The organism is Dictyobacter sp. Z7_2 (assembly GCF_057551105.1).
On sequence record NZ_BAAJPE010000002.1, the window covers coordinates 1,787,816 to 1,845,486 of the forward strand.

A 57,671-nucleotide genomic window follows, 5' to 3' on the forward strand; every position below is an offset into this window, starting at 1 on the left:
ACTTCCACGGACCTGGCATTCATCCAACCCCACTCGGTGGACGCTTTGTGCCACCAGAGGTCGTTGAGCGTTTAAAAAAACTCAAAGCCGAACGCCAGACAATCACGCCACCAACGTTCGAACTCCCGCCTCCTATGGAAGAAAAGTGAGGCTTTTATCTCCCACAATACTGATGAGCGATGATTACGGCCTGAAGCATAATCATCGCTCATCAGTATAAGCACCGATAATGACATCACTAGATACGACGCAAACCATCTTTGCGGCTCACGTCCAGCCATCGACTCTGTTCACCTGTATTTTGAGCTCCTGGATGACGACGAGCCTGTTCACGTTCTACCTGCTGATCCAATAATAGCCCACCAATCATGGCCGCAATCTTTTCCAGAACAATCTCCTCGGAATCGCCTTTCGTAGCAGCTATTTCTGTGTCTGAGAGCTCTTGAGCTGGCTCAGACTCGACCGGCGGTTGCTGTTGATCCCATTCTTCAGCGATAAAATCGGTTGAAAGATCCGCAGCGATAAAACGAGGCTGCTCCAGCACCCAGCGCGCAAAGGGCAAAGTCGTGCGCACTCCAACGATCTGATATTCGGTCAAGGCTCGTCGCAAACGAGCGATAGCTTGAGTGCGATCTCGTCCCCACACAATCAGTTTTGCCAGCAGGGGATCATAGGAAAGAGGTACCTGCAAACCCGCATAGAGACTACTATCGACGCGTACTCCAGGTCCCGAGGGCTCTTGCAACGCCTGTACTGTTCCAGTGGCGGGCAAAAAACGATTGGCTGGATCTTCCGCAGAGATACGACATTCGATGGCAGATCCCCGCACCACAACATCGTGTTGAGTAAATGAAAGTGGTAGGCCAGCCGCCACGCGCAGCTGCTCCTGCACCAGATCAATCCCGGTGCACCACTCGGTGACTGGATGCTCCACCTGAATGCGCGCATTAACCTCTAAGAAATAGAAGTTACGATCTGGTCCGAGCAAAAACTCAGCCGTACCAGCATTGACATAATTGATAGAGCGCACTAATTTAACCGTAGCGGTAGTTATCTTTGAGCGTAAGCTATCATTGATCAATGGGGCAGGTGCTTCCTCGATCAGTTTTTGATGGCGGCGCTGAATACTACATTCGCGCTCTCCCAGATGCACGACATGCCCATGAGCATCGGCCATGAACTGCACCTCGATATGACGCGCCGGGATGATAGCTTTCTCTAAATAGACACGATCATCTCCAAAGGCGCTTTTGGCCTCGCTCCGAGCTGTCTGTAGAGATGCTAGCAGATCACGAGGATCATGCACCATACGGATACCTTTACCACCGCCACCAGCCGCCGCCTTCAACAGGACAGGATAGCCAAGACGCTCGGCACTCAATTTTATCCCAGCTTCATCCTCATTATCGATGATCGCGCCTGGCACAATCGGAACGCCAGCCACGTAGGCCGTCCGACGAGCAGCCGTCTTCTCGCCCATCGCGCGTTGAGCGGCAGCGGGAGGGCCGATAAAGATCAATCCAGCCTCCTGACAGGCATCGACAAAGGCAGCGTTCTCGGATAGAAAGCCATAACCCGGATGGATCGCTTGAGCTCCTGATTGTTTTGCCACTTCAATCAAACGAGGAATATTTAAATAGCTCTGCGCAGCTAGCGCCGGACCTATATGATACGCTTCGTCAGCCATGCGTACATGCAAGGCATCGCGATCGACATCACTATAGACCGCCACGCTTTGCAAACCGACATCTCGACAAGCCCGCACAATGCGTAACGCAATCTCACCGCGATTCGCCACCAGCACTTTTTGAAAAGGCCAATCAGCGCTCAAAACTCTCTCCATAAAAATCCTTTCAGGGGGCACCTGACAAGAAGATCCTTCGCAATCAACTTTAGACAACACAACAAACGGAGTAGCAAACGCTCTTAGTATATCATGCCACAGACGCATAGAAGAAAATATATATGAGCGCCATTTTCAATGATTATTAGCAAAAAAAGGCTATACGTGCTAAAAAATTTTGTTTTCAGAAAATGGCGAGTACACTGAATTTTAAGCGCCATCTGGAACAGCTCAAGCACATAAAAACTGGATGGCCTCATATCAGCTAATGTTGCTTCGCGCAGACATGTTGAGGTGATTTTTTGGTGTTGGAGGAGGAGTCGAAGTCTCGATGCTTAAATTTATAACGAACATGCAAATCTCTCGCCGTCTCTTGCTAGCCTTTCTACTTTCCGCAATGATACCAGGGGTTGTGATCTCTATCCTCGGCTTTACTTTTTTTAAAGGGCAATCCGAACGTAGTCAGGTCATCCGCACAAATATTAACGCATTCAAGTCCGCCACCACGGCAGGAACCTATCTGCCCAATCTCAACACCCTGCTTGTCACCACCTATCTAGAGACATATCAAGGTCAGCCAGCCAGCACAAAAGCGCCGATCAGCACGAATATCCAGCAATTGCACGCGACGAGCACGCTTTTTGCCGCAGCGACCCAACACTACAGCAACACCTATGGGCTAAGCACGTCGCCAAAGATGCAACAAACGCTTGACCTCCTCAATCTCAATCAGCTCGACCTGAATGTACCCAGCCAACAGCGGCAAGACCTCTATCAAGTCACTCACACGCTCTGGCCACAATACCAGAACGCGCAAGAGCAAGCCATCGATGCCATGAACAACCGGGCACCTGCAACCAGAGTACGTGATCTCATCACAGCAGCCGAGACAGCCTACATCCCCTTAGAAAATAAATGGTCCGACATCACCCGGATAGCAGATAATATGAGTATGCGTATGATCAATACCAGCGCCACGCAAACCAATCCAATTATTTTCCTCACCCTCATCGCCTTTTGTGGAACCATCGTCCTGGTCACCCTGATCGGTTTCATCGCCTACCGCTCTATCACCGTCCCGCTTCATCAGCTAGCCATGCTCACCAGAAGAATCGCCAGAGGAGACACTCAGGCACGCGCCAAAATCAACACGCAGGACGAAATTCATCTCGTGGCCCGCTCAATGAACAAGATGCTTGATAACATCGTCCAACTGATTCGAGAAGCGCAAGCACAGCGGGACATCCTCCGCAGGCAGGTTGAGCAACTCGTCCACGAAGTCGGCAGCATCGGCGAAGGAGACCTGCGTACGCAGGCCGGGGTCGGAGATAATCCGCTCGGCATCCTGGCAGACTCGTTCAATTATATGATAGAAGAGCTAAGCAATCTGGTCGTCAGCGTCAAAATAGTTGCCGATGACGTTGCCAACTCGACGACATCCATCCTTGACTGCATGACGCAACTCGTAGACACAGACAACATTCATCTGCAAAAGATCAGCAAGTCGAGTAACGAAGTCGAGAGCATGGCAGCCTCCAGCCGTAAAGTGGCCGAACGCGCACAGATCCTTTTCGACGTCGCTCGCGTCGCGCGTCGAGATGCTCAGATAGGACGTGACGCGGTCGAGCAGGCCCGAGGGGGTATGGGAAGGATCGGCGAGAACGTCCTGTTAACATCAGTAAAAGTGCAGAAGCTCGATGACCACTCGCATGAAATCGATGAGATCATCGAAGTCATCGCCAGCATCGCGCACCAGACCAATCGACTCGCCCTGGACGCAGCGATCCAGTCGGCCATGGCCGGAGACAACGGCAAAGGCTTCGGAGCCGTCGCAGCCGATATTCGCCGTCTGGCCGAACGTACCAAAGACCAGGCCCATCTCATCACCCGTATCATTCGCAGCGTACGCGAAGAGATCGTCTCAGTGGCCATCGCCATGCAGGACACCGAAGAAGAGACACATACAGGAACGCGCCTCGCACAAGAAGCTGGAGACGCACTGACATCCATCTTTGAAGCGATCGAGCATCAAGCCCGAGAGATATCAACGATCAACCAGATGACCACACGACAACGACAATCATCGCGAGCCATCGTACAAATCATGCAAGAAGTCACCGAATCCACGCAACGCAGCAGCACCAATACCCGCATCGCCGCGAAAGTCGTCGAGCGCCTTGCCTATCAGGTGGAACAGCTACGCCTCTCGGTTGAAGCCTTCAAGCTACGCGAAGGACAATACTACCGCATCCCCAAGTCCAACATGAGCTTCGAAATGGTCTTAAGCGAAGAGATTGAAGATCCTTTGACGATCAGCGCCGCCATCCGCACCGTCAACGCAGCCCTGCATCCACTCAGATTTTCTGGCGTCCCTCTATCAAACATGTACTCGCTCCCGCCAGAATCCATCGATGATTACAATCAAGCAACCTCAGCAGACACTATGCACACGCCGATGTGGAACGATATCCCTTTTTCCGAAGAGTGGTCAGCCAGTGAACCTGTCCCGAAAGAGCAACAATGATGGCAACTAGCGACCATCAGGCATGATGTGCTGGACCAACAAGCCGGAATGAGACAGATATAGAGTGAGAAGCTCAGCAAATGGACAAAAGTGTCCCCACACTTTCATTGCATGCCACGGCTTATTTGTTACACTTCCTGGTATGAAGAAAAATGTTATATTGGCAATCATTGCAGTTTTACTGGCTTCAATGGCTGAGAGCCTCAACACAGTCCTTAGTAAAATTGCATTGCTCTCCCTTCCGCCATTGGTCTATAACAGTTTGCGTTTCTTTTTTGCCTCGCTTGCCATCACGCCTTTCCTGTTTATAAATCAACAGCGCCTGCGCAAACCATCCTTAAGCGTCCTGGCTTTGTGCGGGCTTTTCACTCTGAATACCGTTTTCTTCACGTATGGAGTCCATTTGGTAACGGCTACGCTTACATCGCTTTTATTAACAACTACCCCTCTACTGATAAGCATTTTGTCGTACCTGTTGCTACGCGAGCGCATAAGTGCCAGATCCATCATTGGTATTATCATAGGAGGATTGGGAACCCTGATAATTATCCTGCTTCCGGCGCTGGAGCAGATCTCCTTCTCGAATGGATTACTTGCGGGAAGCCTTCTCGTCGGTGCATCTGTACTTACACTTGCAATCTATTCGATCTTTGCTCAACCTTTTCAAGAGCGTTACTCACCACTCTATTTAACCGCCCTATTATGTTATCTTACAGCGATAGTGACATTCATACTGGCATTGCCCGACTTTATTCATCCTGACTGGTTAAGCACAACAACACCAATCATATGGATATGTACTATCTCAGCAGGTCTAACGATAGCGCTATTTTCTCTCTTTTATCAGTACACCATTCAATATGGCTCGCCACTACTCGCCTCTCTCGTGGGATATATTACTCCTTTGTTTACCTTTGGTATCGCGGCATTTTTGTTAGGAGAGTTTCTCACACCAGATCTTTTCTTTGGAGCGCTTTTCATTATCACAGGAGCCTATCTGGTAACCACTGCGACCAAAGCCAGGGAGATGAAAGAGGTGGGCAAGGATGCACGCGAAAGCAAGATATAGCATACCACAAGCTCCCACTCTACCTGGGAGGATGTAACAGCATCGCCCCTTGCCGTACAGTTTCATAGAGGATGATGCCTGTGGCCATGGCGGCATTCAGAGACTCCACATTGTTGGCCAGAGGAATGCTTACAGCCAGCGTAGCCAAAGCATGGGCCTGCTCCGAGGGGCCATGAGCCTCATTACCTATGATCAGGGCAAAGCGCCGTGTCAGATCCAGCTCATAATACATCTGTGCGCTACCGGCTTCTGCCAGCAAGACACGCTTATCATCCTGACAATGCTGCACCACGCGTTCAGCAATTGCTTCCCAGCTCATCTGAGCTTCAACGGGCAAGGCGATATGCGCTCCGGCGGCCGAGCGGACAACTTTAGGACTATAATGATCTACGCAATGTGGTGTGAGTAACACACTCTCCACGTCGGCAGCTAAAGCGGTACGCAAGATTGTTCCCATGTTGCCAGGATCAGCCAGATCATCCAAAATGAGCAAGCAAGGACGTTCCGCTGCTTTGCGCCTGGCTTGTAGACGATCAGGAGAGATCAAATCCAGCGGCACAACACTCACAACACCTTGCGACGTCTGCGTCTCTCCCAGAGCCTCGATAACGCGCTCACTGACCTCGATCAGGTTGGAAGCGGATAACTCTCGGGTGTGCAGCAGACGTTCAAGCAGATCCGCTCCCTCAGATGTATGTTGCAGGAGTTCCGGTTGATAATAGATCTCATCGGGCCAGAGCTGTGCATCCAGCAAGACCTCAAGCAGATGTGGTCCCTCCATCAACATCAGACCGCTCTTCTTGCGACCGCGAGGCGTATGCAGCGTCTGGAGCTTGCTGATACGCGGATTCGAGGGGCTTGTAATCAGAGTCATAATGTCCTCAACAAACAAAAAGACTCGCCATATCATAACTGACAGGCGAGTCCCTTACATAGAAAATCTGCTTACTCTTTGACTGCATCCAGGGCGGTCTGCACCAGCGTGCTGAATGCCCCCATATCATTGACAGCCAGTTCGGCCAGGATCTTACGATCAACATCGATGTTCGCAACGTGTACAGCATGCATCAACTGGCTATAGCTGATCCCATGCATACGGGCAGCCGCGTTGATACGTGTAATCCACAGGCGACGCATGTCACGCTTGCGGTTACGGCGGTCACGATACATGTACGACATTGAGCGCATAACTGATTCGTGTGCTGGACGAAATACGTTACGGCGCGTACCACGATGGCCTTCGGCTAATTGGAATACTTTATGATGCTTCTTGTGGGAGGTTACTCCACGTTTTACTCTTGGCATGTTCGTTCCTTATCCTTCATTATTTCGTGAGATTAAAATGCATATGGCAACAAGCGTTTCAGACGACGTGTATCAGCGGTCTTCAACTCAAACATCTTGTCCATAGAACGAACAGCCTGCGGGGATTTGTTACGGCGTAAGTGATTGATTCCAATTTTACGGCGCAGGATTTTGCCACCAGCGGTCACTTTGACACGCTTGGCCATGGCTTTGTGAGTCTTTAATTTCTGTTTTGGCATAGCTCTTTCTTTCTTAGCGGCGGAGCAACATTTATTGACACAACTATCTACTGCGAAACTATCAGCTGAAAGATCCAGTGTAGATACACTAAAGCCACAGAAGAAGGCAAGGTAGATGAGGATTGAAACCACTTCAATCTTAGAGCGCCTCTATCAAAGGCGAAGAGAAGCCTTTTTCAAGAAAATCCCCGCACGCGGACTGTATTATAACATAGCCACCCCCGAGAAGCAATAACAATAATAGTACAATTCCATGCTCCATCTTGACACATAACTTTTTCGGTCAACTTAATTGCGCTCCCTTCACCTCCTTCAGGATGCTCTGGATCGTACCACACATTATTGTCCCTGGTATAAATTCTAGCTGACCCTGAATAGCCATCTCCTAATCAACGATCCATTACTGAAAAGAATCCGATAGCAGTTCTTTCACAGAAAAGAGAAAACGGTTAATTTGCTCCAGGGTGACTACAGATTTCCCTCCAACACAGATAGAGGGAAGGTTCTCCTCACCTGGTCGTTTTATATTTAACATAAAACTCAGTGAAAATTCCCCGTCATCTGGTCCCACAATGTCGCCAGGTAACGCTTGTAGCTGAAAAAGGAGATTCATAGGAACAAACACAATAGATGTATGAAAGGAATCTACTTGCAACTGGAGAATGTGTTGTTCAAAATAAGTTACCAGACGTTGCAACGTCTCGAATAAGAGGAAGTCAGTATAGGAGGTAAAGGTAAGCTCACCAACTCGAGGATCAAGAAGGAAAGTGATGGTCGCATCAAATGTATCGTCGAATGATGGCACAATTTCTAACTCAAATGAGATCTGATAACCTTCGGTTTCGAGAACAAGCATTTTTGTCATAACAATTCCTATATATTAATAAATGGCAGCTTTCATCAAGTGATCAATTAGCTTTTTATAGATTAACATCAAATCCATAATTTCTTCCTGAAGTTTCAATATCACTTATTGTAAGATCATACATTGCTGCTCCTTACAATAATCTTTCACGATCTGTTAGAGTAGAGGCATCATAACTTCATGGTGAAATTTTCCAGGAACAAACATTATGGAAATAGTAACAAAGGGAGGCTCTCTCCAGATTTTATTCATCTTCGAATTTTAATAAGGAGTAAAGATCTGGTTCTATGCTCATCAGCGTGCCATCAAGATAATAATGAATTCGTACCCATCCTGCAATCTCATCACTATCCCTACCATCTTCCAGCTCAGCAGTCTCAACGTGAACATAGACACGTATGCAACATTGTTCATCTACAGCATTTGTATCATTCAATGTAACATACAATGAAATAGAATCAACACGAACAATTAATCTATTGTATATATTCGTATCTAATAATTGGTTTTCTATATATTTTAGGCTAGCCTCCTTCGCAGAAATAATTGCTATTTCTTCAATGTTGTGAGATACAACAAATCTTTGTATTATAGCAGTGTCAAACAAACGTCTCTTTTTCTTCATATATCTCCTTTACTTTTTCCATCTCTTTATAAGATAAAGTTTATTTCGCAAAAGTACTACCAAGTACTGAAGTGAGACTAGTTTTCGGCATATGACCATGAATTATCAATAATTCTACCCATATCATTAAACATCGTTGCAAAGCTTCCAATATGTATGTTATTGTATATAATAGGTATGGTCACCACCATGTAATAAGGATAATCCTCTCCCCAACCGTTCTTTCCCCAATAAATACAGAACTCCATATTTTTGACTTCTATTGTCAGATTTTTCTCATCAAAATCTGGAAATTTCTTATCAAATATTTCGTCCTTCTCTAGGGCATAGTCTTTTACAATGTCTAAAAAATGCTCGATCGCTTTTCTTTTAATATCAAAACGCTGAAACCAAACTTTTAGATCTTCACTGAGCAATGCGACATCGGTCATGCGATCTCCTTTAAGAGGTTAATGGTATAATGTTTGGGCTGACGTAGGAAGCCAAAGTTCATTTAAAGATACAACCAGGTGTCGGCAGTATATTCCTTGAACCAAATATCACGCACAATGCTCAGTGAATGAGTTGCCCGATCCGTCCAGCGTAGAATTGCCATTGATCCTGGATGAACCATCTGACTCGCACCATGCCATTCTAGATCAGCTAATTTGCAAAATTGCGTTGATCCATTCTCCGCGATGCCAAGCTGGCATTCACCACCGATATGCCCATAAAAGTGATAGAGCGGATGATGCCGATGAAGAGCAGTTGTGATCTCAGCCATGCCGCCCACACGCGGAGAGTTTATTGCGGGCATATCGTGCGTCAACAAAATATCGACATCGACATCGCCGAGTTTGCTCAATTGAGCCTGTTCATAGGGCTGAATATACTTATCGTCTAACCCTCGTGTATGCTGTCCGATGCGCCCAATCCCTAAAATATTAAGCTTCTCGTGAGGAGCCGCGTAGACATAGGGGATACCTGTCTTGAGGCTGTAGAGGCGCTGATAAGCATCGACAGAAAACATGGCGCCTGACGCTTGCTGCTCACGCGCATCGAGCCAGCCATGATCTTCATGATTGCCACGTACACACACGAGATTACAGGTCGTTTGCGCAAGCACAGCGGCAACATCATCGTCATAGGACACAAAATGTTGCATAAAACCCAATTCCGTCGGGTCGCGTTGCGCAAAGCGAATCGTAGCTTTATCCAGCCGAGCCACATCGGGAAAAATCCCCACATCTCCTGCCTGCAATATCAGGTCAAGCTTCTCGCCTGTCTCCTGCTCCCAACGAGCACATAACTTGAAGGCCAGGAGGATTCTGCCATGGAGATCTGCAAAGACAGCAATGTTCATCAATAAAAACTCCCGCTACCACTCTCAAGATGGACACCAGCGTCCTCTAGCGATACATGCGCGACCGTGAACGCGTCGCACGTGGATACCACGAGGGATGAGATGACCACGGCGGATCAACAAACTCCATCGGCTGGCTGTCTTGATTTATAGTGGATTGATCGCGGCGATTGATCACCATCTGCCAGCTAGAATAGAAGAACATGGCCCAGCCCCACAACAGGATCGGGATACCAATCACGACTAATCCCTGTCCCGGCCAGACATGCGCCCACTGCCAGAAATAGTAGCAAAGCAGCGCACCGAGCAGCAAGAAGATCGCGCTAAGTCCATGACGGCGATTCGACGAGCTGAGAGCAAGCACAAATGGCACGATCAGATACCACGGCCAATATTCGGGCTGGAGCACAATCCACAGCAGCAGCACCCAACTGCTACACTGTAGCAGCATCTCGAAGCTATTGGCCAGCCAGAGCGCGACAAACAGATAGCATAAGATGATCGTCAAAGCCGCCGCCGACCAGATATGAGCTTGAAAGAACCACGAGATCCTATCGGGCAGATGAACAGGCAATCCGAGCACAGCGGCATCGAGAGAATTCACAGAAGTCGTTTGCCAGAAGACCGTGCGCAGACTGGTGAGAATGCCCATGATACCCCAACCTTGCCAATAGGGAACGTACGCCAGAAAAACGATCAAAGCGGTCACAAGCGTCATGCCGATCGACCATAAAAAGAGCAGGCCACAGCCTTGCAAGCAAGCGCGTCTGAAGGCATAAAGCAACAGCAGGGGCAACAGTATCAAACAAACGGGACTGACCAGAGCTGCCAGCATCGCAAAGACCCATCCCAGCACGGTTGCGTCGCGTTGCAAGCTGAGCAGGGAGAGCAGGACAAACGAGAGCAGCAGGATCTCCGGATGTACCAATGAAACACCTAAGATCAGCACGAGAGGATTCCAGGCATAGAGGACTGTGCTGGCGATACGATAGAGTGGCTTCTGAGCAGAGAGCAAGGCCCACAGCAGGATAATGTTGAGCAGATGTGCGCACAGAGCTAACACACGCCATCCTAGCACCATACGAGCGAGATCTGAATGCGACACGAGCGAGATCAGGATACTGATATCCATCCACAGCGGACCAGTGAGATTTGTCGATGAGGATTGCTGGTTGTTGTTAAGTTGAGCCAGGATTATCTGCACTGGATCGCGCGCGACTGCGGCCGCATGCGGCAGATATGGATTAAGATGATAGCTTTCGACCATCCGCCCATACAGATCCGAGGACAGCATCGTGCGTGACATTTCGTTCAAATGCACCGGACTCAGCACCATTGTCAGAGCGAACACGCAGCTAAGCAAGAAAATTATCACGAAGACGGGTCTGAGATAGAGTGCGGACCGAATCACGATCATCCGACCTGCGCGATTGCCAACCATGACGGTCAACCAGATGCAGAGGAGAGTCACTCCCAGCAGGATCAGCAATGGAAAGAGATATCCATGTAGTATCGACGGCCAGGCGATGGTCATGAGGTAGGGACGCCAATCGAGCTGTTTATAGGCCGCAACCAGCCAGGGAAGAAATATTTCCCAGGATCGGCGCAGCGGATCTTGCGCTGACTGGCCAGCCAGCCAGGGATACAGTCCCAGATAACACGCTTCTAAACCGCCTCCCAGGATGATGATCAGAAAGACCGCTAACCGCCTCGCCCTTAGTTGTTTGCGTATGATGTCGTCGCGAATTGGGTAGATAGATTGCGTATGAATAGCAGACATGCAGGCTGCTCCTTTGATTGCCGCTTCCTGAAATTGCGGGATTGACAAAAAGTCGAAGTTGAATGCAATGCAAATGAAATTCGTGCAGCATCAATCGATATGAATAGAAAAATCTATGATACCCTATAGACGTATAAGTACCAGAAAAGTTGAGTATCTTGTTGTTAGTCCTCTTCAGCCTGCCACATAGCCTCTCATCAGCCGCGATGCTCCATGCTAACAAAATTCTATCTCTGCTAGTAGTATGAGCTATCGCGTAGAAGCTGTCAATAAAGTTAACGAGTCGATTGATTTGCACTCGAATAGAAGAGGAAGATCAATTTTATAGAGGACTGTGAAAACTTTCCGCTTTTCCACTTTTCGTGGCTATAAAGAGAATAGAGGAGTGAGAACAGTAAACACATTCACCTACCCGGGCTCTATTGTCAGACATGGAGAACAATGCTATAATGCGTGGTACTGATGGCTTCTACAGGCTTTTGAGCTGGTTTTGCGTGTGATCTTACAGACCGGCTTGATCCGCCTCTGATCTCAAGGGAGACATCATTGCTCCCCACGAATTTCGTGGGACGATTTTTTGCTGAAGCCGTATTATAGAGATGTACACACACTATCGTTAAGCGGCATCTGAGTTTTAGCATCAGCTGTATGTTGATGCTCCACCTGCTCTGGCAGAGATTTGCTCTGACCAGTAGCATACCCACAGGAAGGAGGTGGCTTCGTGAGTCGAGATTACGAACTTGGTATCGTTTTCAGTCCAGAAGCCAGCGAAGAGGAGACACGATCCGTCATGGATCGTATCGAACAGATCGTCGCTCATCGTGAGGGTCAAATCGTACGTGTCAATCAGTGGGGGCGTCGCCGCTTGGCCTACCCTATCGATCGTCACCGTGATGGATTCTATGTGTTCATTGACATGGTTCTGACTCCTGAGACAGTGATCGAAATCGAACGTACTCTGAAGGTTTCTGAGATTGTTCTACGCGAGATGGTTCGCAAACGCGATCCGAAGGCCGTCTTGAGAGAGCGCGAAGAGCGCGAGGCAAGAGCCGCCGCCGCTGCTGCTGCCCCCGAAACGACCGCAGAGACATCTGAAGCTCCTGCCACCGCTGAGGCTGATGAAGCCTCGACCGGCAAGACTCCAGATGAGGTTCCTGCTGAGCCCGTTGCTGAAGAAGCGCCAGCCACTGCGGCTGTCGATGAGCCTGCAACTCCAGCAACTGAAGAGCCTGCTGCTCCCGTTGCTGAGGCGAGCGAAGAACAACAGGTTGAAGCGTAGAATCTACGTTCAATCATTGATGAAACGTTTGGATGCATTCATTCAGTCTCCATGTGATGGAGTCCAGGTAGGATAACACGTCGAAAGGATTTTGAGTCATGAACAAGATTATGCTTATTGGAAATCTGGGACGCGATCCTGATATGAGCTATACAAATAACGGTACGGCTGTAACAAAATTTACGCTGGCCGTGACGCGTCGAGCGAGAGCCAATAGCGGTGGAGAGCGCGAAACCGATTGGTTCAATATCGTTGCCTGGCAACAGTTGGCCGAGACGTGCAACAACTACCTGAAAAAAGGTCAGAAGGTCTTTGTTGAGGGACGCCTTGAACAGCGCCGCTACACCGATAAAGAAGGCGTTAGCCGCACTGCCATCGATGTCATCATCAGCGACATGGAGATGCTCACGCCGAAAAACCAGCAACCGGGCAATTCCGGTTCTGAGTCATACAGCGGACATCCCGATGACCTCGGAGAACTGGATGATCATCCCTTCTAATTTGAAGGAGAAAGACTGTGCAGAGACCATCAGGTCCACGTCGTGAGCGACGCGATCGTGGCGAGCGTTCTTCTCGCCGTAAAATTTGTCAATTCTGTCATGACCACGTTCGAGAAATCGATTATAAGGATGCAAGCCGCTTCATGAAGCGCTACATTTCCGATCGCGGCAAGATTGAGCCTCGTCGTAAGACAGGCACCTGTGCCAAGCATCAGCGTGGTTTGAGCACTGCAATCAAGCAAGCCCGCTTTATGGCCTTGCTCCCCTATACTGCTGAACATATCCGTGGGATGTAATACCTATTGTTACTCCCTTGCTTGTAGCTAATGAGGGCGTCCGAGGAGAAGATGCACATCTCCCCTTCGGACGCCTCCAGGCCCAAACTATTTGACATGGTGTTGCACGAAGATTCACTTTTCATCAATGGAGCTGAAGATATATGAGATCCTTCCATTGCGACTCTAAGAGAGGCCAGCAACCTCCACTCCTACCACTTCATGGCAGGGCGGTCTGTGGATAAGGGGCGACTGTATCTGCCGTGCCAGGAAAGAGGGTTTTCCTTACGGTCAACAAGCCTGGGATATCCACGTCGGAGGTTTTGATGAACAATCAAACAGCGCGTCGGCCTGACAATAAACGACCAACGCGTTCTGCCCAAGCCAAGGGATATAATAAACAAACAGCCCATGTCCAGGCCCGCCGCGACGGCCAACCTCTTATTTTTGGCTGGGGAGGCCATCTTTCACGGGCACAGAAGACACAACTTCAGCGCCTGGCAGTCTGGTCATTCATTGGCTTTATTATACTCGTCTGCGTTATCGTATTTGCAGCGTTCTGGACAAACTTCAATGTTGTCATCCCCAACCTGTCTGTCGCTAACGTCAACGGACAAACTATTTCCCAGGACTCCTATCGCAAAATGGTTGCGCTCGAAGGTCAAATCTCAGCCAACAAGTTCAAGGGAAAAAACGGATTACGTGCGCAACAGGCCGCGATGAAGACCAAACAGACCAACGCACAAAAAGCTGTGACCGATGATAAAACTGCGATCACCAAGTTGAATACACAGATTAATGCTCTCCCTGCTAATTCTAGCAAGCGTGCTGATCTGGAAAAACAGCTGACTGCTGCGACCGCCAAGCAGACGCAGGATAATAAAGACGTCACCAACTACACGAATCAATACACCTCGCTCAGCAATCAAGAGTCACTGCAAGAACAGCTCTTTACGCAATCCCAGGTCGCCAATGACAGCGTAGAATGGCTTCAGGAAGACGTTCTCATCCGCAACTGGCTAAAAAATCAGAGCGCGGCAGTTCAGAATCAGATCAACCCCAGCAGTAGTGCGCTCAACAACGCGCTCAATAGTTTCAAAGCGAACCTGCCATCGGGCACAACATATAGCTCATTTATGCAGACCTCGAACGTGAACGATGGTGATGTACAAGCAGCTATGACCGTCATTGTTCGCCGCGATCACATGCAGACATATGAAGCCTCGCTGATCAAAACGCCTGCCCGTCAGGTTGAAGCTCGCTCGATGACTCTTGCTACAACCGCCGATGCACAAAAGTATCTAAAACAGATCAAGGCAGGAGCAAGCTTCGCGACCATCGCCAAAGCGCAATCGGTTGATAGCAACACCAAGGAAAAAGGCGGCGACCTTGGATGGCTGGCCAGCGGTCAGTACATGCTGAATTACGGCTCCAACATCGGCTCAACGATCGATGACTGGATCATGAATCCGGCGCGTACAGTCAATGAACTCAGTCCAGTTTTATCGGAAAATGGCACCTTTCACATCGTCCAGATTGAGCAAATCGATCCTGCACGCGTGATAGATGCCACTACCTTAAGCGCCCTCAAACAGAACGCTCTGAAGTACTGGGTAGCCGAGCAGAAAGCACATGGAGCCAAGGTAAGTGATCCGGATTCAACCATCCTGTTGAATACGACCAACATGCCATCCTGGCTGCCAGCATCTGCGCCTTCGACCGCAACTGCAGTCGCAACAGGCTAAACGTCGAGATAGCTCTAATGCGTGACACATTTGTAGGAAGCATGAGGGAAAAGCATCCCTTAGCTGTCAGAGATCAAGGCCAACCGGCTTGCAGAGCTGATAGTCAACGTAGCGCCCAGGATATGCCTGCCAGTGATATGGATTCGTCCATATCACGCCGGCGGGCCAGATATAATAAGGGATAAAAGTTAATCCATGATGTCCATCGATACTCAGGCTCAACAGCCAACGCTCATACCTCAATCGCTCTTACAAAACCCGGAACCTATCCAAGAGCTTCTAGACACGGCTTCTCTCTATCTCCACGTTCCATTTTGTCATACCCGTTGCTACTACTGCGACTTCAACACCTTCGCCGGCCTGCTTCCACTACGCGAACCATACGTCAAGGCGCTCATAACCGAGATAGGACTCGCCGGTCAGATGGCTCAACACGCAGATGGAAGGAAGCGCCGTTCACGCACCGTCTTCCTGGGAGGAGGCACGCCGAGTCTCCTCCAGGTCGAGCAGATCCAGCGCATCATTGCAGCCTGCTTTGAGTCCTTCGCGATCGACGCTGACGCCGAGATCACCATGGAAGCCAATCCGGGCACACTCAACCAGGAACAACTGATAGGCGTTCGCAAAACCGGGATCAATCGTCTCAGCATGGGAGCACAAAGCTTCGACGCGCAGCTCCTCAAAACGCTCGGACGCATCCACAGCCCTGAAGAGATCGTGCAGGCATTTCAATCTGCCCGACAAGCTGGCTTCTCATCTATCAATCTAGATTTTATGTTTGGACTCCCAGATCAAACCATGCAACACTGGCAGGAGACACTCAAAAGAGCGCTGGACCTGCATCCTGAGCATCTGTCGCTCTACTCCCTGATCATCGAGGAAGGCACTCCATTCAAAGAATGGGCCGACACAGGACATATCACACCCGGTGACGAAGACCTGTGCGCCGATATGTACGAATATGCAGATGATTTACTGCGTCAAGCGGGCTATATTAATTACGAAATTTCCAACTGGTCGCTACCCGATCATCATAGCCGACACAACCTTACCTACTGGCAAAACCTGCCATACATAGGCATGGGGACAGGTGCAGCCTCCAGCTTTGCAGATCGTCGTTTTTCCAACGAGCGCGAGCCAGCGACCTACATTAAAACACTCAAAAAGCTACAACGCCCGGAAGTCGAAAGCGAGATCGTCGAGCATGCACAGGCGATGTCGGAGACCGCATTTCTGGGGCTACGCACCGCCATGGGACTCCATCTAGCCACCTTTGAGACACGTTTTGGCCAACCATTCGCGCAGTTTGCAGGAGATCGCCTGGATCGCGTCAATGAGGCTGGCCTGCTCGAATATAAGGACGGCTGGCTACGCTTAAGCACACGTGGACGCCTATTGGGAAATGAAGTGTTTATGCGTCTATTACCAGAGTAAGGCAATCAATATATCCGCTGCCTGTTGCTTTCAATCTGGCCAGCAGCGGATATATCACATACGATCAAAAGTTGCTTATTAAAAGTGTAAAGAGGAATAGGCATTTGGAATCATCATCTCAACTAACGGATACCTGGGAAATCTATCCCGAACTTGAGCCGAGCTTTTTCAGTAGTGCACAAAAAGCAGGCATCAAAGCCATTCAGGCACAACTACTTTACAATCGCGGCCTCAAGTCCGTGGAAGAGATGAAGAGCTTCATCAATACACACTACAACGAGACACTTGATCCCCTGACCCTCATCGATATGCCACGTGCAGTCGAGCGTATCCAGCGAGCGCTCACGAACCAGGAACACATCACCGTCTATGGAGACTACGATGCTGATGGAGTCACATCCTCAGCGCTTCTCTATCGCGTCCTCCGCCTCCTCAAAGCCCCGACCACACCACTCGACTACCACATTCCCCATCGTCTGAAGGATGGTTGTGGGCTCAATAACGCTGCTATTGATAAGCTAAAGCAACGCGGAACGCAGTTGATCATTACAACCGACTGTGCTAGTTCTGATGTCGATCAGGTTGACTATGCCAACTCATTGGGCATCGACGTCATTATTACCGATCATCATCATCCACCGGAGCAACTTCCCAGAGCATACGCCATGGTCAATCCCTGGCGACCAGACTGCACCTACGGCGAGCGTTATCTGTGTGGAGTAGGAATAGCTTTCAAGCTGGCACAAGCCCTCTATCGGGCTTATAATCGCACTGAAGACGATGAAAAAGAGCTGCTCGATCTCGTAGCAATTGGAACCATTGCAGATGTCGCTCCTCTACTGGGAGAAAATCATACGTATGTGCGCTTAGGTCTGGAGTATTTAAGACATACGAACAAGCCAGGCTTAAAAGCACTGATCCGCAACGCTAATCTGCGTCCGGGCAGGATTCATGAGCGCGACATCGCCTTTGGCATCTCACCCTCGATCAACGCGGCCGGACGCATGAAAGAGGCCAGCATCGCATTTGCTCTACTCGTAACCGATGATGTCGGGGAAGCCAGTCAGATCGCCGAAGAATTGAAGCAACTCAACATCCAGCGCCAGCAAGAGACCGAGACCTTGATGCACAGCGTACGGGAGGAGGCCAAAAACCATCCCAACGACGCCGTAGTGATGGTCGCCGGAGATAATTGGCATGAAGGCATCATCGGCCTGGTGGCTGGCAAACTGGTTGAAGAACTCAATAAGCCCGTCCTTGTCTTAAGCAATGAGCCGGATAAAGGCACCAGTCGAGGATCGGGACGGAGCCAAAAAGGCTTCAACCTGATTGAAGCTCTGCGCAACTTTGGTCCCAATCTGGAGCGCTATGGAGGACATGCTCAGGCTGCTGGCCTGACTATCCGCAGCGAGCGCATCGAACAACTGCGTGAACATCTGCTACGCTGGCACGAAAATGGCGGACAAGCGACATCCACCCAGATCGAAGGCACCAACTTACCAGATATTACTGGTATCGTCACTGAAATGGACAACAGCGAGAGCACGCCAGCCTTGCTGCCCAAAATGGTCGACCTGACTGTCAGAAAATTCGACATCTTTTCCTACACAACCTACAAAGAACTGCGCCAGCTCGCACCGTTCGGTGCAGGAAATCCCGAGCCTGTATTTAAAATGAAGGGCTTAAAACTGCTTGAAGCTCGCACCAGCGGACAAAATCGTCAGAATCTTCTCTTCCGCCTTGGTCTTCCTAAGCTCTCGGCCAGGAAAACCGCAGATGATCTCCTCCAAAGACACGACATGCAGTTGTTACCAAACAGCACATTTACACGAGGAGCCTCATTATTGTCACGCTACAAAAACGTCAAAGAAGTAGATATCATCTTTCGTATCAGCTCGACTGAGGATGATGCCAAACCAGAAATCTGGCTAAAAATTCTGGACGTTGAGCCATCTCATGTTTCCGATTAGCCTGGACACATCGCTTTAAGCTAATCTTCTATAAAAATTTAATCCCGATAACAGATTTTTTGCTATCAAATTATTCAAAGCACAAACGAGTCATGTCACAAACATCCCCTCATGTTTGAAGATGTAGTAAGAAGACATGCTAATTTGATTATGCTAATTTGATAAAGAGAAAAATAAAGATAAAGGGATTTGTCTATGGAAATTGACGAAGGCAGATATAGAAACTATCAGGTTCTTACTGCTCCCTCCCCAGACAAAAAAGAGCTGTTGATTGCGTTTCTGATGCAAAATACAGAGCCGCTTCTCGGTACCTTACGCTCTTACGTGCAACGCATGGGACTAGCAAAAGGTGAGGAGGTAAAGGCTGTCGCGCTTGATGTTTTGCAAGAAATGGTGGTTGAAGCACTGGGCCATGCTGAACGTTTCGATGCAAATAGCCAACCAAGAGCCTGGCTGTTAGGCATTGCCATCAACATCATCAGACGCAAGAAGACCGAATTCGCCAAGCGTGCACGGCGTGAAATGTCTATCGCCCACCTCTCTACGCAAGAGAATGAAACGTTGAGCGAAGGAGAACTCTTCGATCGGCTCACTTCATGTCCTCTAGCACGACCAGAACAGGATATAGAAGCGAATGAGCAAGCCTTGATGATGCTTTCTCTTGTTTCAACCGATGATCAACATATATTGCGCCTGGCATTTTTACATGATTTTGATCGATCACTACTAGCAAAGCAATTGGGAATTACAGCAATTGCGGCGCGTGCACGGCTTCATCGGGCCTTAAACCGCTTACGCGTTGCATGGTATAAGCAGCAAGAAGGAGAGAGCAATGAATAACCATATGCTCAAACGCGTTCAGACATTGCAACGTTACATGCGCGCTATGGATGACGGCGACATCGAGACTGTTGCGCTTCTGCTAGAGGATGCCGAACAGGATCGGTCATTAGAAAGCATGATCATGGAAGTGAATGCGGGAGATATTACACCAGTACAAGCTAACGACGTAGCGCAAGCCCAACAACTTATTCGCACCATCGTCCGACAAACAACAAGGAGAGATGAGATGGAAAGTCCATTGTTCCAGACTAACGATAACTCAGATCAAACCTCTACAGATGTAACATCCGAACAACGCGCCAGTACCGACCAGACCAGCGTAGGAAGAAAATCGCTCTCGCCAGTGTATCCCACAAAGTTCGTTGAGAGGCAGCCGTGGTACCATACCCCCAAACGTTGGATTGCCGTGGCGGCCGCGATCATTCTGCTCTCTCTGGTTCTCCTACAAACCAACAGTGCCTTTGCCAGTCAATTTCTCTCACTCTTTCGCATTCAGCAATTTAAACCTGTCCAGATCTCAAACACGGATCTGACTGGATCATCAAATTACTCAGCACCTGGCATTGATGATTTAGGAAGTATGACTAGTCAAGCGCAGAGCTTTCAAACGCAAAACAATCTTACTCAGGCTCAGGCCGCCCATGCCATCAACTTCAACATGACCTTGCCGCAGCAATTGCCGCAGAATGTCGGCAACAACCCGATCTTCAGCGTCATTGGCAAAAGCCATACCACGTTCACTTTCAGCTCGGCAAAGGTACACGCTTATCTCACAAAAAATGGGCATAGCAATGTGCAGATCCCATCTAACCTTGATGGATCAACCTTTAGTCTCACAACCACTCCTGGCGTCGTCGCCGAATATGGAATCAAAACAGGAAATCCTCTCATCGTGGCTGAGATACCCAGTCCAGACATTCGAGCCACAGGCAAGGCCTCGCTGCAAGATTTACGCGATTTCATGCTCACGCTGCCTGGATTACCTGCTCCATTCGTACAGGAACTCAAGCAGCTTGATCTCAATAATGGCACTATTCCTTTTCCAGTTCCAGCTGGCATGCAGGCCCGCTCGATCACGGTACACAACGCGCCGGGGCTGCTATTGACCAGCACTCAAAAGACGAAGATTGCAAACATTGCATCTCCTGTTGGTGCTGATATGTTACTCTGGCAAGCTAATGGCATCATTTATGCCATTGGCGGTCTCAGTATCGATGCAAATCAACTTCTGACAGCGGCTAACTCGCTCCAGTAACGAATTTTTGACGCGAGGCATATTGAAATAATATGTCTCGCGTTCTACGCTGTATTAAAGGAGAGATCAGTGCAAACGCCTTCCACATCACAAATACATACGGCCCCATCAAAAAAAACGCCAGAAGGGCGTTCTCTTGTACCCATCGTAGAGGTACAAAACTTGCGTAAGGTCTTTCATCGACGCCTGGCAATTGACGATGTCAGCTTTAGCATGTATCGTGGTGAAGCATTCGGATTTCTTGGCCCCAATGGAGCGGGTAAGAGTACCACAGTGAAAATCATCACCGGTTTAGTCGCTCCGACCAGGGGCACGATACGGGTACTTGAACAACCTCTTGGCAACGTCGAAGTGCGGCGGCGGATTGGGTATCTTCCTGAATTTCCCACCTTTCATCGCTGGCTCAAGGCCAAAGATTTCCTGGAACTACACGGTCGCCTCTATGGTCTGTCAGGAAACGCGCTCAAAAAACGTTCCATTGAGGTACTGGAGATGGTTGGCCTCGCTGGACGCGAGCAACAAAAACTAAAAACCTTTTCCAAGGGCATGCTCCAGCGCATCGGCCTGGCTCAAGCTCTCCTCAATAAGCCAGAACTGCTAATTCTCGATGAATTGGTCTCGGGACTCGATCCAATTGGCCAGCGCGACATGCGTGAACTACTCCTGTATCTCAAGTCCGAGGGGACCAGCATCTTTTTTAACTCTCACCAACTCGCCGACGTAGAAGCTATGTGTGATCGCATTGCCATTATCAATCAGGGCCGCATCCTAAAAACAGGCACACCAGCCGAACTCTTCGGCGATCAACGTATATTAGAAATACGTGTGGATGCGATCAGTGACGAATTATGGCGACAACTGGAATGCATCGCCGTCACCTTACAACGGGATGAAAACGAGCCTGGAGGCCTCCTCGCCGAGATTGATAACGATGAACAGGCAGCAGAGATCGCAGCGACCATCCACGATTGCGGAGCGCGACTCTACTCGATGTCACGACGTCATCGCTCGCTTGAACAGTTGTTTTTCTCCACGATTGATACTCTGAGTTAAATGAAAAGTCACTTTGTCTGAGGAGTTGATAATGGGAATGCTATCCATTGTTCGTTTTACTATACAAGAGGCGTTTCATCGCTGGATTTTGTTCGTGATGATATGTCTCAATCTTTTGCTCATCATTGCATTCGCCTTCTTGCTCAATGAGATCTATCCATCGCTTTCTGCCGATGCATCCACATCCGTTACAACGCAATTGCGATTGCTAGAATTTAACATTGGGATCAGTGGTTTAATCACCTGGCTGGTCTATCTGCTTACAGGTGTTCTCACGATCATTTTGACGATTGGTATGACATCCGGGGAGATTGAATCTGGCACGATTACGATGATCGTTACCAAGCCATTACACCGTATGGAGATTATCTTCGGCAAGTGGTTGGGGAATGGGCTGATCGTATGCATCTATACAGCCATGTTATTCTGTAGTTTTTTAGGTGTCACCTATTGGATTACTGGCTACTGGCCTCAGCAAGCATTTCAGACCCTGGGGATGCTTGAACTCAGTCCACTTGTCTTGCTGGCCCTCACCACAATTGGCAGCGCCTGTGTACCAACTCTGATCAATGGGGCGATTGTGATATTCTTGTTTATTGGAGCACCTCTGGCCAGCTTTATCCAGATTCTTGTCACAGCCACAGGCACACAATCACAAAACGTTGCGACCATCATTAACCTGATCATTCCCACCGATGCACTCTGGCATGGAGCCACATTTTACTTACTTCCTCCCGCCACCTTACTCCTCTCCACTCAGAGTATATCCAACGCATCAAGCCTCTTTGTCGCGCTACAACCGATCGCGCCTGGCCTCCTGCTGTGGGCAATCATATACTGCCTCGTGCTCCCTATTATTGGTGCCATACGCTTTCAACGTCGTGATCTGTAATACTTCATAGGCACATCCTTCGGAGAAGGATTATTCATGGCTGACCCAGGGCTAATATGACTACATGATTAATACACGCAGTAGTAAAGGAATTAAAAATATAGTCATATTAGCTACAATTATACATTCATAAAAATTTAGGGATAAATGCCACGCAATTCTGTTGCTTCAGCCACGCGACTCACTGCCAGGAGATAAGCAGCCATACGCATATTGGTATTTTGCGTGATTGACTCCTCCAGCACAGCGGCAAAGGAGTGTAACATAATCGACTCCAGGCGTTGATTTATCTCTGTCTCAGCCCAGAAAAAATGCTGCAAATCTTGCACCCATTCAAAGTAGCTCACCGTCACGCCACCAGCATTGGCCAGAATATCGGGAACGATCAGCACACCTTTCTCATTCAAAATGCGATCCGCTGCATTGGTGATAGGACCATTTGCAGCTTCAACGATCAAACGAGCGCGGATGCGATCCGCATTTTCTTCTGTGATCTGATTTTCAAGTGCCGCAGGAATAAGAATCACGCACGGTAGCTCAAGTAATTCTGCATTTGTCACAGGCTCGGCACGTGGCAGGCCGCGTAGATTGCCATGCTCGCGGGAGAAACGCATCGCCATCGGCACGTCGATACCGTTTGCATTATAGACACCACCACTCACATCGCTCAGACCAACGACCCGACACCCCATCTCATGCATAAAGCGAGCTGTCGTACCACCGACATTGCCAAACCCTTGGATGACAATCGAAACGTCATCAAGAGAGAGTCCTAGATGCCGCATAGCGGCTTTCGTCACCACCTGGACTCCACGGGCGGTCGCCTCCAGACGCCCTTCACTCCCACCGATTGCCAGCGGCTTCCCTGTGATGACAGCCGGAACCGAATACCCCTGATGCATTGAAAAGGTATCCATCATCCAGGCCATAATCTGCGGATTGGTATTCAGATCAGGTGCAGGAATGTCGCTATCTGGTCCTATCAGAATCGAGATTTCTGTCGCATAGCGGCGGCTGAGGCGTTCTAGCTCTCCACGCGACATGTCATGAGGATCACAGATGACACCACCTTTGGCACCTCCAAAGGGGATGTTCACTACGGCACATTTCCAGGTCATCCACATCGCCAGAGCGCGAACCTCATCGAGGGAGACCTGCGGACTAAAACGAATCCCGCCCTTGGCGGGACCACGGTTGATATTATGTTGGACGCGATAGCCAGTATATACCTGTACATCCCCATTATCCATACGTACGGGAAAATTCACGCTCAACTCACGTTTGGGCATACGTAAAATATTACGCATCGCCTGAGACAATCCCAGGCGATCAGCCGCCTCATCAAATTGTGCGACAGCCACGGCATAGGGACTTACAAGATCAGCAACCATAATAAAGGAACCTCCTCGGACTTGACCATGAAGGCCAAGCTGCTACGCTGCATGAAAAGCTTCTTCGCTCCCCACTCGCCACATGATAAGTTCCACCCCATATTCTCACACAACCACATAACATATCAACGGTAAAAACCCGCCTATTTAAGCGGGCTTATGTCTCATACATATAACTTACAGTATATCATCAATACTCAAAAATGTGCAAGGCAGTAGAAGAACATCATGTCATATTTTAGCGATACATAATGAAATGCTGTGCAAAAAGAACATTTATAATATTATCAACTATGACATTTTGATCGAACTCAGCAATATCATCATGAGAAACTTGTCCCGACAGAGTGGCAATACTGCTGTCAGAGTGATCTAACAAGCATGCAAAAATGAGTAGAGTCATGCAAGTCATAGACAAAATTCCATAGCAGTGCATATAATGAAAAAGAACACCTCTATCGCTTGCGAGCGGGAGGGTTTTATCATATTTCATTCACAAAAAATATCGTCATCCGCTCATTGCTTAAGTAGAGGTGCAGTTTCTATGCGAATCCGTGTTATTGGTGCTCCAATCGATCTGGGTGCAGACCGGCGTGGAGTCGATATTGGGCCACGAGCCATTCGCTATGCCGGGCTCCAAGATCAACTTCTCAAGCTAGGCCATAGCGTCCATGATGTAGGAAATATCGATATTCCTCTGCCCGAAAATCAGCCCACGGGTAATCCGCGCCTGAAATATCTCGAGCCAATCACCAAGTTGGCCGAGGAGCTATCACAGAGCGTAGCGCAGGGGCTTGAAGAGCATGAATTCCCCTTAATTCTAGGTGGTGATCACAGTATGTCTCTCGGCTCGATCAGTGGAGTCGCGCAGGTCCACAAAAACGTTGGAGTTATCTGGGTCGACGCCCACGCGGACTTCAATAGCGAGGATACCACACCTTCAGGGAATATTCACGGCATGATTCTAGCCGCCCTGGCAGGATTCGGCGATGCCAGATTAGTCAACATCGGCGGCTGGGCTCCCAAGGTTGATAAAAATAAAATCGTGATTCTCGGCGCTCGTGATCTGGATGAAGGCGAACAAAAGTTACTCCGCGAGCAGCAGATCCACGTCTTTACCATGTCCGACATCGATCGTCGCGGCATAGCATCGGTAATGCAGCAGGCGATCAGCATCGCAGGCGCCTACAACAGTCCGATCCATCTCAGCCTGGACATGGACTCATTAGACCCTCGCGAGGCTCCTGGCGTCGGTACTCCCGTACGCGGCGGACTCAGCTATCGTGAAGCACATTTCGCCATGGAGATGCTCGCCGAATGCGAGCGGCTGGTCTCAATGGATGTCGTCGAAGTCAACTCCATCCTGGATAGCCAGAACGCCACAGCATTGCTGGCCGTCGAATTAACACTTTCAGCGCTCGGCAAGAAAATCCTCTAAAGATCAGCTTACACTGCTGACAAAAAGAGATCTTGTTTCTAGCACAAGCGTTTATTCGTTATAAAAAATATCCCTGGCACGAGCTTTCGTGCATTATCGATAAATATATTCGTATTCGCAGGCACATTTCTTGGTGCGTGAAGCATCCCACAAATGGAGAAGGAGGAGACGGTAAGCAGTCTCAAAGTCAGCTTATCCACAAACAACAATGGACGCAAAAATACTCTACATGAATGGTGAATACATCCCGGCTGAACGTGGTGTAATCTCGGTACGTACCCATGCATTCGCCTATGGAACAGGCATCTTTGAAGGCATTCGCGGCTACTGGAATGAGGAGAAACGACAAGTTTACCTGTTCCGCTTACGCGAACACTATGAGCGCTTGTTACGTTCCGGCAAAATCATGCGCATCAACCTGCCATATTCAGTCGAGAGCCTGATCGAAAGCAGTATCGAATTGGTGAGGCGCAACGATCAGCATGAGGACGTCTACTTGCGTCCAGTGGGCTACAAAAGCGACGAAATCATCGGCGTACGCTTAAACGATCTCACCGACCATTATCTGCTCACCTCAGAGCCAATGGGAAACTACGTCGCCATTGGTGGCTTACGCTGTGGTGTCTCATCCTGGCGTCGCATCGACGACAACGCCATCCCGGCACGAGCCAAGATCACCGGCAGTTATGCTAACGCAGCCTTTGCAAAAACCGAAGCGCTCCAGAACGGCTTTGACGAAGCCATTATGCTCAACCATGAGGGACACGTCTCGGAAGGCAGCGCAGAAAATATTTTTCTGTTCCAAAACGGCGAATTGATTACGCCGGCACCCTCCGAAAATATCCTGATGGGCATCACACGCGACACCGTGATCCAGCTGGCCAAAGAGGAGCTGGGACTGACAGTGCGCGAGCGCCAGATCGATCGTACCGAGCTCTACACCGCCGACGAAATCTTCCTCTGCGGAACCGGCGCACAGATCGCTCCTGTCGTCGAAGTAGACCATAATCTCGTCGGTACCGGTGAGACTGGTCCGATTGGACAGAAATTGCAAGATCTGTACTTTGACATCGTACGTGGAAACATTCCGAAGTACCTCGACTGGTGTACTCCCGTCTATTCAGAGGTCACAGCTCAGCGCTAACGCCGGTCAAAGCAACGAAAAGAGCCAGCAGCCCACCGATCGGCGGCCTGCTGGCTCTTCTGTTTGGAACACGCAGAATACTGAAGCTTAACGCTTTGTATACTGTGGGGCCTTACGGGCACGTTTCAAACCTGGTTTCTTTCTTTCCTTCATCCGTGGATCGCGGGTGAGATAGCCAGCTTTGCGCAGAGCAAGCTTGTTATCAGGATTCATGCGTACCAGGGCGCGTGCCAGACCGTGGCGGATTGCGCCAGCCTGACCGCTTGAACCGCCGCCTACGACGCGGACGGTCAGTGAATAGGCAGAGCCATTCAGATCGAGCGCACGCAAGGGAGCAGCGACGGCTGCCAGATGTGTATCGCGCTGTCCGAAGTAATTCACGGCAGGTTTGCCATTGATTGTGATGCTACCATCGCCATTGGGGATGAGGCGGACGCGAGCAACAGCCGTCTTACGTCGTCCCATACCGTAGTAGTAGTCATTCCTTGAAATGTCAGCCAAGGTCTGTTCTCCTCTTCTTTACTTTAAGCCTTAGTAGCCTTAGCCTGCTCCAACAACGCCTCGGGGCCTGTCCAGATAACTGGCTGCTGGGCCTCGTGGGGATGCGTCGGGCCGGCGTAGATCTTCAAGCGAGACATAATCTGGGAGCCCAGGCGATTGTGCATGACCATACCACGAATGGCATGTTCAAGGGCGCGCTCTGGATGTTTACCTTCCAATGTCTGACGCAAGGTTGTCTTCTTCAATCCACCGGGGTACTGTGAATGGCGATAATAGACTTTCTGCTCCAGGCGATTGCCTGTGACAGCGATCTTATCGGCGTTGATCACAATCACGAAATCTCCGCTATTGAGATGTGGTGTGAAGGTAGGTTTATGTTTACCACGCAAAATATGCGCAATCTGTGTTGCAAGGCGACCCATGATCTGACCCTCGGCATCAATGACGTACCAATTGGGTTGCAGATCAGCGGCCTTGGCGCTGTATGTCTTTATCATTTGTTCGTTACTCCAAAATTTTCAGGGTAGTCAACCCGTACCAGGCACAGCCCTTGTGGCGGGGCCGCGAAACCAGGATGTACCTTATCTGCACGTTGCAAAATTTCACGGAATTCTGCAAGACTCAGACGCCTCTGCCCCACGAGCAAGAGCGTCCCAACCATTCTACGGACCTGTCCTGTCAGAAAAGAATTCGCAGTAAAATCACAATAGATGAGTTCGTTTGCCTCTGGACGTATGCAACGTGCTGCTAACATCGTACGAACACACGAGTGTGGCCCGGGTTTCAAAGGGTTCGTGTCATTAGGACTATGTCCAAATGCGCTAAAATCATGGCGACCCAGCAGGGCCTGACAAGCTTCATTCATGAGATCTGCATCTAGAGCATGAGAATAATGATAGCTAAATCTGGACCGTAAAGCCGTCGGCGCGGGATCATTCCAGATCGTATAGCGATACTCACGACTCCTGGCGCTAAAGCGAGAGTGAAACCCTTCGGGCATCACCTTCACCCATCGCACCGCCACCGTCTTTGGTAAAAGAGCATTGAGCCCATTCAGCCATACCTCAGGCTCGCGCTGAGCATGCGTGTGAAAATGGATAACCTGCCCACTCGCATGCACGCCAGCATCGGTACGCCCGGCACTGTTCACGACAGAGAAGACATTTCCAGAGACACGCTCAATAGCTCGCTCCAATGCTCCCTGCACCGTCGGCCCTACATTTTCTGATTGCCGTTGAAAGCCACGAAAATCAGTGCCATCATACTCAATACCACAAGCAATGTTCATATCAATTTAAGAGATCCAAGATTGGACGCGCTACATCAAGTTCCGCGTGCAATATCTTCCTAGACCAGGGCAATCTGTGCGATCTCAGCCGCATCACCTTTACGGCGACCCAGCTTTGTGATACGCGTGTAACCACCAGGACGACCCAGATAACGAGGAGCCAATTCTTCAAACAGTTTCTTAACAACCAGCTCATCGGGCAAGGCGCTCAAGATTTGGCGGCGAGCATGCAGCTCAATCACCATCGCAGCGTAGGCAGCGTTCAAGCCTCTCTCAGCATCGCCCTCATTCGAGAAAATGCTCAAGAGCTCTTCGCGGCGAGCCTTCAACTTATCTTCCTGGAATTTGCGTCCTTTATCGGTCAAAGGAGCTTTGAGCAATACAGCGCGATCCTCATTAGAACCAACACTATGATCGAGTGAGAAGCGACCTTTGCGTGCAAAATCCAGCACCTTGGTAGCCTTGTCTTCGTCAGTCACAACTGTTGCCAGATGTTTGCGGGCATCTTCACGCCCCTTTACTGCCACGGAGATCAGCTTTTCTACTTCTCCACGGATCGCACGTGCACGTGCTTCGGTCGTCTGTATACGATCGTATCGGATGAGACCTGCCATCAGATTACGTCGAGCAGACCGACGACGCGGCTCCGGCATACCCATCCGGTTGCCAGCAATTCGGTGTCTCAACTTATTCCTCCATTTCGTGATCGCCGTCTGAATCGGCTCCGACGGTGCTCGTGCGCGGATTTGGCAGGAAGTTACGTACAAGCAGTCGCTCGCGCAACTCTTGCAGGCTCTTCTCACCGAAATTGCGTACGCCCAGCAGATCTTCCTCGTTCATCGAGAGGACCTGACCAACTTTCGTGATATTACTACGCTTCAAGCAATTGTAAGCGCGTACCGAGAGATCAAGTTCTTCAATGGGAGTATCATAGATCTTCTGGGGGATGGGCAAGCTGCTCAGAGGTGGCTTATCAAGCTCTGGTGGCAACTCGGCGCGATAATTGGCGAGCAGAGTCAAATGCCGCACCAGGATATCCGCACCCTGACGTAATGCCTCATCGGGCACAATCGTCCCATCCGTCGTAATTTCAAGCACAATTTTATCAAAGTTTGTCATCTGCCCTACACGCGTATGCTCAACGGTATAACTCACCTTTGGCACAGGCGTATAGATAGCATCAACCGGGATGACCCCGATCGGCTGATCCTCTTTTGAGTCGGCAGGAACGTAGCCCCGACCCGTCTCGACAACCAGTTCCATATCGAGACGTGCATTATCGTTATCGAGTGTGGCGATATGCAGCTCAGGATTCACAATCTCTACCGTGCTGGGAGCGATGATATCTGCTGCTGTCACTTCGCGAGCTCCGCTGACTTCCAGACGCATCGACACAGGATGGTCCGAGAAGGAGCGTAAGCGCAAACGTTTGACATTCAACACGATATCAGTCACATCTTCCATCACGTTAGGGATGTCCTGAAACTCATGCTGTACACCCTCGATGCGAATAGAGGTTACGGCCGCACCAGGCAACGAAGACAGCAATACACGCCGCAACGAATTGCCAAGGGTCATGCCATACCCAGCCTCTAACGGCTCTATATCATAACTCGCATAATTGCCTTGAGTCTTTGTATTTTTTATGCGAGGTAGTACAATATCTAGCAAGGTTCTAACCTGCCTTTCTTTTTCTACCAGGTCCAGTAGCGCTCACAAGACAACTTGATCAGGGAGACAAAACCCAGAACGCTGGTAGTCCAAGAGTTCTTCGCACTGATGCGATCCATCTTCCGAAAGATCAATCAGACACGGACTAAACCCTTCTAACACACAAGCCTGCGACACTTGCCAGGAACTCTTTTGTTGCAATAGCAAAGAGCGCGGGCGTGTGCCATGAAGTCTCCGCCAACTCAAGCGCTTAACGCTGGTAATACTCCACCACCATCTGCTCATCGAAGGGTAGTTCGAGATCCGCTCGTGAGGGTATGGTTATGACGCGACCAGATAATTCGTTGATGTTCAGACCTAACCAGGTAGGAACACCCTTTTGAGCTAGCATCAAAGAGCGGGCCTTGAAATACTCAATTCCCTTACTGCGCTCGCGCACAGCGATCACATCATTTGGCTTGGCGATAAAGGATGGAATATCTGTCTTGCGGCCATTGACTGCGAAGTGACCATGGTTTACCAGCTGACGTGCCTGCGCACGTGAATCGGCAAAGCCAAGGCGATAGACCAGGTTATCCAGGCGCATCTCTAAGATATGTAAGAGATTCTCGCTGGTCTTCCCGGGACGGTTTGCAGCCAGACCAAAATGCTTCACGAACTGGCGCTCTAATACACCGTATGTACGACGTACGCGCTGCTTCTCGCGTAACTGCTTGGCATAACCAGACTCTTTACGAGCGCGGCTGGTACCATGCTGTCCTGGCTTTGTAGGGCGGCGCTCCAGGGTACATTTTGTCATGCACTTGTCGCCCTTTAAGAAAAGTTTTACCCCCTCACGTCTGCACAGTTTGCAAACGGGGCCGGTATAACGTGCCATCTAGTTCTTTCCTCCTCACCGATCAGTCCGGCTATACACGACGACGCTTTGGTGGTCGACAGCCATTGTGCGGAATAGGTGTAACATCTGTAATTGAAGTGACGGCAAGGCCGGCCTGCTGCAATGAGCGGATAGCCGCCTCACGGCCAGAGCCAGGGCCTTTGACAAAGACATCAATCTGTCGTAAGCCATGATCCATCGCCTTGCGCGCTGCTGTCTCAGCAGTCACCTGCGCGGCGTATGGAGTGCTCTTACGTGAGCCTTTGAAGCCCTGACCACCCGCGCTGCCCCATGAAAGAACGTTTCCATTAGGATCGGTGAGGGTCACGATGGTATTATTGAATGTGGCCTGGATGTGCGCCTGCCCACGGGGAACAGATTTACGTTCACGCCGCCTGACTTTGCCCGTTGGTTTCTTCTTGTCTGCCATTTTTAAAACTTCTCTCCTGCGCTACGCTACTTTTTCGCTGCCGCTTTCTTCTTGCCTGCAACTGTACGCTTTGGACCACGGCGCGTACGCGCATTGGTTCGCGTTCGCTGGCCACGTACTGGCAGGTTACGGCGGTGGCGCATACCACGATAGCAGTTAATTTCGATCAGCCGTTTGATATTCATATCAACTTCACGACGCAGATCGCCTTCAACTTTAAATTCACGGTCGATGACTTCACGAAGTCGATTGACCTCTTCCTCGCTCAGGTTCTTCACACGTGTATCCGGGTTAATGCGTGTTCTGTCCAGGATCTTGCGGCTGGTTGTCAGCCCAATTCCGTAGATGTAGCACAGCGAAATCTCCACACGCTTCTCTCGTGGAATATCTACACCGGCAATTCTTGCCATCTTTTCCTCCAGCTTCACGTTTCGGATCTTATTTGCTCTGCTTGTATGCAGGTAATCTAAGATCCGAAACCCCTGATTAGCCTTGTTTTTGTTTATGTTTTGGATCTTTGCTACAAATCACCATCACCACACGATTGCGGCGAATGATTTTGCAGCCATCACAGCGCGGTTTTACCGAGGCGCTTACCTTCATGTCTTGCCTCTCTTCTTGTTTGAGACTCAGAAATTCACAACTATCCCCACAACCACTCAGAAGTTTCAAGGCGCACAGCTCTCTCTACTCACTGACAGCGATGAGGTATGGAACTGCAAACCAGAATCACATGAACGGAACTTACATGCTTCCTCTTATGCAGCCCAACTGACCGAAAAAGTACCGATAGGAGAAAAGGAACAATGATGCTTGTGTGCTCAACCCCAGGGATCAGCACATCAGCAAGCCAGAGGCAACATCATCGCGCGCGCCATGTTATGCGCCCTCGTGTCAGGTCATAGGGGGACAGCACGACCCTCACCTTATCACCTGGCACGATACGTATGAAATTCATACGCATACGCCCTGATAGGACAGCTAAAACCTGATGGTTTTCATCAATCTCTACTTTGAACATGGCATTGGGGAGGGACTCCAGTATCTTGCCCTCAACCTCAATTTCATCCTTTTTTGGCATAACATCCTTTCCCTAGCGGCGGGACCTACGTTCGCTACTACCTGCATATATCTATACCAAACGCGCTTTGTGCGGCAGCCTTCGCATGAGCAATCGCGGATTATATTGCAGTTATCTATGCGCTTGAAAGTATAAAAGGGCAGCAGTAAATACTGCTGCAGCCAACTACGAATTATAGCATACTTTCTCTAGAGTGTCGAGGGGAATTTTCCTTTTTGGAATTTTCCCTCGTGCAGGTACCACTAGTGGTAACGCGCCCCACCGCACAAGCCTTGTGTATACATACTAAACGTTCGCAGATCGACAACAAACTTCTATGCTTATTATCGATCTACTAGCAGACTACGGATTTATCTAAAACTCTGCGCAGCTTCGATCAGGCTCTTGGCCACAAGATCAATGCTACGATTCCCATCAATGGTCTTGAGTTTATTTTGCTGTTTATAATAATCTAACAACAGTATCGTTTCATTAAAGAAAATGTCTAGACGCTTATGAACAGCCGGGCCGGTATCGTCTACTCTTTGATAGAGTTCACTACCATCCTGGTCACAGATTCCCGGGACTTTTGGAGGATTCGTGTCGATATTATACACGTGTTGGTGAGCACGACAAATGTAGCGACCTGTCAGCCGATGAAGTAAGATATCACGCGGAACGTCCAGGTAAACACTGCCATTTATCATCTGATCACGCTGTGCTAACCCTTTGTCAAGTGCCTGCGCCTGCACCGTATTGCGGGGGAAACCGTCGAGCAGAACTCCATCGTGAACAAATTCAGGCTTAGAGATATGCTCCAAGACCATCGTCACGGTTAAGTCATCGGGGACAAGATCTCCGCGATCAAAGTACGTTTGCGCTTTTTTCCCTAACTCAGAACCATCCACAGACGCTTTACGAAAAAGGTCTCCACTTGACACATGATGAATACCAAGAGATCGAGCAAGTAATTTCGCCTGGGTCCCCTTCCCCGATCCCTGTGCACCGAACAGGATTATATTCACGATTTTCCTCCGACGAAGTCTCGGAGAAATGCTACACTGCACTTCTCCGCGAATGAGAGACAGTCAAGGGAACATAGTGGTACAGCCACTGCACAAACCCCTTGTCTAAGAAAGAAAACCCGAATAGTTACGCATGACCATTTGAGATTCCAACTGTCGCACAGTGTCGAGTACAACACCGACTGCAATTAAGAGCGAGGCGGCTCCCAGCATCTGGTTTCCGCCGACACGAGCCACGAATGGTAAGACTGTGATCACGCCCAGAAACAGTGCTCCTGCCAGCGTGATACGATTTAAAATCGTGAACAGATACTTACTCGTCGGCTCACCCGGACGATAGCCTGGGATAAACGCACCCTGCTTTTGCAGGTTCTCCGGAATGTTTTGCTGCTGCCACAACACATACGCATAAAAGTAGGTGAAAGCGACCACAAGCAAAAAGTTAATCACCCAATACCACCAATCGCTGGTATTAATCACGTTCGACGCAATCCACAGTGCTGTATCCTTGACCCATGGCGTGTTATTCGTACTCAGGTACTGCACAATTACCGTTGGGAAGAGCAACATTGAGGATGCGAAGATCAGTGGAATCATACCGGCACTGTTGATCTGCATGGGGATGTAGGTCGTCTGAGCCGAACCTACCAGCATACCACGACCAACACTGCGCTTGGTCGGATATTGAACTGGCACGCGGCGTTGACCCAGATAGATGTAGATAATCCCGATGATGGTGATGACACCAATAATCAGAAATACACCGATGCTCACAATCGCTGTACTACCACCAGATTGTGCAGCCGTTACGCCCTGTGAAACATACTTTGGCAGATTGCTCAGAATGTTGGCAAGGATGATGATTGAGATACCGTTACCGATGCCTTTTTCGGTGATCAATTCACCAAGCCAGACCAGAATCATTGTACCTGCCACCAGTGATGCCAAAATAGCGAACCCCTGCAAGGCATATGCAGGATCAAACAAGTTAAAATTCGTCAATACTTTCTGCTGCTGGAAGAGCGCACATTGTCCCAGAGCCTGTAAGAAAGCCAGTGGAACCGCAATGATACGGGTAATCTGGCTGAAGCGCAGACGACCTGACTCTCCCTGGGTGGACAAGTTCTGCAGCGCTGGAATGATTGGCTGCAAAAGCTGCATCACGATGGTAGCAGTAATATACGGATAGACAGAGAAAGAGACGATTGAAAAGGTCTGCAAAGATCCACCAGAGAACACATCCAGCAGGCCCAACAGCTGACCCAGGCCAGTATTGCCATTGGAGACAATACCTTGCAAAGTCTTCTGCTCATCGGCCGTCAGAGGCACATTGATATGAGCCAGGATGCGGAATACTAACAGCATTCCCAGGGTGAAGAGGATCTTTTTGCGCAGATCGGGGACTGTCCAAATACTACGCAGTTTTTCCCACATGAGAGCCTCCTTTTTACAAAGAACGCCAACACAGAATAACCCTCGGCCGATACAGATAAACAAGAGGCCAAGGAGATAACTCCCTGGCGCTCTTTGCTATTGTTAAGCCTGAACAGGTGTGGCTGTATGCTCGTTCCCGTCTTGACGTCGTTTGGTCTTTTCGTGCACCTTCATTGGAATGATTTCGACGCTACCGCCGGCCGCTTCGATCTTGGCCTTAGCACTCGCTGAAAATTTATGCGCGTGTACGGTCAAAGGATGATCGAGTTCGCCATCACCCAGGATTTTTATCAATCCCCGGCTCTGCGATGCTGTCAGAAGGCCGCGTGTCAACAGATCCTTCGGATGAACCTGTGTGCCCTCATCAAACAATTCAAGGTCTACGATGTTAATAATAGTATAGTCGTCCTGGAAAGGGGTGGTGTTATTACCAAGACCACGAACGAACGGTAAACGCTTGGAGAGACGTGTCTGACCACCGTTAAACGAGCGGTTTACATGTCCACCGGTACGCGCCTTCTGTCCTTTTGTACCACGGCCAGCGGTCTTTCCACGACCAGAGCCGTGACCACGGCCAAGGCGGCGCTCCCTTTTATGGGAGCCGGGGGCTGGCTGTAAATCAGAGAGTTTCACTGACAATCTCCTCTACTTGAACCAGGTGGCTCACCTTGCGGATCATTCCGCGTACAGCAGGCTGATCGTTATGCTCCACCGTGTTCTGAAGTTTGTGCAAGCCGAGAGCCTTAATTGTTTCTTTCTGATCTTTTGGGTAGCCGATAGAGCTTTTGACCCATTTTACACGTAATTTTGCCATGATACTTACTCCCTATCGACGACCGCTACCGCCGCCGCTACGATCTCCGCCGCCACCGCTGCGTCGATCGCCACCACGGTCATTGCCGCCACGTCGATCGCCACCACGATCACCGCGTCGATTGGATACCGCACGGTTCTCACGGAGCTCTTCTTCTCTGGCAGCACGAGCTGCGGCAGCCTGTTCGGCGGCGGCAACTGTAGCAGCAGCGAGCTGGTCAGCACGCTTCTTACCCAGAAGTTCAACAACAGTCTTACCGCGACGTGCAGCTTCGGCATCCGCCGAGCGCAACTCGCGCAATCCCTTAACGGTTGCCTGGACGGTATTGGCCTTGTTCGTGCTACCCAGGGTCTTCGTCAGAATATCACGCACACCAGCGGACTCCATGACCGCACGGACCGCGCCACCGGCGATAACACCAGTACCAGGAGCAGCAGGTTTCAACATCACCTCAGAAGCGCCAAAGCTCGATGTGATGGCAAAGGGGATCGTCGTACCGGTCAGAGGAATCTCTACCAGATTTTTCTTTGCATCCTCTACACCCTTACGAATCGCCTCTGTATACTCACCCGCTTTGCCGAAGCCGAAGCCAACGTGTCCGTTATGATCACCGATCACAACCAGGGCACGAATACTAAACCGTCGGCCGCCTTTGACCACCTTGGAGACACGGCTGACTTCCACCACTGTCTCTTCAAGGTTCAGTTTTGAAGCATCTATTCTTGCCATTATTTCTGTCTTATCTCCTCTAAATTCACGCGTGTTTTGTGTTGGACTGGATGATACCAGGCCAGAACTCAAGCTTGTGTGGCTTTCACAATACATTCATTTCGCGTGTGTCCAGCCACTCTCGTTTCGTCATCACACGCATGAAAGGTTGTCGTGCGGCCTAGAAATCCAGGCCGGTTTCACGAGCGCCTTCAGCTAGCGCAGCGACTCGTCCATGGAAAGCATAACCAGCACGATCAAAGACAACGCGGGTCACGCCCTGCTCTTTCGCACGCTGAGCGACAATCTTGCCAACTTCACGTGCCAGAGCAACCTTACGGTTTGCGGCGATGCCTGCAAGTTGCTCAACAGGAGTCTTCTTTACTTTTTTCTCTGCGACCGGCTGTGCAGCACGAGTCTGCTTTGCTCCCTTGCCTTTGGTGGCAACAGGTGCTTCAGCGGAGACTTCGACAACTTCACGCTCTGACGTTGGCTGTGCTTCCGTGCTCTCGCTTGTGGTTGAGGCAGGTGGCTCATATTTGAAATCGTGCAGACTCTCATCCAGAGATGAGGCTGCCGCCAACGTGCGACCAGTAGTATCGTCGATTACCTGTGCATAGATATGATGTCCACTGCGAAATACATTCAAACGTGGACGTGACGAAGTACCTTCGAGATGGCGACGTATACGCTGGTGCCGCCGCAGCCGCGCCTTATTAGCTTCAAATCTCTTAATCATAATTGCATTACAAAAGATTTTGCCGGTACGATGAGAGGCAATCTTTTGCAATTCCCCTTTCTTTGATACGCGAGCCGAGGAGGTTGAGAGCGACGTGGTCGGCACTACGTCTCTCGTGGAACTTTGTCCTCGTGATTGCCGCGTTTATGACATGGTGTGTCTGACACACCTGAGGTGCTTCCATGTGGTAAAATGCCTGGTTCGTCAAATGAACCCATAGTATAGTACCACACTCTGCCTACAGTCGCGAATTTTGTCACAACTGATAGACAGAAAGTCGCATCCGTGACAATCTATGGCATTAATTACTACGCTAGATTGTATCACGGACACGAAAGAGTGCACTGCTAATTATTTCTTTTTGCCGCCGACTTTACCAGCTTTACCAGCTTTGCGACGAATCTTCTCACCAGCATAGCGGATACCTTTGCCTTTATAAGGCTCAGGCTTACGCACGCGGCGGATCTCCGCTGCCACTGCTCCGACAAGCTGCTTGTCGATACCGCTGACGCTGATCTTTGTGGCCTTGGTGGCTGCATCGATGCCGTCAAAGGAGACGGTGATGCCCTCAGGTGGCTGCACTTCGATCGGATGCGAGAAGCCAACCAGAATCACCAGGTTATTGCCAACTTTGTTCGCACGATAACCGACGCCGTGAATCTCCAATGACTTGGTATATCCAGTCGTGACGCCGACCACCATGTTGTTGATCAGTGAGCGATAGAGGCCGTGCATTGAGCGATGCTCTCGGCTATCTGAAGGACGAGAAACGGTCAGTTCGCCGTTCTCGAGCTTCAATTGCAGATCAGGATTGATCTGCTGTGAGAGTTCGCCCTTTGGGCCTTTGACGGTCACCAGGTTGCCGTCTGTCCATTCCAACTGTACTTTTGGAGGGACAATGATTGGAGCACGTCCAATACGAGACATAGGATACCTCCCTCTACCAAACGTAGCAGATGACTTCGCCGCCAAGACCATGCCTGTAAGCGTTCGAACCGGTCATCAAGCCCTGTGGTGTTGAAAGGATCGCCACGCCCAGTCCACCGCGTACGCGGGGAATGTTAGCTTGCTTCGTATATACGCGCAAACCGGGCTTACTGACGCGCTTCAACTGCGTGACAACAGGTTTCTTGTCTGAGTAACGCAATGTCAGGCGCAGTGTCCCCTGCGGATTATCTTTCAGGATCTCGATGTCCTTGATGTAGCCTTCTTCTTTGAGCACGCGCGCGAGACTCAGCTTCATTTTTGAAGCCGGAACTAAAACGCGAGTATGTCGTGCTGCTGCCGCATTACGAATGCGCGTGAGCATATCCGCAATGGGATCAGTCATATTCATGGATGTTCCTCCACATCATGTAGCAGTCAAAGCCTTCAAGCTTTCTTGCAACATGTCCTTTCATCTTCGCGTTTCTACCAGCTCGATTTTGTGACACCGGGCAGTTCGCCGCGCAACGCACGTTCGCGGAAACAGATACGGCAGAGACCGAATTTGCGCATATACGCGCGTGGTCGGCCGCAGACTTGACAGCGGTTATGCTGCTGCACCTTAAATCGGGGCTTGCGCTGCGACTTTACAATCATTGATGTTTTTGCCATTAATCGCCCTCCAGCGTTACTTCTTAAAGGGCATGCCCAATAAAGCGAGCAGCCGACGCCCTTCCTGGTCCGTTTTCGCGGTCGTTACGATCGTAATCTCCATACCGCGCAGCTTATCGATTTTGTCGTAGTCAATCTCAGGAAAGACCAGTTGCTCACGTAGGCCCAGTGTATAGTTGCCACGTCCATCGAATGCCTCAGGGGAGATGCCCTGGAAGTCACGGATACGTGGTAAGGCTACGTTGATTAACTTGTCCAGGAAGTAGTCCATACGTTGACCGCGCAACGTCACCATACAACCAATTGGCATACCTTCACGTAATTTGAAGGCTGCAACTGACTTCTTGGCGCGTGTCACCACCGGATGCTGACCAGTGATGGTGGCCAGGTCGGCGACTGCGGCATCCATAGCTTTCGCGTTCTGGATGACTTCTCCCATTCCGATGTTTACGACAACTTTGTGGATACCGGGAACCTGCATAGGATTTTCATAATTGAATTCCTTCTGCAAGGCAGGTATAACATCCTGGCGATATCGCTCTTTAAATGCTGTTGCCATACTACTTAACTCCTCGTCCTGTCAGCCACGACCTTCTGGCATTTCTTGCAGATGCGCACAGAACGCAGCTTCTGGTCTTCACCGATAGGACGACGCTCATGACCGACACGAGTGTACTCTCCACACTCTGTGCACTTTAACATGACGTTCGAGACGTGTATCGGCATAGCCTTCTCGATGATACCGCCCTGTCTCGTCTGACCCTGTGGGCGCACATGCTTCTTCACGACGTTCAGGCCTTCAACAATGACTTTGTTGTCCTGAGGCAGCGCACGTGACACAGTGCCCACTTTATCCCGATCCTTACCGGCCAGAATGACGACGGTGTCGCCCTTCTTGATATTTAATTTGGCAAGGTGGAGAGGCTTTTTCTCTTTTAAATTTTTTGCCATCTTTTTCCCCGTTAAAGCACTTCTGGTGCAAGCGAAACGAGTCGTGTAAAGTTCTTTTCACGTAACTCGCGGGCCACAGGGCCAAAGATACGCGTACCACGTGGGTTATTACCGGCGGCAATAATCACGGCAGCGTTCTCATCAAAGCGAATGTGTGAGCCATCGGGGCGCGAGTACTCTTTCGAGACGCGCACGATTACAGCGTTCACAACATCGCCCTTTTTCACCTGTCCATTTGGTGTAGCCTGCTTGACCGAAGCTTTAATTACATCGCCCACGGTGGCATAGCGTTTCGCTGAACCACTCATGACACGAATGCACATGATTTCTTTTGCGCCAGTGTTGTCGGCGACTTTCAGTCGTGATTGTGGCTGAATCATCTGTCAAATCTCCCTATTCTGCTGACTCGTTAGAGTCGCTGTTCAGATCAGGGTCGACTTCAGCTACAACTTGTGCGACAGGCACAATGCCGGAACTGTTCTTTACGATTTGGACCAGACGCCAGCGTTTTAATTTGCTCAGCGGACGGCTTTCTTCGATACGAACCAGATCGCCTACCTGAGAGGTGTTATTCTCATCATGCGCATAAAAGCGTTTTGTCTGCTTGTACGTACGCTTGTAGATGCGATGCTTCTTTAAGGACTCTACGACGACAACAATCGTCTTGTCCGCTTTGTTGCTGACTACTTTCCCGACTTTTTGCTGGCGATGGCTAGTTTTCTTAGCCGCCGCCATGGCTTCTTCGGGAGTGAGCGCAGCATTAGATTGCTGTGTCATCTTGCTCATTCTCCAATATGGTTAAGCGATGCTGCAAGCGCGCAATATCCTTACGCGTCTGTGCAAACACACGGCTATTTTTTACTTCACCGCGCTGCTGCTGCAAGCGGAGTTGGAACAATTTCAAGCGTAATTCCTGAACCTGCTTCTGAACTTCAATCACGTTCAGATCGGCAACTTCTTTACGGCGATCACTAAGCTTCGACACTGCCAGCCTCCCCTCTTGTAATAAAGCGGGTCTTAACAGGGAGTTTGTGACCGGCCAGGCGCACAGCTTCTTTAGCAATCTCTTCGCTGACTCCGCCGATCTCAAAGATGATACGACCTGGTTTGACAACTGCCACCCAGTGATCGACTGCACCTTTACCACTACCCATACGAGTCTCAGCCGGTTTGGCGGAAATAGGCTTGTCAGGGAAAACACGAATCCATACTTTACCACCACGCTTCATGAAGCGGGTGAGCGCAATACGGGCGGACTCGATCTGACGGGCCTCCATCCAACAGGCTTCCAGGGCTTGCAGCCCAAATTCGCCGAACGAGAGGGTGCTGCCGCGTACGGCCTCGCCCCTCATGCGTCCACGATGTTGTCGACGATACTTTGTACGTGATGGTGCCAATAACATGGCTTCGCTCTCCTCTACTCGCTCTGAGTGGCCCCTGTTTCAGGTGCTGGCGCGGGCGTCGGCGTTGTGGTGCTCTCGCTGGCCGGTGCTGCCTGCTCAGGACGTGGCTGACGAGGTGGACGCTGGGGTCTATCACCAGCTGGACGGCTGTCGCCTGCTGGTCGGGGACCACGGTCTCCACCTACTGGACGTGGACTGCGCTCACCTACTGGACGATCTCCCGCTGGGCGTGGCGGACGCTGGGGCCTATCACCAGCTGGGCGGTTGTCGCCTGCTGGACGTGGGCCACGGTCTCCTCCACGAGGACGATCTCCCGGTGCACGTGGGGCACGATCACCACCCGCTTGAGGGCGGTCATTGCGACCACGACGCTGCTCATTACCGCGACGATCATCACGTCCGCCACCGCGAGGGGCGTTGTTCTGATGTGCGGCTGCTTCCACTTGCTGTTCAGCCAATTCACGGCGCTTGCTTGGTAGTATATCACCTTTGTAGATCCACACTTTGATGCCAATGACACCAAATGTTGTGTGGGCCTCGGTCTGACCATAATCGATGTCGGCACGCAGGGTCTGCAACGGAACGCTTCCCTCGACTTCTTTTTCAGTACGAGCGATTTCCGCGCCACCTAAGCGACCGGCACAAATGACTTTGATACCTTTTGCGTTGGCACGCATGGACTTCTGGACGGCCTGTTTCATGGCACGTCGGAAAGATACGCGCTTCTCTAACTGCTCGGCGATGCTGCGACCAACCAGGAGGGCGTCCAGTTCCGGCTGGCGGATCTCGACGATGTCCATGCGCACGCGGCGCTTCTTGGTCTTGTCTTCCAGTAGAGCTCTGAGCTTGTCTACTTTATCGCCGTTCTTGCCAATCACAATACCAGGACGGGCTGTATGAACTTTGACGAGTACCTGATCTGCGGCGGTGCGCTCGATCTCAATTTGTGAGACCGAAGCATTGGCAAGTTCCTTGGTGATAATTCGGCGAATTTTGAAATCTTCGGCCAGAATATCTTTATAATCATGCTCAGCATACCAACGGGATTGCCATCCTCTTACGACGCCGAGCCTGAACCCATTGGGATGCACTTTATGTCCCAAAAGTGTCCTCCTTCTTAACTGTCTCTAACGACGACTACCAGCGTCAGCTGGATCATCTGAGACAATCACTGTGACATGACAAAAGCGTCGTAAAATGCGAGCTGCCCGACCATGAGACCGTGGTTTCACGCGTTTAATTCGGAACGAGTCATCCGCCACAATATTCAATATATACAGTTCATCTGGATTGAGATTGTAGTTATTCTCCGCATTGGCCGCTGCCGAAGCTACCACCTTGCTTACAGGTGTCGCGCCAGCTTGGGGCAAGAACTGGAGAATAGCCAGAGCCTCATTTACCCGAAGCCCTTTCACCGCGTTCGTGACCAGACGCATCTTGCGCGGCGGAATGCCAATATCTTTTGCAATAGCCCTGACTTGCATCTCTACCTCACATTATACCCCGAGGAAGGGGCACCATTTCAAATTTTAAACTTTTGGTCGGCCCCTGGGACAACCTTATATGGTCCCGGCACTCTCCTCGGAGGGCTCATCAATGAAGCCACTTTAACTTACCACTAACGAACGCTAGTAGTTTTTTCGTTTTTGCCACCAGCATGTCCACGATAGTGACGTGTAGGAGCAAATTCACCTAATTTATGGCCCACCATGTTCTCACTGATGAAAACTGGTACATGGGTCTTACCATTATGCACGCCGATGGTCATACCGACCATCTCTGGGAAGATCATCGAAGCTCGTGACCAGGTCTTGATCACGCGGCGATCGCCGGTCTTGCGCATAACCAGGACTTTTTTCCTGAGTGACTCATGAATGTATGGACCTTTTTTTCTTGAGCGCGACATGTGCTATTTCTTCCTCCTGCCTGCATTGCGGCGTCGGACAATGAAGGGATCCGTTCTTTTGTTACGACGGGTCCTGAAGCCCATAGCAGGTTTGCCCCAGGGAGTCTGTGGCTTACCACCAATAGGTGCTCGGCCCTCACCACCACCATGAGGATGGTCGCGCGGGTTCATAACAGATCCACGAACGGTTGGGCGGCGGCCCAGGTGACGCGAACGTCCGGCCTTACCAATGCTCTGATTCTCGTGATCGGTGTTGCCGACCTGACCAATGGTTGCCATGCACGTGATATGCACGCGACGCTGCTCACCTGATGGCAAGCGAACCTGGGCGTAATCGCCCTCTTTCGCCATCAACTGCGCACCGCCACCCGCACCACGCACCATCTGACCACCACGACCTGGCTCCAACTCGATGTTGTGAATCGTGGTACCCGTGGGGATGTTCTTCAATGGCAGGGCGTTACCGATACTGATATCGGCATCGGGACCAGCCTCAACGCGATCTCCCACGTGCAGGCCAACAGGAGCGATGATGTACCGCTTCTCACCATCAAGATAATGCAGGAGTGCAATACGTGAGGTGCGATTTGGATCATACTCAATCGCCGCTACTTTGGCAGGAACGCCCGTCTTATTGCGTTTGAAGTCAATAATACGGTAGGCGCGCTTGGCACCACCGCCATGATGACGAGTGGTGATCTTGCCCTGGTTGTTACGGCCAGCATGCTTCTGCAATTTGACTGTCAGAGACTTCTCCGGGCGAGTCTTTGTGATCTCCTCGAAGGTCGAGACCGACATTCCGCGACGTCCAGGAGATGTGGGTTTATACTGTCTTGTTGGCATCTCTCAAATCTCCCTATGCCTTCAACGCATCGATTGATTCGCCCTCTGCGAGCGTGACAATCGCTTTTTTCCATTCGCGGGCCTCTACCGGTCGAGGAGCAGCACCACGTCGGCGAATCGACTTTGGCTTACCGGGCATGCGCAAAGTATTCACCGAGGTGACTTTTACTTTGAACAGTTGCTCAACCGCCCGACGGATATCAACTTTGGTCGCGGTCAATGCCACTTCAAATGTATACTGATTTCGCTCTTGTAACTTGACTGTTTTTTCAGTCACGATACCTTTGCGCAGTATTTCTGTGATCTCCACAGTATCTCCTCCTCGCCTTACGCTTCGCTCTCAGCTGGCGTGGTGTCATCATCGGCGGCCTCAACAACTGCATCTTCTGCAATCTTGACGCTCGCGTCCTCTGCACTCAGGCCCTCGCCGAAAACTAATTCAATCCAGCGCACGGTTTTGACTGGCATGATGACATAATCATGCTTGAGCAACTCCACAACGTTAATCGAGGAGACATGCTGCACTTTTGCCGTTGGAATATTGCGTGTCGATAAGACCACATTTTCGTCGCGGCTCGGCAACACCACAAGTACTTTTTTGCCTTCGCTGGCAGGCAATTTTCCCAGGATTTCCAACATATCCCTGGTTTTAGGAGTATGGAGGATCAGGTCATTGACCACAATCAAGGTCGAGTTGGCTACTTTGTCCGACAGAGCCGAACGAATCGCCAGACGTCTGACCTTTTTCGGGACATCGTGATGGTAAATATGCGGTCGGGGACCCCAGACAACACCACCATGGCGGAACTGTGGGGCACGCTGACTACCCTGACGAGCGCGGCCTGTACCTTTTTGTCGATACGGCTTTTTACCGCCACCTTTGACTTCTGCGCGAGTCTTGGTTGAGGCGTTACCTTGCCGGCGATTGACCAGTTGTGCTGTCACAACCTGATGGAGAACCGCTACGTTAGGGATAACTCCGAACACCTGCTCGCTCAGTTCGAGCTGTTCTACGGCCTCTCCGGCCTGATTATATACTGTAGTCGAGGGCATTTCGGTTACCTCATCACATGCTTTTTAATCATGACCAAGCTGCCATTAGCACCGGGCACCGAGCCTTTGATCACTAACAGGTTGCGCGTGGGATCAGCTTGTATCACTTGTAATTTCTTCGCCGTCACACGTGCGTTACCCATGTGACCAGCCATTCTGGTTCCCTTCAGTACGCGCCCTGGAGTGGTACCTGAACCAATCGAGCCTGGTGCACGATGGCGGTCCGACTGACCATGAGTCTTCGGTCCACCAGCAAATCCATGTCGTTTGACGCCGCCCTGGAAGCCCTTACCTTTGGTCGTTCCCACGATGTCTACTGACTCACCATCTCGGAACAGGCTGACGTCAATTTTGGCTCCCAGTTCTACGCCCTCGGTGCTCTCATCAAGCCCTACTTCACGCAGGACTTTGAAAGGACCAAGTGCTGGACCCGGGCGGCGTTGACGGTTCGACTGAATCTTCAACAGTTTCTGAATCTGTTTCGTATCTTTTTTCTTCGCGGATTCGGTCTCGGTCTCACCCTCCGCTTTGGCGTCAGCACGTTGCGCTTGCTGATGGGTCTGCAACGACTTCCGCTGTCCTTTGAGCAATGGCAGACTATGTCCGAGATGACCAAGTTCTGGGCGCGAGACATTTTTCAATGTGGCGTCTTCGAAACCGAGTTGGACCGCTTCATATCCATCCTGGGCCACGGTCTTTACCTGCGTGATCACACAAGGGCCAGCCTCGATGATCGTGACGGGAATAGCCGTTCCATTCGGTCCAAATACCTGGGTCATGCCGACCTTCCTGCCCAATAATGCATTCAGCATATTTCTAAACCTCTCTTCAACTCTAGGGGATGTATCAGTGCTTTTCCAGCAGCCCCTACAGTTTTACTTCGATATCCACGCCTGCGGGCAGGTTCAAACGTGTCAGGGCCTCAACTGTCTTGTTCGTCGGATCAATGATATCGATCAAACGCTTGTGAGTACGAATCTCGAACTGTTCGCGTGCATCTTTGTCGATAAACGGTGAACGCATCACGGTATATTTATCGATCTCAGTAGGCAACGGCACTGGGCCTGAGACACGTGCTCCGGTCTGTTGCGCTGTATCCACAATCTGAATCGCCGACTGGTCCAAGATACGATGATCGTATGCCTTAAGGCGAATGCGAATGCGCTGTTTCACTCCTGCGGCCATTTTTCTCTCCTGTACGGATAGGGGTCAGAGGGCAATTGGGCTCATCTCTACGTTTATGCGTCTTCCTTGAGCTCTATCCATAACCCCTGCTAGCAATGCTTAATTAAGCACTTTTGTGCAGATGCCAGCACCAACGGTTCGGCCACCTTCACGGATTGTGAACTTTACGCCCTCTTCCATCGCGACCGGCTGGATCAGTTCCACCGTCATCTCGACGTTATCGCCAGGCATCACCATCTCCACGCCCTCTTTCAACTTGATCGCGCCAGTTACGTCGGTTGTCCGCACGTAGAACTGAGGGCGATAGCCGTTGAAGAATGGGGTGTGACGTCCGCCCTCTTCTTTTGAGAGGACATAGACCTCTGCCAGGAAGTTTTTGTGCGGCTTGATCGATCCGGGCTTCGCCAGGACCTGACCACGCTCGATGTCGGTGCGCTCAATACCACGCAGCAGACAGCCAACGTTGTCACCGGCCTGACCGGAATCCAGGGTCTTCTGGAACATCTCGACGCCGGTAACGACGACGTTGCGGGTCGTCTCTTGCATGCCAACGATCTCGACGTTTTCACCGACTTTGACGACGCCACGCTCGATACGTCCGGTGGCGACGGTGCCGCGACCTTTAATACCGAAGACATCTTCAATAGGCATCATGAACGGCTGATCGGTTGCACGAGGAGGGGTGGGGATGTAGCTGTCTACCTGATCCATCAACTCCCAGATCGGCTTGGCGGCCTCGTCGTTGCGAGACAGATCGCCTTTGCTCTCCAGAGCGGCCAGCGCTGATCCACGTACGACAGGAACATCGTCGCCAGGGAAATCGTATTTGGAGAGCAGTTCGCGTACTTCCAGCTCCACCAATTCGAGTAACTCTTCGTCGTCCATCATGTCGACCTTGTTCAGGAAGACAACCATGGCTGGTACTTCTACCTGACGAGCAAGCAGAACGTGCTCACGCGTCTGTGGCATCGGACCATCAGGGGCGCTCACCACGAGAATAGCGCCGTCCATCTGAGCGGCACCGGTGATCATGTTTTTGATATAGTCAGCGTGACCAGGGCAGTCCACGTGTGCATAGTGACGCTTCTCGGTCTCATACTCCAGGTGAGCAATCGAGATCGTGATACCACGCTCGCGCTCTTCGGGAGCTTTGTCGATCTGGTCAAAAGCCGTATATTTGGCAAGCTGAGCATTCGCCAGCACTTTCGTGATAGCAGCTGTCAGGGTCGTCTTGCCATGGTCAATGTGTCCAATTGTTCCAATGTTCACATGCGGCTTTGTCCGCTCGAACTTTTTCTTCGCCATGTCAATACCTCTTTGTTGTTTCATTCTCCTGCACCCGGCAGGACACGTATTTAAAGATACTTACGCTCGGTCGGCCTATTCCCTGAGTTCGGCACCGAGATAGTAGAGTATTTCAATATCAGCTCTCTTTTTGCAAAGATAGCGCAGCACTTTAGCGCTTCGCATTGGGCTGGTGTGGAAGCTGACCACATTGCTGCTACAATCCGCTCAGCTCCCGCACCAACCCAATCCACCACACGACCACACTCGGACAAGGAGGCATAGAGCCTCAATCACCGATCTCTATTCGCGTAGAGAGTATGCAGCACAAACCAACCAGGACCTTGTCTGTCTACATACAGAGGTTTTGATGACAGGAGGATGTAGGGGGGAAATATCGGCCCCGGATCACCTATCTCAAGCTGAGGGGCATCTTTGCAGATGCCCCAGCATGTATATACTTACCAGTTTAGTGAGTTGTGCGTTTCGCAATAATTTCGTCACCCAGCACTTTTGGCACTGGACTGTAGTGCGAAAATTCCATCGTATAGGCTGCACGCCCACTTGTCATCGAACGGAGGTCGTTCACGTAGCCGAACATTTCGGAAAGAGGAACATGTCCCCGCACCACAATTGTTCCACCGCGGGGTTCCATACCCTGAATGATACCTCGGCGACGGTTGAGGTCACCAATTACATCCCCATAGAACTCATCCGAAGTTGTTATTTCAACTTTCATCATTGGCTCAAGCAGGATCGCTCCAGCCTTCGCTACCGCATTTTTGATACCGATTGATCCAGCGGTCTTAAAGGCCATTTCACTTGAGTCGACATCGTGGAAGGAACCATCATACAGTGTGACTTTGACATCGATCATCGGATAGCCGGCGATAACGCCATTCTCCAATGTCTCTCGGACGCCATTCTCAACTGGTTTGATGTATTCTTTTGGAATTACACCACCAACGATGCCATTGACGAACTCGAAGCCCTTACCCGTTTCGTTGGGCTCGACACGCAACCAGACATCACCATATTGTCCATGACCACCGGTCTGACGAATATGTTTACCCTGAGCTTGCGCTTGCTTCGTAATTGTCTCACGATACGCTACCTGAGGACGTCCAACATTAGCCTCAACCTTGAACTCGCGGAAGAGACGATCGGTAATCACGTCCAGATGCAGCTCGCCCATGCCCTCGATGATCGTCTGACCACTCTCTTCGTCCGTATGGACGCGGAAGGTCGGATCTTCTTCAGCCAGTTTGTTCAGGGCAATGCCCATCTTTTCCTGGTCGGCGCGGGTCTTCGGCTCAACAGCCAGATTGATCACCGGCTCTGGGAAGGTGATCGACTCCAGAATGATCGGGTGTTGTGCGTCACAAAGTGTATCACCAGTGAAGGTATTACGCAAACCGACAGCGGCACAGATATCACCGGCGCGAATCTCATCGATATCTTCGCGGTGATTAGCGTGCATACGCAGTAGACGGCCAATACGCTCGGTTTTACCCTTGGCAGAGTTTTCCATCGAGCCGCCTTTAGCCATTATACCAGAATACACACGGAGATAGGAAAGTCTACCCACAAATGGGTCAGAAACGATCTTAAACACCAGTGCGCTGAAAGGCGCGGAATCCGAAACCTCACGGGTAATCGTCTCGCCGCTATCAGGATCGAGCCCTGTAGGGATCTCAATATCCAGAGGAGAAGGCAAAAAGGCAACCACTGCATCAAGCATAGCCTGCACGCCCTTGTTTTTCAAAGAGCTGCCACACAATACTGGTACCAAGACGTTCGCAATGGTGGCTTTACGTAGAGCTGCGATGATCTCCTCTTTGGAAATCTCTTCACCCTCAAGATACTTCAGCGTCAACTCTTCGTCAGTCTCAGCGACGCGCTCGATCAGCGCCTCGCGATGCTGCTCATAAGAAGCCTGAAGATCATCAGGAATGGCGACTTCCTTCGACGTTGTGCCCAGGTCATCTGTGTAGACAACTGCCTTCTGCTCCAAAAGGTCGACGTAGCCCTTGAAATCGGACTCCATGCCAATCGGAATTTGAATGGGGACAGCGCCCGCGCCGAGTCGCTCTTTGATCATGTCCACACAGCGCCAGAAATCAGCGCCGGTGCGGTCTAGTTTATTCACAAAGCACATGCGTGGAACATCGTACTTGTCTGCCTGACGCCAGACCGTCTCAGATTGTGGCTCAACACCGGCTACTCCGTCGAAGACCACGACGCCACCATCGAGCACGCGCAATGAGCGCTCGACTTCGGCCGTAAAGTCTACGTGGCCTGGAGTATCGATGATATTGATGCGGTGATCCTGCCAGAAACAGGTAGTTGCAGCCGACGTAATCGTAATGCCGCGCTCTTGTTCCTGAGGCATCCAGTCCATCGTCGCGGCCCCTTCATGCACCTCACCGATACGGTGAATCTTCTTGGTGTAGAACAGGATACGCTCCGTTGTCGTCGTCTTACCGGCGTCAATATGAGCAATGATACCAATATTTCGTGTTTTTTCGAGTGGATAATCTCTTGCCATTGTGTGTTTTTACCAGCGATAATGAGCGAAGGCTTTGTTGGACTCCGCCATCTTGTGGGTCTCCTCACGTTTTTTAATGGTTGCACCCTGACCCGCTGCCGCATCCATTAACTCGCTAGCCAGTTTCTCTGACATTGATCTGCCATTGCGTGAACGGGAAGATTTAATCAGCCAGCGCATAGCGAGTGCATTGCCACGATCTTTCCGTACATCGACAGGAACCTGATAGGTAGAGCCACCTACGCGACGAGGTTTGACCTCAATGCTAGGGGTTACATTTCTCAGTGCCTGCTCGAATACCTCCAGTGGAGGACGCTTCTGCTTGATTTCAATCGCTTCAAACGCATCGTAAATGATACGCTCGGAAAGACTGCGCTTCCCGTCAATCATCATTTTGTTGACGAAGCGAGCAACATTTCGGCTCTTATACTTTGCATCCGGCACATCCGGCCTGCGAACTACTTTCTTACGTCTTGGCATGTTCTGCCTCCTCAGTGTGTCATTCAGAATCTGCTATGCTGCTGTTAATCGCTCCCCAATCACAAAGGGGGGTCGGACCTTCTTTGATCTCTGGTTCTCGTGCTTACCGTTACCTGATAGGTCTGATAGAAGTTCTCGTCACATCTTACAAGTTTGAATGACACAATACATATCTCGCTGTGTCTCAAGCCCCGTCCCGTGTTGCGAGTCCCTACTGATACTAATCCCATACACATTCAGAGCGCTGACGCGCCGTTTGGAAGCGTGCCGTAGGCATCATTTCCATCCGAATGTAAGGCAATCTAGCGGACACCAGAAAAGGCGTTGATTCGATCAGGCACATAAGTGCAGCCTGATCTTCGTCGAACGCCTACACGCGGGTGCCTTTCCACATCTCAGATAGTACACGTACTATTCGACCCTTGACTTGTTCTTCTCGTTGCCGGATCGAATTGACTGAACCAGGAGAACACCCGACTATCACCGCTAACTGACGGGTATCATATCATGCTTTATGACCGGATACCCATCAACGATGACGTGTGATTTACCGAATTGTCGCAATATACAAACCCATCAAAATAGTGCTGTGTTCATCGGATGTACTCAACTCTGAACAATGGGCCTGCTCGGGTGGAAGATGTGCGGTATATTTCTCATCTCCCGGACCCGCCTACTGCGTATCCTTGCTTAACGCTTTTTGGTTGGTGCAGCTGCCTGTCCGGGTTTCGGACGCTTAGCTCCATATTTCGAGCGACCACGGCGGCGCTTTGAAACGCCTTCGCTGTCCAACGTGCCACGCACAATATGATAGCGGACACTTGGCAGGTCTTTCACACGACCGCCACGAATGAGCACTACTGAGTGCTCCTGCAAATTATGCCCCTCACCAGGTATGTATGCCGTAACTTCCATCTGGTTTGACAACCTGACACGAGCAATTTTACGCATTGCCGAATTAGGCTTTTTCGGGGTCATCGTACGTACCTGGGTACAGACTCCACGTTTCTGGGGAGACCCACGCAGGCGGGAGGTCCTGTTCTTCAGCGCGTTGTACGAATACAGCAACGCGGGGGCCTTCACCTTTTTCTGTTTGTTTTTGCGGCCCTTACGGACCAACTGATTAATCGTCGGCAAGGAACAATCCTCCCTGTCCTTATAGTTCTAATTTCACGCGGATAGAGGTTCTATCCGCGTTATTTCTATCACACATATGCGATTGCATATATTATCACTCATTACTCCCACTGTCAAGTGTGAGCCCCAGAGGAGCACCGGCTCCGACTGGTGTATTGACGAGAGTGCTACCTATAATCGGAGAAGCTGCTGCCAGGCGGGCTGCGGCCGCTTGTTGTCGTGCGATCTGGTCGCGGCGACGCTGAGCGATACCCGAACCTGCCGGGATGAGCTTACCGATAATAACGTTCTCTTTCAATCCGACCAGATGGTCTGTCTGCGCCTCAATCGCGGCTTCGGTCAAGACACGCGTCGTCTCCTGGAAGGAGGCTGCGGCCAGGAAGCTATCCGTATTCAGAGACGCTTTTGTGACACCCAGCAATACCGTCGAGGCTTTCGCTGGCTCGCCACCTTCAGCCAACACATGAGCGTTGGTATCGGCGTACAAGAAACGATCCACCAGGTCATTCGGGAGCATTTCAGTATCGCCAGGCTCGTCAACTTTCACACGGCGCAACATCTGTCGCACAATGACCTCGATGTGCTTATCATGGATATACACACCAGTGTTACGATACACGCGCTGGACCTCTTTGGTCAAGTACAGCTGCACCGCTTCACGTCCCTGGATGCGCAAGACATCCTGAGGATCTCTCTGGCCCGATGTGATCGGCGTTCCCGCCTGAATCTTCTGGCCATCCTTGACTGCGATGTTGCGTGCCGCTGGAACTGGATACGAGCGCTCGTCCCGCTCTTCAAAGCGGATCGAGATACCGTCTTCGTTCAAGATGACTTCACCATCGGTACGTGCCATGATCGGCTGGGGCTCAGAGCCCTTTTCACCGGCCACGAGAGCAATGATCTGGTCCTTTTGCACATGATCGTGCTCGTTGACCACTATCTTCGCGTTGACATCTTTCGGCAGAGGATACTCATCGAAGAAGATGTTGGTTGAGACAACCCGTACTGTACGAGCATTGGTTACCTCGTCCTTGACGACTTCGACAATACCATCGATCTCACTGATGTCGGCTTTATCCTTTGGAACACGTGCCTCGAAGAGCTCTTCAACACGGGGAAGACCCTGTGTGATGTCACCCTGCGCTCCAGCAATACCTCCAGAGTGGAAGGTACGCATGGTCAGCTGTGTTCCAGGCTCACCGATGGACTGTGCCGCCACAATTCCGACAGCGGCTCCAATTCGAGCCAGGGCGTTCGCTGCCAGGTCACGGCCATAACACTTGCGGCAGATACCGCGACGTGCCAGACAGTTCAAGGCGGAACGTACACGCACCGCGCTTACTCCTGCGGCGACAATCTCATCGACATCCTCATCGGTTAGCTCTTCGCCAGCATCCAGATGTGGCAGCTCTGGTATCTCCTCGGCCAACACACGTCCCAACAGACGGCCACGGGAATTATCCAGTGCCATATCTTTTGAGTCGCGCTCGGTGATCAGGATACCTTCGGTTGTACCACAATCCTCTTCCGTGACGATGACATCCTGCGCCACGTCGATCAAACGACGTGTCAGATAACCAGACTCAGCTGTACGCAGAGCGGTATCTGCCAGACCTTTACGTGCTCCGTGAGTACTGATGAAGTACTCCAACACGGTCAGGCCTTCGCGGAAGTTACCACGTACCGGAATGTCCATAATACGTCCGGATGGATCGGTCATCAGACCACGCATACCTGACAACTGACGAATCTGCTGGAATTTAGCTTTCGTCGCGCCAGACTCAGCGATGGTATAAATGGAACCATATGGATCGAGAACTTCACGCACCATTTTCTGAACGTTATCGGTCGCTTCGTTCCATGCAGAGATCGTCTGCTGATATTTTTCATTCTCAGTGATCAGACCATCATGGAACTGCTCATCCAGTTCAGCGATCTTCGCATCGGCTTTCGCCAGCTCGTTCGCCTTACCAGAAGGAACCTGTACGTCACTGATCGCCACGGTTGCGCCCGCTTTGGTCGCATAGTGGAAACCAAGACGCTTGATTTCGTCAGCCAGGTCGGTCGTCTTTGTACGTCCATACTCTTTGAAACATTCGCCGATAACCTGCTTCAAGTTCTCTTTCTTCATGACATAGTTCTTGAAACGCAGGCGCTCTGGCAGTGCCTCATTGAAGATGATACGTCCGACAGTTGTCCGTACCGGCTTATTCAGTGAATGCAGCGTAACTTTTTCCGGCGGGGGCTGATCGTAGACGTCGATCTCGCCCAGACGGACTTTGATCGGAGCCTGAAGATCGATAACTCCCTGCTGGAACGCCAGCAGAGCCTCACCGGCATCCGTGAAGACGCGTCCCTCGCCCTTTTTGTTCGGACGTTCTTGCGTCAGGTAGAAACAGCCCAGCACCATATCCTGGCTAGCGCCGATCGACGGCTCGCCATGAGCAGGTGAGAGCAAGTTACGGGTCGACATCATGAACTGACGGGCCTCGTCCTGAGCCTTCTCGGAGAGCGGCACGTGGACAGCCATCTGGTCACCGTCGAAGTCAGCGTTGAAGGCTGAACAGACGAGCGGGTGCAACTGAATCGCACTTCCCTCGACCAGCACAGCTTCAAAAGCCTGAATACCCAGTCTATGCAGCGTTGGAGCGCGGTTCAGCAGTACTGGATGGTTTTTGATGACCTCTTCCAATACATCCCAGACCTCTGGCTTCACCCGTTCCACAAAGCGCTTGGCGCTCTTGATGTTATGGGCGAAGTTTTGCTCCACCAATTTACGCATCACAAAGGGCTTGAAGAGCTCCAATGCCATACGCTTGGGCAGACCACATTGGCTCAACTTCAGCTCTGGTCCAACCACAATTACCGAACGACCGGAGTAGTCAACGCGCTTACCGAGCAAGTTCTGACGGAAGCGTCCCTGTTTACCTTTGAGCATATCGGACAGACTCTTTAACTTGTGGTTTCCAGAGCCAGCCACGGCACGTCCACGACGACCATTGTCGATCAACGCATCACAGGCTTCCTGAAGCATGCGCTTTTCGTTACGAATGATGATCTCAGGCGCGCCCAGCTCAAGTAGACGTTTGAGACGATTGTTACGATTGATCACGCGACGATACAAGTCATTGAGGTCAGACGTCGCGAAACGACCGCCATCCAACTGTACCATTGGACGCAGATCCGGTGGCAATACTGGCAGCACAGTCATAATCATCCACTCGGGAGATGTATGTGACTTGCGGAATGCCTCGACCACTTTCAAACGCTTGGTAGCTTTTTTGCGGCGCTGTCCAACCGTACTACCGATCTCACCACGCAGATCGTTGCTGAGTTTCTCCAGATCGATACCGGCGATTAACTCACGTACAGCTTCGGCACCCATGCCTGCGCGGAAGACATCGCTAAAGTTGTCCTTCAACTCGCGATAGCGATTCTCCTGCAACAGATCCATCTTCTTCAGACCTTCCAGATCACGGCGCAACTGCTCAATGCGCTGGCGGGTCTCATTACGCTCACGCTCGAGTTGCGTTTGCACAGAATCGATCTGTCCCTGGAAATCGATCGTCAGGCGATCGGACTCGCGTTTGCCTTCTGACAGAGCACTCTCTAATTCACGACGCGTGCGCTCAGCGATCGCGTTACGCGATGCCTCACCGACGCGCTCCAGAACTTCCAGATGCTTTGGCGTAACTGTATCGCCCGACTTCACGATGGTCTGATCCGTTGGGGAGTACAGAATGTCATCTCCAACCGTCTCGCCCATCGATTCGCGCAACATGGTCAGCACACCGCTCTCGGCGCGGCGCGCCTCTTCCAGATCGCGTTCGCGTTTCTCTTCAAGTTCCTGACGCGTGGTTGGTGAAAAGCGCTCATCGTTATCCTGTAGAGCGATATCACGTTGGGCACGCAGGCTATTGACGCGATCAACGACCTTCTCATCAAGATTCTGCTCAAGGCCGACCATCTCTTCGTCCAGACGCATCAGCTCACGCTTACGAGCCTCTTCATCCACATTTGTCACAACGTACAGTGCAAAGTACAGCACGCGCTCCAGGTTACGTGGAGAGAGATCGAGCAAGAGACCGATACGGCTCGGTGTGCCTTTAAAGTACCAGATATGACTTACCGGTGATGCCAGTTCGATATGGCCCATGCGCTCGCGGCGGACCTTGGAACGCGCCACTTCAACACCACACTTGTCACAAACAATGCCTTTAAAGCGCACCCTTTTATATTTACCGCAATAACACTCCCAGTCCTTGGTCGGTCCAAAGATACGCTCACAGAAGAGACCGTCTTTTTCAGGTTTGAGTGTACGATAATTGATTGTTTCCGGTTTCGTTACCTCACCATAGCTCCAGCCACGGATCTGCTCTGGACTGGCAAGGCTGATACGGATAGCGTTAAAATCATTTACTTCGAGCATGCTACTGCTACCTCTCCTGGGATAGGGGCTAGCGGCAAGTATGAGAACCTGCCGCTACGCGTTTTTACTCTACAGTTTCAAACACAAATCTGCTCAACTGCCCCTATACTATTGGTCTCCCTCGAAACCGGATAGATTAATACCCAGCTCCGGCATCACATCATTCGAGGTATCTTCAACAAATTGGATTTTCTGCTCGTCTTCGTTGAGGACCTCTACATTAATGCCCAGGCTTTGCAATTCTTTGACTAGCACTTTGAAGGACTCTGGAACGCCTGGCTCCATGATGTTTTCACCCTTCACGATCGCTTCGTAGGTTTTGACACGACCCACAACGTCATCCGACTTGACCGTCAGAATCTCTTGCAAGATATGTGCCGCACCGTACGCTTCAAGTGCCCACACTTCCATTTCACCGAAACGCTGACCACCGAACTGTGCTTTACCACCCAGCGGCTGCTGCGTGATCAAGCTGTATGGGCCAGTTGAACGTGCGTGAACTTTATCCTCAACCAGGTGGGCCAGCTTCAGCATATAGTTGTAGCCAACCGTGATTGGATGATCAAATGGTTCACCCGTGCGTCCGTCGTAAAGTTGAACTTTACCCGATTCCGGCAACCCTGCTCGACTCAAGAATTCTTCTATATCTTCTTCAGAAGCGCCATCGAAGACTGGAGTGGCTATTTTAAAGCCCAGCGCCTCGGCGGCCCAACCAAGATGGGTTTCCATAATCTGACCGATATTCATACGGTGAGGTACACCAAGTGGGTTCAGAATGATATCCACTGGAGTGCCATCAGGTAAGAATGGCATGTCTTCGATTGGCAATACGCGTGAGATAACACCCTTATTACCGTGACGTCCAGCCATTTTGTCGCCAGCACCGATCTTACGTTTCTGAGCGATACTGACACGCACCAGCTGGTTGACTCCTGGAGGAAGTTCGTCGCCCGCCTCACGCGAGAAGACTTTTACCTCCACGATCTTACCGCGCTCACCATGTGGAACACGTAAGGAGGTGTCTTTTACCTCACGAGCTTTTTCACCGAAGATAGCACGCAGCAATTTCTCTTCCGCTGTCAGCTCGGTCTCACCTTTCGGTGTAATCTTACCGACCAGAATATCCTGAGGTCCAACCTCAGCACCGACGTAGATGATGCCGCGCTCATCAAGGTTGCGCAGGCCTTCTTCACCGACGTTCGGGATATCACGTGTGATCTCTTCGGGACCCAATTTGGTATCGCGTGCATCGATCTCATACTTCTCAATGTGAATCGAGGTGAAGAGATCTTCGTGCACGATACGCTCGCTGATCAGGATCGCGTCTTCGAAGTTGCCACCCTCCCAGCTCATAAACGCCACCATGATGTTCTGACCAAGAGCCAGTTCACCATCTTGCGTTGAGGTATTATCTGCAATCACCTGACCGGCAGTAACGTAATCGCCTTTTTTCACGATCGGTCGCTGATTGATACAGGTGCCTGCATTCGAGCGCACA

General features: G+C 50.7%; 63 protein-coding genes and 1 pseudogene (2 of these 64 running past the window's edge). 15 read left to right on the forward strand and 49 right to left on the reverse strand.

The window, feature by feature from the left end; genetic code table 11:
* A protein-coding gene (locus AC27N8_RS20970) for a PHP domain-containing protein (RefSeq protein WP_487069354.1) crosses the window boundary here: on the forward strand, positions 1-149 show its end. It extends 736 nt beyond the left edge of the window; the window shows 149 of its 885 coding nt (coding positions 737-885); its start codon lies off the left edge, out of view; its stop codon occupies positions 147-149.
* Positions 150-238: 89 nt separating this feature from the next.
* Here AC27N8_RS20970 and AC27N8_RS20975 read toward each other — a convergent pair whose 3' ends face one another.
* On the reverse strand, positions 239-1,843 hold the full coding sequence (locus AC27N8_RS20975; RefSeq protein WP_487069355.1) for an acetyl-CoA carboxylase biotin carboxylase subunit: 1,605 nt from the start codon (positions 1,841-1,843) through the stop codon (positions 239-241).
* A 331-nt stretch (positions 1,844-2,174) separates the two neighbouring features.
* Here AC27N8_RS20975 and AC27N8_RS20980 point away from each other — a divergent pair, with 331 nt between their 5' ends.
* Positions 2,175-4,367 (forward strand): methyl-accepting chemotaxis protein, encoded by a 2,193-nt coding sequence (locus AC27N8_RS20980; RefSeq protein WP_487069356.1) that lies wholly within the window; start codon positions 2,175-2,177, stop codon positions 4,365-4,367.
* A gap of 160 nt (positions 4,368-4,527) precedes the next feature.
* Complete coding sequence (locus AC27N8_RS20985; RefSeq protein ID WP_487069357.1) at positions 4,528-5,436, forward strand: DMT family transporter; 909 nt, start codon at positions 4,528-4,530, stop codon at positions 5,434-5,436.
* A 19-nt stretch (positions 5,437-5,455) separates the two neighbouring features.
* Here the strand turns inward: AC27N8_RS20985 and AC27N8_RS20990 are convergent, their stop codons facing one another.
* From AC27N8_RS20990 to AC27N8_RS21025, 8 genes are all read right to left on the reverse strand, one after another.
* Complete coding sequence (locus AC27N8_RS20990) at positions 5,456-6,310, reverse strand: TrmH family RNA methyltransferase (protein WP_487069358.1); 855 nt, start codon at positions 6,308-6,310, stop codon at positions 5,456-5,458.
* A gap of 71 nt (positions 6,311-6,381) precedes the next feature.
* Positions 6,382-6,741 (reverse strand): 50S ribosomal protein L20, encoded by a 360-nt coding sequence (rplT, locus tag AC27N8_RS20995; RefSeq protein WP_487069359.1) that lies wholly within the window; start codon positions 6,739-6,741, stop codon positions 6,382-6,384.
* 32 nt (positions 6,742-6,773) lie between these two features.
* Positions 6,774-6,980 carry a 50S ribosomal protein L35 gene (rpmI, locus tag AC27N8_RS21000; RefSeq protein ID WP_487069360.1) on the reverse strand — a complete coding sequence of 69 codons (207 nt, stop codon included), beginning with the start codon at positions 6,978-6,980 and terminating at the stop codon, positions 6,774-6,776.
* 400 nt (positions 6,981-7,380) lie between these two features.
* Entirely contained in the window at positions 7,381-7,845 is a 465-nt protein-coding gene (locus tag AC27N8_RS21005; protein ID WP_487069361.1) for a hypothetical protein, read from the reverse strand.
* Between the two features lie 244 nt (positions 7,846-8,089).
* On the reverse strand, positions 8,090-8,470 hold the full coding sequence (locus AC27N8_RS21010) for a hypothetical protein (protein WP_487069362.1): 381 nt from the start codon (positions 8,468-8,470) through the stop codon (positions 8,090-8,092).
* Positions 8,471-8,547: 77 nt separating this feature from the next.
* The gene (locus AC27N8_RS21015) at positions 8,548-8,901 is read right to left on the reverse strand and encodes a hypothetical protein (protein WP_487069363.1); all 354 of its coding nucleotides are present in this window, start codon (positions 8,899-8,901) and stop codon (positions 8,548-8,550) included.
* A 62-nt stretch (positions 8,902-8,963) separates the two neighbouring features.
* Complete coding sequence (locus AC27N8_RS21020) at positions 8,964-9,812, reverse strand: metallophosphoesterase family protein (RefSeq protein ID WP_487069364.1); 849 nt, start codon at positions 9,810-9,812, stop codon at positions 8,964-8,966.
* 46 nt (positions 9,813-9,858) lie between these two features.
* On the reverse strand, positions 9,859-11,592 hold the full coding sequence (locus tag AC27N8_RS21025) for an MptA/MptB family glycosyltransferase (RefSeq protein ID WP_487069365.1): 1,734 nt from the start codon (positions 11,590-11,592) through the stop codon (positions 9,859-9,861).
* 721 nt (positions 11,593-12,313) lie between these two features.
* On the opposite strand from AC27N8_RS21025, the gene rpsF reads away from it, so the two are divergent.
* From rpsF to AC27N8_RS21075, 10 genes are all read left to right on the forward strand, one after another.
* Positions 12,314-12,871: a 30S ribosomal protein S6 gene (gene rpsF / locus AC27N8_RS21030; RefSeq protein WP_487069366.1), complete on the forward strand. Its 558-nt coding sequence runs from the start codon at positions 12,314-12,316 to the stop codon at positions 12,869-12,871.
* A gap of 98 nt (positions 12,872-12,969) precedes the next feature.
* Positions 12,970-13,371 (forward strand): single-stranded DNA-binding protein, encoded by a 402-nt coding sequence (locus AC27N8_RS21035; RefSeq protein ID WP_487069367.1) that lies wholly within the window; start codon positions 12,970-12,972, stop codon positions 13,369-13,371.
* Between the two features lie 17 nt (positions 13,372-13,388).
* The gene (rpsR, locus tag AC27N8_RS21040) at positions 13,389-13,667 is read left to right on the forward strand and encodes a 30S ribosomal protein S18 (protein ID WP_487069368.1); all 279 of its coding nucleotides are present in this window, start codon (positions 13,389-13,391) and stop codon (positions 13,665-13,667) included.
* A 305-nt stretch (positions 13,668-13,972) separates the two neighbouring features.
* Entirely contained in the window at positions 13,973-15,391 is a 1,419-nt protein-coding gene (locus AC27N8_RS21045; RefSeq protein WP_487069369.1) for a peptidylprolyl isomerase, read from the forward strand.
* Between the two features lie 195 nt (positions 15,392-15,586).
* A complete protein-coding gene (hemW, locus tag AC27N8_RS21050; RefSeq protein WP_487069370.1) occupies positions 15,587-16,825 on the forward strand; it encodes a radical SAM family heme chaperone HemW in 1,239 nt (412 codons plus the stop codon).
* A 104-nt stretch (positions 16,826-16,929) separates the two neighbouring features.
* Positions 16,930-18,795: a single-stranded-DNA-specific exonuclease RecJ gene (recJ, locus tag AC27N8_RS21055; RefSeq protein ID WP_487069371.1), complete on the forward strand. Its 1,866-nt coding sequence runs from the start codon at positions 16,930-16,932 to the stop codon at positions 18,793-18,795.
* 195 nt (positions 18,796-18,990) lie between these two features.
* Positions 18,991-19,635 carry an RNA polymerase sigma factor gene (locus tag AC27N8_RS21060; RefSeq protein ID WP_487069372.1) on the forward strand — a complete coding sequence of 215 codons (645 nt, stop codon included), beginning with the start codon at positions 18,991-18,993 and terminating at the stop codon, positions 19,633-19,635.
* On the forward strand, positions 19,628-20,893 hold the full coding sequence (locus tag AC27N8_RS21065) for a hypothetical protein (RefSeq protein ID WP_487069373.1): 1,266 nt from the start codon (positions 19,628-19,630) through the stop codon (positions 20,891-20,893). Before AC27N8_RS21060 ends, AC27N8_RS21065 begins: the two co-directional genes overlap by 8 nt.
* A gap of 69 nt (positions 20,894-20,962) precedes the next feature.
* Positions 20,963-21,946: an ABC transporter ATP-binding protein gene (locus tag AC27N8_RS21070; protein WP_487069374.1), complete on the forward strand. Its 984-nt coding sequence runs from the start codon at positions 20,963-20,965 to the stop codon at positions 21,944-21,946.
* 31 nt (positions 21,947-21,977) lie between these two features.
* Positions 21,978-22,838, forward strand: a complete 861-nt coding sequence (locus tag AC27N8_RS21075) for an ABC transporter permease (RefSeq protein ID WP_487069375.1) — start codon at positions 21,978-21,980, stop codon at positions 22,836-22,838.
* Positions 22,839-22,975: 137 nt separating this feature from the next.
* On the opposite strand, the gene AC27N8_RS21080 is transcribed toward AC27N8_RS21075, so the two are convergent.
* Positions 22,976-24,229 carry a Glu/Leu/Phe/Val family dehydrogenase gene (locus AC27N8_RS21080; protein ID WP_487069376.1) on the reverse strand — a complete coding sequence of 418 codons (1,254 nt, stop codon included), beginning with the start codon at positions 24,227-24,229 and terminating at the stop codon, positions 22,976-22,978.
* A 544-nt stretch (positions 24,230-24,773) separates the two neighbouring features.
* Here AC27N8_RS21080 and rocF point away from each other — a divergent pair.
* Both rocF and AC27N8_RS21090 read left to right on the forward strand, forming a co-directional pair.
* Complete coding sequence (rocF, locus tag AC27N8_RS21085) at positions 24,774-25,667, forward strand: arginase (protein WP_487069377.1); 894 nt, start codon at positions 24,774-24,776, stop codon at positions 25,665-25,667.
* Between the two features lie 208 nt (positions 25,668-25,875).
* The gene (locus AC27N8_RS21090; RefSeq protein WP_487069378.1) at positions 25,876-26,811 is read left to right on the forward strand and encodes a branched-chain amino acid transaminase; all 936 of its coding nucleotides are present in this window, start codon (positions 25,876-25,878) and stop codon (positions 26,809-26,811) included.
* Positions 26,812-26,898: 87 nt separating this feature from the next.
* Here the strand turns inward: AC27N8_RS21090 and rpsI are convergent, their stop codons facing one another.
* The 39 genes and pseudogenes from rpsI to rpoB all read right to left on the reverse strand — a co-directional run.
* The gene (rpsI, locus tag AC27N8_RS21095; protein WP_487069379.1) at positions 26,899-27,312 is read right to left on the reverse strand and encodes a 30S ribosomal protein S9; all 414 of its coding nucleotides are present in this window, start codon (positions 27,310-27,312) and stop codon (positions 26,899-26,901) included.
* A 23-nt stretch (positions 27,313-27,335) separates the two neighbouring features.
* Positions 27,336-27,806, reverse strand: coding sequence for a 50S ribosomal protein L13 (gene rplM / locus AC27N8_RS21100; protein ID WP_487074721.1), 471 nt, complete (start codon positions 27,804-27,806; stop codon positions 27,336-27,338).
* Entirely contained in the window at positions 27,806-28,600 is a 795-nt protein-coding gene (truA, locus tag AC27N8_RS21105; protein WP_487069380.1) for a tRNA pseudouridine(38-40) synthase TruA, read from the reverse strand. The genes rplM and truA overlap by 1 nt, the downstream gene beginning before the upstream one ends.
* Before the next feature lie 59 nt (positions 28,601-28,659).
* The gene (locus AC27N8_RS21110) at positions 28,660-29,286 is read right to left on the reverse strand and encodes a bL17 family ribosomal protein (RefSeq protein ID WP_487069381.1); all 627 of its coding nucleotides are present in this window, start codon (positions 29,284-29,286) and stop codon (positions 28,660-28,662) included.
* Position 29,287: 1 nt separating this feature from the next.
* Complete coding sequence (locus AC27N8_RS21115; RefSeq protein ID WP_487069382.1) at positions 29,288-30,271, reverse strand: DNA-directed RNA polymerase subunit alpha; 984 nt, start codon at positions 30,269-30,271, stop codon at positions 29,288-29,290.
* A gap of 250 nt (positions 30,272-30,521) precedes the next feature.
* On the reverse strand, positions 30,522-31,148 hold the full coding sequence (gene rpsD, locus AC27N8_RS21120) for a 30S ribosomal protein S4 (RefSeq protein WP_487069383.1): 627 nt from the start codon (positions 31,146-31,148) through the stop codon (positions 30,522-30,524).
* Between the two features lie 31 nt (positions 31,149-31,179).
* On the reverse strand, positions 31,180-31,578 hold the full coding sequence (gene rpsK / locus AC27N8_RS21125) for a 30S ribosomal protein S11 (RefSeq protein WP_487069384.1): 399 nt from the start codon (positions 31,576-31,578) through the stop codon (positions 31,180-31,182).
* A 26-nt stretch (positions 31,579-31,604) separates the two neighbouring features.
* On the reverse strand, positions 31,605-31,988 hold the full coding sequence (gene rpsM, locus AC27N8_RS21130; protein WP_487069385.1) for a 30S ribosomal protein S13: 384 nt from the start codon (positions 31,986-31,988) through the stop codon (positions 31,605-31,607).
* Between the two features lie 76 nt (positions 31,989-32,064).
* Positions 32,065-32,181, reverse strand: coding sequence for a 50S ribosomal protein L36 (gene rpmJ, locus AC27N8_RS21135; protein ID WP_151755519.1), 117 nt, complete (start codon positions 32,179-32,181; stop codon positions 32,065-32,067).
* 259 nt (positions 32,182-32,440) lie between these two features.
* Positions 32,441-32,659 carry a translation initiation factor IF-1 gene (gene infA / locus AC27N8_RS21140; protein ID WP_126626664.1) on the reverse strand — a complete coding sequence of 73 codons (219 nt, stop codon included), beginning with the start codon at positions 32,657-32,659 and terminating at the stop codon, positions 32,441-32,443.
* 350 nt (positions 32,660-33,009) lie between these two features.
* Positions 33,010-33,663 carry an adenylate kinase family protein gene (locus AC27N8_RS21145; protein ID WP_487069386.1) on the reverse strand — a complete coding sequence of 218 codons (654 nt, stop codon included), beginning with the start codon at positions 33,661-33,663 and terminating at the stop codon, positions 33,010-33,012.
* Between the two features lie 105 nt (positions 33,664-33,768).
* Positions 33,769-35,097, reverse strand: a complete 1,329-nt coding sequence (gene secY / locus AC27N8_RS21150) for a preprotein translocase subunit SecY (protein WP_487069387.1) — start codon at positions 35,095-35,097, stop codon at positions 33,769-33,771.
* A 102-nt stretch (positions 35,098-35,199) separates the two neighbouring features.
* The gene (rplO, locus tag AC27N8_RS21155; RefSeq protein WP_487069388.1) at positions 35,200-35,730 is read right to left on the reverse strand and encodes a 50S ribosomal protein L15; all 531 of its coding nucleotides are present in this window, start codon (positions 35,728-35,730) and stop codon (positions 35,200-35,202) included.
* Positions 35,717-35,911 carry a 50S ribosomal protein L30 gene (rpmD, locus tag AC27N8_RS21160; protein ID WP_487069389.1) on the reverse strand — a complete coding sequence of 65 codons (195 nt, stop codon included), beginning with the start codon at positions 35,909-35,911 and terminating at the stop codon, positions 35,717-35,719. Before rpmD ends, rplO begins: the two co-directional genes overlap by 14 nt.
* 231 nt (positions 35,912-36,142) lie before the next feature.
* A pseudogene (rpsE, locus tag AC27N8_RS21165) lies at positions 36,143-36,640 on the reverse strand (30S ribosomal protein S5); the annotation flags it as partial.
* A gap of 160 nt (positions 36,641-36,800) precedes the next feature.
* Positions 36,801-37,463 carry a 50S ribosomal protein L18 gene (locus AC27N8_RS21170; protein WP_487069390.1) on the reverse strand — a complete coding sequence of 221 codons (663 nt, stop codon included), beginning with the start codon at positions 37,461-37,463 and terminating at the stop codon, positions 36,801-36,803.
* Positions 37,464-37,709: 246 nt separating this feature from the next.
* Entirely contained in the window at positions 37,710-38,285 is a 576-nt protein-coding gene (gene rplF, locus AC27N8_RS21175; protein ID WP_487069391.1) for a 50S ribosomal protein L6, read from the reverse strand.
* A gap of 13 nt (positions 38,286-38,298) precedes the next feature.
* Positions 38,299-38,694 carry a 30S ribosomal protein S8 gene (rpsH, locus tag AC27N8_RS21180; protein ID WP_487069392.1) on the reverse strand — a complete coding sequence of 132 codons (396 nt, stop codon included), beginning with the start codon at positions 38,692-38,694 and terminating at the stop codon, positions 38,299-38,301.
* Between the two features lie 74 nt (positions 38,695-38,768).
* Positions 38,769-38,954 (reverse strand): type Z 30S ribosomal protein S14, encoded by a 186-nt coding sequence (locus AC27N8_RS21185; protein WP_487069393.1) that lies wholly within the window; start codon positions 38,952-38,954, stop codon positions 38,769-38,771.
* A 16-nt stretch (positions 38,955-38,970) separates the two neighbouring features.
* Complete coding sequence (gene rplE, locus AC27N8_RS21190) at positions 38,971-39,513, reverse strand: 50S ribosomal protein L5 (protein ID WP_487069394.1); 543 nt, start codon at positions 39,511-39,513, stop codon at positions 38,971-38,973.
* A gap of 5 nt (positions 39,514-39,518) precedes the next feature.
* Positions 39,519-39,905 (reverse strand): 50S ribosomal protein L24, encoded by a 387-nt coding sequence (gene rplX, locus AC27N8_RS21195; protein ID WP_487069395.1) that lies wholly within the window; start codon positions 39,903-39,905, stop codon positions 39,519-39,521.
* 11 nt (positions 39,906-39,916) lie between these two features.
* A complete protein-coding gene (rplN, locus tag AC27N8_RS21200) occupies positions 39,917-40,285 on the reverse strand; it encodes a 50S ribosomal protein L14 (RefSeq protein WP_487069396.1) in 369 nt (122 codons plus the stop codon).
* 13 nt (positions 40,286-40,298) lie between these two features.
* Positions 40,299-40,682, reverse strand: a complete 384-nt coding sequence (rpsQ, locus tag AC27N8_RS21205) for a 30S ribosomal protein S17 (protein ID WP_487069397.1) — start codon at positions 40,680-40,682, stop codon at positions 40,299-40,301.
* Complete coding sequence (gene rpmC, locus AC27N8_RS21210; protein ID WP_487069398.1) at positions 40,666-40,890, reverse strand: 50S ribosomal protein L29; 225 nt, start codon at positions 40,888-40,890, stop codon at positions 40,666-40,668. Before rpmC ends, rpsQ begins: the two co-directional genes overlap by 17 nt.
* The gene (rplP, locus tag AC27N8_RS21215; protein WP_487069399.1) at positions 40,877-41,308 is read right to left on the reverse strand and encodes a 50S ribosomal protein L16; all 432 of its coding nucleotides are present in this window, start codon (positions 41,306-41,308) and stop codon (positions 40,877-40,879) included. Before rplP ends, rpmC begins: the two co-directional genes overlap by 14 nt.
* A 14-nt stretch (positions 41,309-41,322) precedes the next feature.
* Complete coding sequence (rpsC, locus tag AC27N8_RS21220; RefSeq protein WP_487069400.1) at positions 41,323-42,411, reverse strand: 30S ribosomal protein S3; 1,089 nt, start codon at positions 42,409-42,411, stop codon at positions 41,323-41,325.
* Positions 42,412-42,435: 24 nt separating this feature from the next.
* Positions 42,436-42,792: a 50S ribosomal protein L22 gene (gene rplV, locus AC27N8_RS21225; RefSeq protein ID WP_487069401.1), complete on the reverse strand. Its 357-nt coding sequence runs from the start codon at positions 42,790-42,792 to the stop codon at positions 42,436-42,438.
* Between the two features lie 134 nt (positions 42,793-42,926).
* A complete protein-coding gene (gene rpsS / locus AC27N8_RS21230; RefSeq protein ID WP_487069402.1) occupies positions 42,927-43,214 on the reverse strand; it encodes a 30S ribosomal protein S19 in 288 nt (95 codons plus the stop codon).
* Between the two features lie 3 nt (positions 43,215-43,217).
* Complete coding sequence (rplB, locus tag AC27N8_RS21235) at positions 43,218-44,057, reverse strand: 50S ribosomal protein L2 (RefSeq protein WP_487069403.1); 840 nt, start codon at positions 44,055-44,057, stop codon at positions 43,218-43,220.
* A 13-nt stretch (positions 44,058-44,070) separates the two neighbouring features.
* Complete coding sequence (gene rplW / locus AC27N8_RS21240) at positions 44,071-44,367, reverse strand: 50S ribosomal protein L23 (protein WP_487069404.1); 297 nt, start codon at positions 44,365-44,367, stop codon at positions 44,071-44,073.
* Positions 44,368-44,384: 17 nt separating this feature from the next.
* Positions 44,385-45,110 carry a 50S ribosomal protein L4 gene (rplD, locus tag AC27N8_RS21245; RefSeq protein ID WP_487069405.1) on the reverse strand — a complete coding sequence of 242 codons (726 nt, stop codon included), beginning with the start codon at positions 45,108-45,110 and terminating at the stop codon, positions 44,385-44,387.
* 5 nt (positions 45,111-45,115) lie between these two features.
* On the reverse strand, positions 45,116-45,922 hold the full coding sequence (gene rplC, locus AC27N8_RS21250) for a 50S ribosomal protein L3 (protein WP_487069406.1): 807 nt from the start codon (positions 45,920-45,922) through the stop codon (positions 45,116-45,118).
* Positions 45,923-45,977: 55 nt separating this feature from the next.
* On the reverse strand, positions 45,978-46,295 hold the full coding sequence (rpsJ, locus tag AC27N8_RS21255; RefSeq protein ID WP_487069407.1) for a 30S ribosomal protein S10: 318 nt from the start codon (positions 46,293-46,295) through the stop codon (positions 45,978-45,980).
* A 99-nt stretch (positions 46,296-46,394) separates the two neighbouring features.
* Complete coding sequence (gene tuf / locus AC27N8_RS21260; protein WP_487069408.1) at positions 46,395-47,600, reverse strand: elongation factor Tu; 1,206 nt, start codon at positions 47,598-47,600, stop codon at positions 46,395-46,397.
* A gap of 448 nt (positions 47,601-48,048) precedes the next feature.
* Positions 48,049-50,127 (reverse strand): elongation factor G, encoded by a 2,079-nt coding sequence (gene fusA, locus AC27N8_RS21265; protein WP_487069409.1) that lies wholly within the window; start codon positions 50,125-50,127, stop codon positions 48,049-48,051.
* Positions 50,128-50,136: 9 nt separating this feature from the next.
* Positions 50,137-50,607, reverse strand: coding sequence for a 30S ribosomal protein S7 (rpsG, locus tag AC27N8_RS21270; RefSeq protein ID WP_487069410.1), 471 nt, complete (start codon positions 50,605-50,607; stop codon positions 50,137-50,139).
* A 690-nt stretch (positions 50,608-51,297) separates the two neighbouring features.
* Complete coding sequence (gene rpsL / locus AC27N8_RS21275) at positions 51,298-51,744, reverse strand: 30S ribosomal protein S12 (RefSeq protein WP_487069411.1); 447 nt, start codon at positions 51,742-51,744, stop codon at positions 51,298-51,300.
* A 94-nt stretch (positions 51,745-51,838) separates the two neighbouring features.
* The gene (rpoC, locus tag AC27N8_RS21280) at positions 51,839-56,173 is read right to left on the reverse strand and encodes a DNA-directed RNA polymerase subunit beta' (protein ID WP_487069412.1); all 4,335 of its coding nucleotides are present in this window, start codon (positions 56,171-56,173) and stop codon (positions 51,839-51,841) included.
* Between the two features lie 108 nt (positions 56,174-56,281).
* Positions 56,282-57,671, reverse strand: the 3' end of a protein-coding gene (gene rpoB, locus AC27N8_RS21285) for a DNA-directed RNA polymerase subunit beta (RefSeq protein ID WP_487069413.1). Its footprint extends 2,108 nt past the window's final position; only the last 1,390 of its 3,498 coding nucleotides appear in the window; the start codon falls outside the window, past its right edge; the stop codon is at positions 56,282-56,284.

Coding starts and splice junctions, on each gene's coding strand:
- AC27N8_RS20975 (WP_487069355.1), bottom strand. CDS start 1,843: ATGGAGAGAGTTTTGAGCGCTGATTGGCCTTTTCAAAAAGTGCTGGTG.
- AC27N8_RS20980 (WP_487069356.1), top strand. CDS start 2,175: ATGCTTAAATTTATAACGAACATGCAAATCTCTCGCCGTCTCTTGCTA.
- AC27N8_RS20990 (WP_487069358.1), bottom strand. CDS start 6,310: ATGACTCTGATTACAAGCCCCTCGAATCCGCGTATCAGCAAGCTCCAG.
- rplT (WP_487069359.1), bottom strand. CDS start 6,741: ATGCCAAGAGTAAAACGTGGAGTAACCTCCCACAAGAAGCATCATAAA.
- rpmI (WP_487069360.1), bottom strand. CDS start 6,980: ATGCCAAAACAGAAATTAAAGACTCACAAAGCCATGGCCAAGCGTGTC.
- AC27N8_RS21005 (WP_487069361.1), bottom strand. CDS start 7,845: ATGACAAAAATGCTTGTTCTCGAAACCGAAGGTTATCAGATCTCATTT.
- AC27N8_RS21010 (WP_487069362.1), bottom strand. CDS start 8,470: ATGAAGAAAAAGAGACGTTTGTTTGACACTGCTATAATACAAAGATTT.
- AC27N8_RS21015 (WP_487069363.1), bottom strand. CDS start 8,901: ATGACCGATGTCGCATTGCTCAGTGAAGATCTAAAAGTTTGGTTTCAG.
- AC27N8_RS21020 (WP_487069364.1), bottom strand. CDS start 9,812: ATGAACATTGCTGTCTTTGCAGATCTCCATGGCAGAATCCTCCTGGCC.
- AC27N8_RS21025 (WP_487069365.1), bottom strand. CDS start 11,592: ATGTCTGCTATTCATACGCAATCTATCTACCCAATTCGCGACGACATC.
- AC27N8_RS21035 (WP_487069367.1), top strand. CDS start 12,970: ATGAACAAGATTATGCTTATTGGAAATCTGGGACGCGATCCTGATATG.
- AC27N8_RS21045 (WP_487069369.1), top strand. CDS start 13,973: ATGAACAATCAAACAGCGCGTCGGCCTGACAATAAACGACCAACGCGT.
- hemW (WP_487069370.1), top strand. CDS start 15,587: ATGATGTCCATCGATACTCAGGCTCAACAGCCAACGCTCATACCTCAA.
- AC27N8_RS21060 (WP_487069372.1), top strand. CDS start 18,991: ATGGAAATTGACGAAGGCAGATATAGAAACTATCAGGTTCTTACTGCT.
- AC27N8_RS21065 (WP_487069373.1), top strand. CDS start 19,628: ATGAATAACCATATGCTCAAACGCGTTCAGACATTGCAACGTTACATG.
- AC27N8_RS21075 (WP_487069375.1), top strand. CDS start 21,978: ATGGGAATGCTATCCATTGTTCGTTTTACTATACAAGAGGCGTTTCAT.
- AC27N8_RS21080 (WP_487069376.1), bottom strand. CDS start 24,229: ATGGTTGCTGATCTTGTAAGTCCCTATGCCGTGGCTGTCGCACAATTT.
- rocF (WP_487069377.1), top strand. CDS start 24,774: ATGCGAATCCGTGTTATTGGTGCTCCAATCGATCTGGGTGCAGACCGG.
- AC27N8_RS21090 (WP_487069378.1), top strand. CDS start 25,876: ATGGACGCAAAAATACTCTACATGAATGGTGAATACATCCCGGCTGAA.
- truA (WP_487069380.1), bottom strand. CDS start 28,600: ATGAACATTGCTTGTGGTATTGAGTATGATGGCACTGATTTTCGTGGC.
- rpsD (WP_487069383.1), bottom strand. CDS start 31,148: ATGGCACGTTATACCGGCCCCGTTTGCAAACTGTGCAGACGTGAGGGG.
- rpsK (WP_487069384.1), bottom strand. CDS start 31,578: ATGGCAGACAAGAAGAAACCAACGGGCAAAGTCAGGCGGCGTGAACGT.
- rpsM (WP_487069385.1), bottom strand. CDS start 31,988: ATGGCAAGAATTGCCGGTGTAGATATTCCACGAGAGAAGCGTGTGGAG.
- rpmJ (WP_151755519.1), bottom strand. CDS start 32,181: ATGAAGGTAAGCGCCTCGGTAAAACCGCGCTGTGATGGCTGCAAAATC.
- infA (WP_126626664.1), bottom strand. CDS start 32,659: ATGCCAAAAAAGGATGAAATTGAGGTTGAGGGCAAGATACTGGAGTCC.
- secY (WP_487069387.1), bottom strand. CDS start 35,097: ATGTGGGAAAAACTGCGTAGTATTTGGACAGTCCCCGATCTGCGCAAA.
- rpmD (WP_487069389.1), bottom strand. CDS start 35,911: ATGGCAAAATTACGTGTAAAATGGGTCAAAAGCTCTATCGGCTACCCA.
- rplF (WP_487069391.1), bottom strand. CDS start 38,285: ATGTCTCGTATTGGACGTGCTCCAATCATTGTCCCTCCAAAAGTACAG.
- rpsH (WP_487069392.1), bottom strand. CDS start 38,694: ATGAATATGACTGATCCCATTGCGGATATGCTCACGCGCATTCGTAAT.
- AC27N8_RS21185 (WP_487069393.1), bottom strand. CDS start 38,954: ATGGCAAAAACATCAATGATTGTAAAGTCGCAGCGCAAGCCCCGATTT.
- rplE (WP_487069394.1), bottom strand. CDS start 39,513: ATGGCAACAGCATTTAAAGAGCGATATCGCCAGGATGTTATACCTGCC.
- rplX (WP_487069395.1), bottom strand. CDS start 39,905: ATGGCAAAAAATTTAAAAGAGAAAAAGCCTCTCCACCTTGCCAAATTA.
- rplN (WP_487069396.1), bottom strand. CDS start 40,285: ATGATTCAGCCACAATCACGACTGAAAGTCGCCGACAACACTGGCGCA.
- rpsQ (WP_487069397.1), bottom strand. CDS start 40,682: ATGACACAGCAATCTAATGCTGCGCTCACTCCCGAAGAAGCCATGGCG.
- rplP (WP_487069399.1), bottom strand. CDS start 41,308: ATGTTATTGGCACCATCACGTACAAAGTATCGTCGACAACATCGTGGA.
- rplV (WP_487069401.1), bottom strand. CDS start 42,792: ATGCAAGTCAGGGCTATTGCAAAAGATATTGGCATTCCGCCGCGCAAG.
- rpsS (WP_487069402.1), bottom strand. CDS start 43,214: ATGTCGCGCTCAAGAAAAAAAGGTCCATACATTCATGAGTCACTCAGG.
- rplB (WP_487069403.1), bottom strand. CDS start 44,057: ATGCCAACAAGACAGTATAAACCCACATCTCCTGGACGTCGCGGAATG.
- rplD (WP_487069405.1), bottom strand. CDS start 45,110: ATGCCCTCGACTACAGTATATAATCAGGCCGGAGAGGCCGTAGAACAG.
- rplC (WP_487069406.1), bottom strand. CDS start 45,922: ATGCTGAATGCATTATTGGGCAGGAAGGTCGGCATGACCCAGGTATTT.
- rpsJ (WP_487069407.1), bottom strand. CDS start 46,295: ATGGCCGCAGGAGTGAAACAGCGCATTCGCATTCGCCTTAAGGCATAC.
- tuf (WP_487069408.1), bottom strand. CDS start 47,600: ATGGCGAAGAAAAAGTTCGAGCGGACAAAGCCGCATGTGAACATTGGA.
- fusA (WP_487069409.1), bottom strand. CDS start 50,127: ATGGCAAGAGATTATCCACTCGAAAAAACACGAAATATTGGTATCATT.
- rpsG (WP_487069410.1), bottom strand. CDS start 50,607: ATGCCAAGACGTAAGAAAGTAGTTCGCAGGCCGGATGTGCCGGATGCA.
- rpoC (WP_487069412.1), bottom strand. CDS start 56,173: ATGCTCGAAGTAAATGATTTTAACGCTATCCGTATCAGCCTTGCCAGT.